The sequence below is a fragment of the Neobacillus sp. PVCKKU3 genome, from assembly GCF_058323225.1.
The window spans coordinates 1-57,396 of the sequence record NZ_JBLVQN010000040.1 but is presented as its reverse complement, the minus strand read 5'-3'; the positions used below and the strand labels follow the sequence as shown (position 1 = coordinate 57,396).

Annotated in this window: 51 protein-coding genes; 23 read left to right on the top strand and 28 right to left on the bottom strand. The window is 41.8% G+C overall.

The window, feature by feature from the left end; translation table 11 throughout:
• Nucleotides 1-388: 388 nt before the first annotated feature.
• The gene (locus tag ACNQGS_RS22650; protein WP_491489311.1) at nt 389-1,477 is read right to left on the bottom strand and encodes a DUF4179 domain-containing protein; all 1,089 of its coding nucleotides are present in this window, start codon (nt 1,475-1,477) and stop codon (nt 389-391) included.
• Nucleotides 1,467-2,012 (bottom strand): RNA polymerase sigma factor, encoded by a 546-nt coding sequence (locus tag ACNQGS_RS22645; RefSeq protein WP_491489310.1) that lies wholly within the window; start codon nt 2,010-2,012, stop codon nt 1,467-1,469. The genes ACNQGS_RS22650 and ACNQGS_RS22645 overlap by 11 nt, the downstream gene beginning before the upstream one ends.
• A gap of 310 nt (nt 2,013-2,322) precedes the next feature.
• Between ACNQGS_RS22645 and yedE the strand changes: the two genes are divergently transcribed.
• Together yedE and ACNQGS_RS22635 are read left to right on the top strand one after the other, a co-directional pair.
• A complete protein-coding gene (yedE, locus tag ACNQGS_RS22640; protein ID WP_491489309.1) occupies nt 2,323-3,552 on the top strand; it encodes a selenium metabolism membrane protein YedE/FdhT in 1,230 nt (409 codons plus the stop codon).
• Between the two features lie 69 nt (nt 3,553-3,621).
• Complete coding sequence (locus ACNQGS_RS22635) at nt 3,622-3,798, top strand: sulfurtransferase TusA family protein (protein WP_491489313.1); 177 nt, start codon at nt 3,622-3,624, stop codon at nt 3,796-3,798.
• Between the two features lie 52 nt (nt 3,799-3,850).
• Here ACNQGS_RS22635 and ACNQGS_RS22630 read toward each other — a convergent pair whose 3' ends face one another.
• The 3 genes from ACNQGS_RS22630 to ACNQGS_RS22620 form a co-directional block, all read right to left on the bottom strand.
• Nucleotides 3,851-4,327 carry a peptidoglycan recognition protein family protein gene (locus ACNQGS_RS22630; RefSeq protein WP_491489308.1) on the bottom strand — a complete coding sequence of 159 codons (477 nt, stop codon included), beginning with the start codon at nt 4,325-4,327 and terminating at the stop codon, nt 3,851-3,853.
• Between the two features lie 10 nt (nt 4,328-4,337).
• Entirely contained in the window at nt 4,338-6,746 is a 2,409-nt protein-coding gene (locus tag ACNQGS_RS22625; RefSeq protein WP_491489307.1) for a tetratricopeptide repeat protein, read from the bottom strand.
• A gap of 141 nt (nt 6,747-6,887) precedes the next feature.
• Nucleotides 6,888-7,187, bottom strand: a complete 300-nt coding sequence (locus tag ACNQGS_RS22620; RefSeq protein WP_491489306.1) for a hypothetical protein — start codon at nt 7,185-7,187, stop codon at nt 6,888-6,890.
• Between the two features lie 308 nt (nt 7,188-7,495).
• Here ACNQGS_RS22620 and ACNQGS_RS22615 point away from each other — a divergent pair, with 308 nt between their 5' ends.
• A complete protein-coding gene (locus ACNQGS_RS22615) occupies nt 7,496-7,912 on the top strand; it encodes a DUF1284 domain-containing protein (RefSeq protein ID WP_491489305.1) in 417 nt (138 codons plus the stop codon).
• A 51-nt stretch (nt 7,913-7,963) separates the two neighbouring features.
• Here ACNQGS_RS22615 and ACNQGS_RS22610 read toward each other — a convergent pair whose 3' ends face one another.
• Complete coding sequence (locus ACNQGS_RS22610) at nt 7,964-8,401, bottom strand: protein-tyrosine phosphatase family protein (protein WP_491489304.1); 438 nt, start codon at nt 8,399-8,401, stop codon at nt 7,964-7,966.
• A gap of 246 nt (nt 8,402-8,647) precedes the next feature.
• Between ACNQGS_RS22610 and ACNQGS_RS22605 the strand changes: the two genes are divergently transcribed.
• The 3 genes from ACNQGS_RS22605 to ACNQGS_RS22595 all read left to right on the top strand — a co-directional run bounded on the left by ACNQGS_RS22605 (nt 8,648) and on the right by ACNQGS_RS22595 (nt 10,783).
• Entirely contained in the window at nt 8,648-10,087 is a 1,440-nt protein-coding gene (locus ACNQGS_RS22605; protein ID WP_491489303.1) for a L,D-transpeptidase family protein, read from the top strand.
• A 144-nt stretch (nt 10,088-10,231) separates the two neighbouring features.
• A complete protein-coding gene (locus ACNQGS_RS22600) occupies nt 10,232-10,552 on the top strand; it encodes a YbjQ family protein (protein ID WP_213147589.1) in 321 nt (106 codons plus the stop codon).
• 6 nt (nt 10,553-10,558) lie between these two features.
• Nucleotides 10,559-10,783, top strand: coding sequence for a hypothetical protein (locus ACNQGS_RS22595; RefSeq protein ID WP_491489302.1), 225 nt, complete (start codon nt 10,559-10,561; stop codon nt 10,781-10,783).
• 67 nt (nt 10,784-10,850) lie between these two features.
• On the opposite strand, the gene ACNQGS_RS22590 is transcribed toward ACNQGS_RS22595, so the two are convergent.
• The 3 genes from ACNQGS_RS22590 to ACNQGS_RS22580 form a co-directional block, all read right to left on the bottom strand.
• On the bottom strand, nt 10,851-12,035 hold the full coding sequence (locus tag ACNQGS_RS22590; protein WP_491489301.1) for an amidohydrolase: 1,185 nt from the start codon (nt 12,033-12,035) through the stop codon (nt 10,851-10,853).
• Between the two features lie 43 nt (nt 12,036-12,078).
• Nucleotides 12,079-13,497, bottom strand: coding sequence for an MFS transporter (locus tag ACNQGS_RS22585; protein ID WP_491489300.1), 1,419 nt, complete (start codon nt 13,495-13,497; stop codon nt 12,079-12,081).
• A 203-nt stretch (nt 13,498-13,700) separates the two neighbouring features.
• A complete protein-coding gene (locus ACNQGS_RS22580) occupies nt 13,701-16,043 on the bottom strand; it encodes a helix-turn-helix domain-containing protein (protein ID WP_491489299.1) in 2,343 nt (780 codons plus the stop codon).
• Nucleotides 16,044-16,391: 348 nt separating this feature from the next.
• Between ACNQGS_RS22580 and ahpC the strand changes: the two genes are divergently transcribed.
• The 6 genes from ahpC (at nt 16,392) to ACNQGS_RS22550 (ending at nt 23,888) form a co-directional block, all read left to right on the top strand.
• The gene (gene ahpC, locus ACNQGS_RS22575) at nt 16,392-16,955 is read left to right on the top strand and encodes an alkyl hydroperoxide reductase subunit C (RefSeq protein WP_491489298.1); all 564 of its coding nucleotides are present in this window, start codon (nt 16,392-16,394) and stop codon (nt 16,953-16,955) included.
• Between the two features lie 12 nt (nt 16,956-16,967).
• On the top strand, nt 16,968-18,497 hold the full coding sequence (gene ahpF / locus ACNQGS_RS22570) for an alkyl hydroperoxide reductase subunit F (protein WP_491489297.1): 1,530 nt from the start codon (nt 16,968-16,970) through the stop codon (nt 18,495-18,497).
• A 620-nt stretch (nt 18,498-19,117) separates the two neighbouring features.
• Nucleotides 19,118-20,359: a saccharopine dehydrogenase family protein gene (locus ACNQGS_RS22565; RefSeq protein ID WP_491489296.1), complete on the top strand. Its 1,242-nt coding sequence runs from the start codon at nt 19,118-19,120 to the stop codon at nt 20,357-20,359.
• Nucleotide 20,360: 1 nt separating this feature from the next.
• Nucleotides 20,361-21,488, top strand: a complete 1,128-nt coding sequence (nspC, locus tag ACNQGS_RS22560) for a carboxynorspermidine decarboxylase (protein ID WP_491489295.1) — start codon at nt 20,361-20,363, stop codon at nt 21,486-21,488.
• 256 nt (nt 21,489-21,744) lie between these two features.
• On the top strand, nt 21,745-23,202 hold the full coding sequence (locus ACNQGS_RS22555) for a sensor histidine kinase (protein WP_491489294.1): 1,458 nt from the start codon (nt 21,745-21,747) through the stop codon (nt 23,200-23,202).
• Entirely contained in the window at nt 23,202-23,888 is a 687-nt protein-coding gene (locus tag ACNQGS_RS22550) for a response regulator transcription factor (RefSeq protein ID WP_491489293.1), read from the top strand. Before ACNQGS_RS22555 ends, ACNQGS_RS22550 begins: the two co-directional genes overlap by 1 nt.
• 59 nt (nt 23,889-23,947) lie before the next feature.
• On the opposite strand, the gene ACNQGS_RS22545 is transcribed toward ACNQGS_RS22550, so the two are convergent.
• Together ACNQGS_RS22545 and ACNQGS_RS22540 are read right to left on the bottom strand one after the other, a co-directional pair.
• The gene (locus tag ACNQGS_RS22545; RefSeq protein ID WP_491489292.1) at nt 23,948-24,658 is read right to left on the bottom strand and encodes a YqjF family protein; all 711 of its coding nucleotides are present in this window, start codon (nt 24,656-24,658) and stop codon (nt 23,948-23,950) included.
• 19 nt (nt 24,659-24,677) lie between these two features.
• A complete protein-coding gene (locus ACNQGS_RS22540) occupies nt 24,678-25,805 on the bottom strand; it encodes a GerAB/ArcD/ProY family transporter (RefSeq protein WP_491489291.1) in 1,128 nt (375 codons plus the stop codon).
• Nucleotides 25,806-26,031: 226 nt separating this feature from the next.
• On the opposite strand from ACNQGS_RS22540, the gene ACNQGS_RS22535 reads away from it, so the two are divergent.
• Nucleotides 26,032-27,600 carry a spore germination protein gene (locus tag ACNQGS_RS22535; RefSeq protein ID WP_491489312.1) on the top strand — a complete coding sequence of 523 codons (1,569 nt, stop codon included), beginning with the start codon at nt 26,032-26,034 and terminating at the stop codon, nt 27,598-27,600.
• Between the two features lie 9 nt (nt 27,601-27,609).
• On the opposite strand, the gene ACNQGS_RS22530 is transcribed toward ACNQGS_RS22535, so the two are convergent.
• Together ACNQGS_RS22530 and ACNQGS_RS22525 are read right to left on the bottom strand one after the other, a co-directional pair.
• On the bottom strand, nt 27,610-28,737 hold the full coding sequence (locus ACNQGS_RS22530; RefSeq protein ID WP_491489290.1) for a GerAB/ArcD/ProY family transporter: 1,128 nt from the start codon (nt 28,735-28,737) through the stop codon (nt 27,610-27,612).
• Between the two features lie 15 nt (nt 28,738-28,752).
• Complete coding sequence (locus tag ACNQGS_RS22525; RefSeq protein WP_491489289.1) at nt 28,753-28,986, bottom strand: hypothetical protein; 234 nt, start codon at nt 28,984-28,986, stop codon at nt 28,753-28,755.
• 227 nt (nt 28,987-29,213) lie between these two features.
• On the opposite strand from ACNQGS_RS22525, the gene ACNQGS_RS22520 reads away from it, so the two are divergent.
• The 3 genes from ACNQGS_RS22520 to ACNQGS_RS22510 are packed head-to-tail and all read left to right on the top strand — an operon-like array spanning nt 29,214 to nt 32,754.
• Nucleotides 29,214-30,413 (top strand): Ger(x)C family spore germination protein, encoded by a 1,200-nt coding sequence (locus tag ACNQGS_RS22520; RefSeq protein ID WP_491489288.1) that lies wholly within the window; start codon nt 29,214-29,216, stop codon nt 30,411-30,413.
• 18 nt (nt 30,414-30,431) lie between these two features.
• Nucleotides 30,432-31,625, top strand: coding sequence for a Ger(x)C family spore germination protein (locus ACNQGS_RS22515; RefSeq protein ID WP_491489287.1), 1,194 nt, complete (start codon nt 30,432-30,434; stop codon nt 31,623-31,625).
• Between the two features lie 43 nt (nt 31,626-31,668).
• Nucleotides 31,669-32,754: a GerAB/ArcD/ProY family transporter gene (locus ACNQGS_RS22510; RefSeq protein WP_491489286.1), complete on the top strand. Its 1,086-nt coding sequence runs from the start codon at nt 31,669-31,671 to the stop codon at nt 32,752-32,754.
• Nucleotides 32,755-32,808: 54 nt separating this feature from the next.
• Here the strand turns inward: ACNQGS_RS22510 and ACNQGS_RS22505 are convergent, their stop codons facing one another.
• The 5 genes from ACNQGS_RS22505 to ACNQGS_RS22485 all read right to left on the bottom strand — a co-directional run bounded on the left by ACNQGS_RS22505 (nt 32,809) and on the right by ACNQGS_RS22485 (nt 39,291).
• Nucleotides 32,809-33,588 (bottom strand): SDR family NAD(P)-dependent oxidoreductase, encoded by a 780-nt coding sequence (locus ACNQGS_RS22505; protein WP_491489285.1) that lies wholly within the window; start codon nt 33,586-33,588, stop codon nt 32,809-32,811.
• A gap of 393 nt (nt 33,589-33,981) precedes the next feature.
• The gene (locus ACNQGS_RS22500; protein ID WP_491489284.1) at nt 33,982-34,518 is read right to left on the bottom strand and encodes a response regulator; all 537 of its coding nucleotides are present in this window, start codon (nt 34,516-34,518) and stop codon (nt 33,982-33,984) included.
• A gap of 72 nt (nt 34,519-34,590) precedes the next feature.
• Nucleotides 34,591-35,622, bottom strand: coding sequence for a Delta(5) desaturase DesA (gene desA, locus ACNQGS_RS22495; protein ID WP_491489283.1), 1,032 nt, complete (start codon nt 35,620-35,622; stop codon nt 34,591-34,593).
• Between the two features lie 145 nt (nt 35,623-35,767).
• Nucleotides 35,768-37,009, bottom strand: a complete 1,242-nt coding sequence (fabF, locus tag ACNQGS_RS22490) for a beta-ketoacyl-ACP synthase II (RefSeq protein WP_491489282.1) — start codon at nt 37,007-37,009, stop codon at nt 35,768-35,770.
• A 92-nt stretch (nt 37,010-37,101) separates the two neighbouring features.
• Complete coding sequence (locus ACNQGS_RS22485; RefSeq protein WP_491489281.1) at nt 37,102-39,291, bottom strand: alpha-galactosidase; 2,190 nt, start codon at nt 39,289-39,291, stop codon at nt 37,102-37,104.
• Nucleotides 39,292-39,500: 209 nt separating this feature from the next.
• Between ACNQGS_RS22485 and ACNQGS_RS22480 the strand changes: the two genes are divergently transcribed.
• Complete coding sequence (locus tag ACNQGS_RS22480; protein WP_423800576.1) at nt 39,501-40,583, top strand: branched-chain amino acid aminotransferase; 1,083 nt, start codon at nt 39,501-39,503, stop codon at nt 40,581-40,583.
• A gap of 58 nt (nt 40,584-40,641) precedes the next feature.
• Here ACNQGS_RS22480 and ACNQGS_RS22475 read toward each other — a convergent pair whose 3' ends face one another.
• The gene (locus ACNQGS_RS22475; protein ID WP_491489280.1) at nt 40,642-41,013 is read right to left on the bottom strand and encodes a hypothetical protein; all 372 of its coding nucleotides are present in this window, start codon (nt 41,011-41,013) and stop codon (nt 40,642-40,644) included.
• Between the two features lie 107 nt (nt 41,014-41,120).
• Nucleotides 41,121-41,573 carry a nucleoside deaminase gene (locus ACNQGS_RS22470; protein ID WP_491489279.1) on the bottom strand — a complete coding sequence of 151 codons (453 nt, stop codon included), beginning with the start codon at nt 41,571-41,573 and terminating at the stop codon, nt 41,121-41,123.
• A gap of 186 nt (nt 41,574-41,759) precedes the next feature.
• Between ACNQGS_RS22470 and ACNQGS_RS22465 the strand changes: the two genes are divergently transcribed.
• From ACNQGS_RS22465 to ACNQGS_RS22455, 3 genes are all read left to right on the top strand, one after another.
• On the top strand, nt 41,760-42,350 hold the full coding sequence (locus ACNQGS_RS22465) for a guanylate kinase (protein ID WP_491489278.1): 591 nt from the start codon (nt 41,760-41,762) through the stop codon (nt 42,348-42,350).
• Nucleotides 42,351-43,287: 937 nt separating this feature from the next.
• Complete coding sequence (locus ACNQGS_RS22460) at nt 43,288-44,070, top strand: GNAT family N-acetyltransferase (protein WP_491489277.1); 783 nt, start codon at nt 43,288-43,290, stop codon at nt 44,068-44,070.
• Between the two features lie 173 nt (nt 44,071-44,243).
• Nucleotides 44,244-44,438 (top strand): hypothetical protein, encoded by a 195-nt coding sequence (locus ACNQGS_RS22455; protein ID WP_491489276.1) that lies wholly within the window; start codon nt 44,244-44,246, stop codon nt 44,436-44,438.
• Between the two features lie 46 nt (nt 44,439-44,484).
• On the opposite strand, the gene ACNQGS_RS22450 is transcribed toward ACNQGS_RS22455, so the two are convergent.
• Nucleotides 44,485-45,297, bottom strand: coding sequence for a VOC family protein (locus tag ACNQGS_RS22450; RefSeq protein ID WP_491489275.1), 813 nt, complete (start codon nt 45,295-45,297; stop codon nt 44,485-44,487).
• 44 nt (nt 45,298-45,341) lie between these two features.
• A complete protein-coding gene (locus ACNQGS_RS22445) occupies nt 45,342-45,908 on the bottom strand; it encodes an MOSC domain-containing protein (protein ID WP_491489274.1) in 567 nt (188 codons plus the stop codon).
• Between the two features lie 200 nt (nt 45,909-46,108).
• On the opposite strand from ACNQGS_RS22445, the gene ACNQGS_RS22440 reads away from it, so the two are divergent.
• The 3 genes from ACNQGS_RS22440 to ACNQGS_RS22430 all read left to right on the top strand — a co-directional run bounded on the left by ACNQGS_RS22440 (nt 46,109) and on the right by ACNQGS_RS22430 (nt 49,646).
• A complete protein-coding gene (locus ACNQGS_RS22440; RefSeq protein ID WP_491489273.1) occupies nt 46,109-46,993 on the top strand; it encodes a hypothetical protein in 885 nt (294 codons plus the stop codon).
• Nucleotides 46,994-47,088: 95 nt separating this feature from the next.
• A complete protein-coding gene (locus ACNQGS_RS22435) occupies nt 47,089-48,054 on the top strand; it encodes a LacI family DNA-binding transcriptional regulator (RefSeq protein WP_491489272.1) in 966 nt (321 codons plus the stop codon).
• Nucleotides 48,055-48,356: 302 nt separating this feature from the next.
• A complete protein-coding gene (locus ACNQGS_RS22430) occupies nt 48,357-49,646 on the top strand; it encodes an NCS2 family permease (RefSeq protein WP_491489271.1) in 1,290 nt (429 codons plus the stop codon).
• A 100-nt stretch (nt 49,647-49,746) separates the two neighbouring features.
• On the opposite strand, the gene ACNQGS_RS22425 is transcribed toward ACNQGS_RS22430, so the two are convergent.
• From ACNQGS_RS22425 to ACNQGS_RS22400, 6 genes are all read right to left on the bottom strand, one after another.
• Nucleotides 49,747-50,232 carry a hypothetical protein gene (locus ACNQGS_RS22425; protein WP_491489270.1) on the bottom strand — a complete coding sequence of 162 codons (486 nt, stop codon included), beginning with the start codon at nt 50,230-50,232 and terminating at the stop codon, nt 49,747-49,749.
• Between the two features lie 102 nt (nt 50,233-50,334).
• Nucleotides 50,335-52,131 (bottom strand): hypothetical protein, encoded by a 1,797-nt coding sequence (locus ACNQGS_RS22420; RefSeq protein WP_491489269.1) that lies wholly within the window; start codon nt 52,129-52,131, stop codon nt 50,335-50,337.
• 240 nt (nt 52,132-52,371) lie between these two features.
• Nucleotides 52,372-52,776 (bottom strand): hypothetical protein, encoded by a 405-nt coding sequence (locus tag ACNQGS_RS22415; protein ID WP_491489268.1) that lies wholly within the window; start codon nt 52,774-52,776, stop codon nt 52,372-52,374.
• Nucleotides 52,777-52,869: 93 nt separating this feature from the next.
• A complete protein-coding gene (locus tag ACNQGS_RS22410; RefSeq protein ID WP_491489267.1) occupies nt 52,870-54,501 on the bottom strand; it encodes an LPXTG cell wall anchor domain-containing protein in 1,632 nt (543 codons plus the stop codon).
• A 238-nt stretch (nt 54,502-54,739) separates the two neighbouring features.
• Nucleotides 54,740-56,122, bottom strand: a complete 1,383-nt coding sequence (locus tag ACNQGS_RS22405; protein ID WP_491489266.1) for an L-cystine transporter — start codon at nt 56,120-56,122, stop codon at nt 54,740-54,742.
• 202 nt (nt 56,123-56,324) lie between these two features.
• Nucleotides 56,325-57,218: a GNAT family N-acetyltransferase gene (locus tag ACNQGS_RS22400; RefSeq protein WP_491489265.1), complete on the bottom strand. Its 894-nt coding sequence runs from the start codon at nt 57,216-57,218 to the stop codon at nt 56,325-56,327.
• Nucleotides 57,219-57,396 lie beyond the last annotated feature (178 nt).

The following is a 57,396-nucleotide window of genomic DNA, read 5'->3' as shown; positions in this document are numbered from 1 at the left end:
GGAACGGGGTGGTTAACCGTAATATTATCCGTTCGTGCAATCTCTTTTTGATAATCTTCACCATATACAATTTGCACTACACCCATCCTAAAAATAAGGACAGAAAATAACAAAAACACAATCATGAAAAGAATATTAACTCGGTCCAGTTTAACGTTTTTCTGTATATTCCTAGTCATCCAACCAACCTCTCATTATGTAAGGACAATTTTTTCGAAAAATTAAGACATCTTTTCAGATGCCTAATTGAAATAAAATACGATCACCCTCATCCAGTAGTTAGGTCTATTTTACGTTGTAACAGGTAGTAACTTCCAGTTAAATGCATACGAAAGAAACACGGGGACGGTTCTTCTGCATCATGAAGCGGAAGAACCGTCCCCGTGCGTCATTTCGGTATCGTAAATGGCAGAACCCATTTTCCTGCGATTCCGTCTGTCCGCTTGATGACAAACCGATATTCACCTGCTCCTTCGAGCGGCGGAAACAGGATATCCCCCGTTCCAGCCCTGGAAAACCCGCTTGTTCTAAATCCTGCGGAAAGGAATTCATAACGGGTGCCATCTGAGGCTTTTTCAATATACATCACCAAATTTTCATGTGCCACTGACTTTTTAAATTCAGCAGTATAGTCGAGTTTTGTTGAACTTGGAGTCAAAGTGACCTTCTTGAGATTTATTTCCACTTCTTCATTGGTAACAACTGCTGCCGGATGAATCGTTTCCTTTGCATCCTGCCATTCCTGCACCCACTCCATGGTCCACGGCCCAATCTTATCCTTCGAAAAATCAGTTGTCGTCCAATTCAGTGCTGCTATCTCCAGATGGAACCTGACACCCAATACTCGCTGCCAAGCAGGGGCAGCAGGAAATTCAATCATTCCTTTATTGGTATCAGATTCCATGCTTACACTATAAGAGTTATAACGGGACATTCCAAACTGATCTACCAGCTTAATACTCTCCGGCATCCAGCTCCCTGAATCCCCAGGTGGCGGGTTCAGTTGAAAAAAGATAACGGTACGGTTGCTATCTGCATAAGTTCCGACGATGTCGATACGAAAACCATCAACGGTTGTCGACAGCTCCTGAGCTTGAATATTCCCTTTTTTCGCCTCCCGAAGCAACCCTACATCTTGCTTGGAAATGAGGTGTTCCGCAAATGGGACTGACTGGACGGCAGCATAAGCAAATGCCTCCCACCTTGGCATGGCGTAGAAGCTAAATTTCAGAAGACCCAACATCAATACTAGTACAGAGGCAGTTAATATCGTTCTTTTAGCAGTAAGATACCAGACTTTTGCTTTTATTGTACTTTCCGTCTTTAATGTATCGCCCTCTGCCATCGCCCGTTCTGCCATTTTTGCAAAATCAGGATATTCACTGATTTCTTTCTGAAAATAGTTTCTTAGCATGTTTTCAACTTCTATATCCTCGGTGTTGCTGACTGGCGCAAACCTTTTATCGTCATTGTTCATGATTTGCCCGCTCCTTACCAAAATGATGAGTGTATTCCTTAGGCATGTTCTTCCTTATTGTTTTAAGCGCCCGGTGAATCCGCGACTTAATCGTTCCTTCCCGCATTCCTGTAATTTCAGCAATCTGCCGGAAGGTAAATTCTGCTGCATAGTGCATCGCAAGCAAATGGCGGTCCTCCTCAGAAACCGTTTGAAGAAGCCAGTCAATTTCCTCGCGGTCTTCGATTCTCTGGTAGGAATAATGCGCATCTGCCTGTTCCCAATCCAGGTTGTGCGGCGTCTCACGATTCTTGGTTTTGTTTTTATCAAGAAATACATGCCACAATACCCGGAAGAACCAGCCCTTTAGATTATCGCGTACACCTTTCCCCGATTTCCATGCCCTAAAGAAAGCCTCCTGGACGACATCCTCTGCTTCACTCCTATTTTTAGTCCAATACAACGCCAAGCGAAATGCTTCGGGACCCACCATCTCACAAAACCTCGTATATTCACCCGGACTATCGATTCTATATTCGTCATTCCCTAAAGCCAAGCAGCACACACTCCCTCGAAAAACCTTCTATATAATACGACTTTGATTATCCAAAAATCGTTGCATAAATTTAGTGAAACATAGGGACGGTTCTTCTGCCTCATGAGGCAGAAGAACCGTCCCCATGCATCACTATTGATTAATGCGATGGTTTCCAATCGGATATATCTATATATTGTATTGCATAATTACCAGAAAACAGTAACATTAGTGATATACGTCCTTTAAAAATGCCCGGCTAATCCCTTGGCATTTTTGTTATGTATAAGTATATTTTTTAAAAAAATAATGATAGGGGTGTTGCAGCTTTATGAATCTTTACGGAAAAATCTTCAAAGAATATTGGAATCCCTATGTAGCTATTAGTATTGCAGGATTAGTAAGTGCATTGTACTTTGGCATTACCGGTACTGTTTGGGCCGTGACTGGGGAATTCACAAGATTAGGCGGACATATTTTAGGATGGTTCGGTGTCGATGTTTCGGATTGGGCCTATTTTCAACTGGTCGGCCTTCAAGGGACTCCCGTCAGCCGGACAGATGGCTGGATTGTCATCGGAATGCTGGCTGGCGCACTCATTACAATTCTCCTAAGCAACAGTTTCAAAATCCGTGTTCCGAAACAAAAAAGGCGGTTGGTACAAGGATTTATTGGCGGAATTATAGCAGGGTTTGGCGCCCGTCTCGCTCTTGGCTGTAACTTGGCCGCCTTTTTCACAGGCGTCCCTCAGTTTTCGTTCCATTCGTGGATTTTTATGGCCGCCACTGCAATCGGGACCTTGTTTGGCGTTAAGGTTGTGAACACAAAATGGTGGCGAGGCAAGCCTACACTAATGAAAGGGACGATGTACCCAGTTGTTACCGAGCATGTCCAAAAAAGAAACATTCAGCCTATCTTGGGTGTAGTCTTTGCCTGTCTTTATATTGGTGTCATTCTTTACTTTTTCGCAGCAGGCAAAACTCTTTTGGCGGTTGCATGTATAGCTGGGGCCTTGTTTGGCATTCTCATTGAACGCGGACAAATTTGTTTCACTTCCGCTTTCCGCGATTTATGGATCAGCGGCCGTGCCGTTATGTCAAAAGCCATTGCCGTCGGGATGATGATTAGTGTCGTGATAACATTCATCTATATTCAAAACGGCTCTGTTGCTCTCATCAAAATTGCTGCTCCGAGTACTGTAATTGGCGGGCTGTTATTTGGATTTGGTATTGTTCTTGCCGGCGGCTGTGAAACCGGCATGATGTACCGGGCAATGGAAGGTCAATTGTTATTCTGGGTTGTTGGTGCAGGAAATATCGTCGGAGCTACATTTTTGGCATACGGCTGGGACCACCTTGGGATTTTTCATGCCCTTGGGGAAAATTGGCCGAAGGTAAACTTAATTGAACAATGGGGACCTACAGGAGCCCTGGTTGGTACAATGGCTATGCTGCTTGTTTGGTTTTTACTTTCAAACTGGTGGGAAAAGCGGTTCCGTTATGGGACTGGAATCAAACACGAAAAGAAAGAACGGATTTCACACGTTACAAAGGAGGCATAATTCATGTCACAGGTGATGGATGTTAACTACACTTTAGACATTCGCGGCGAGCCATGACCATACCCTGTCATTTATGCGCTGGATGCGCTAAAGTCTATGAAAATCGGGGAAGTATTACAGGTCATCGCGGACTGCCCGCAATCATTCCGAAGTGTGCCTGAGGAAGCCGTCAAACACGGCTATAAACTTATAGCCGAACCGAAAAAGGTTGGGCAGGATATTTATTTTTATATTAAAGTGGTGTGAAGCACAGGGACGGTTCTTCTGCTTCGTGAAGCAGAAGAACCGTCCCCGTGCATCATTTTTGACTGATGAAATCACGGAATTGATCCATATCGAAGTTTTTCCCGGGGCAGGTCTTGGTTGTCCCCGGTAACTCGCGATGACCTAAAACATCGGATACAGGGATCTTGAACTCGTTCATTAAATAGTGGCAAAGTTTTTTCGCTGACGATAATTGCTCTTTTGTCGGATTGTCGACATCAAAATCGCCAGTAAGACAAATACCGAGTGATACTTCATTATAATGATAAGCGTGGGCGCCTACATGGTAGCCTCTCCCCTTCAGAATCTCTCCGTTTGCTTCAATAAAAAAGTTATAGCCAATTCCACTCCATTTCCGTACCGCTTGGTGAAAGTGGTGGGTCTTATAAATATCCCAGCCCTGTTCCTGCGCATGGTGAATAATAATGTATTTTATCTGACCAGGAATTTTTTTTAACGGTTCGGAAAATTGTAAATGAGCATCCCTGACAAAGTTAGGTTCTTTTAACATGAAATCACTCCTAAAAATCAAGAAACACCCCATCTGGGATAATGTCTTGATGATCGATTTGTTCACGGACCTTTACTGATTGGAGATAACGAAAATGCTTGTCTCCATATATCTCTTTCTTTATTTCCAGACATTTTTCCATATATCCGGTTACGGCTGCCTGCTTACTTAATAAAAAGGATAACACAGCAAGATTGTGATAGACCTTTGCTGCTTCCGCGGAGGAGTCCCCCAAATTTTCAACCACGATTAGCAAAGCCTTTTGATAAAGATTTAGCGATTTCCGATACTTTCCTTGCCGTATGTATACGTTCCCTAAATGATTTAGAGCCTGGCTAAAGTTAATATTGGTCATACCAAAGACTTTTTTACCAAACTTAATCACCGCAAGCCCCATCTTTGCCGCATCCTCGTATTCCTTTTTATGGTGATAAAAATAGACAAGACTGATATAAGCTGCGGCAATCTTTCTTTCATCATAATTCTCCGGCCTTTTGCGGATTTCGATTGATGTTAAATAGAGAGGCTCCGCTTCCTCCAGTCTGCCCATATCTTGATAAAGTGTCGCAAGGTTGTTGGCAGATAAGGCAACACCAAGGTGATTTGCTCCCAAGACCTCCTCCCTAATCCTTAATGACTCTAAATATAAAGGTTCCGCTTCCTCATATTTCCCCTGATTATGAAAGATGGTAGCCAAGCCATAATAGGTTTTTGCTGTAAAGCTATTATTGGGCCCGTATACCTTCTCAGCAAGATCCACTGCTTTTCTAAATTGCTTTTCCGCTTCTTGATATTTTGTTTGTTTAAAATAAATAAAAGCCAAGTCATATACAATGATTGCCAATAACTGACCTGCCTTGTCTGTTGGCATCGGGTCAAGATAGTTGATTAGCTGCTGATGCAGAGGAATGGAAACCTCCCACTTACCGTAATTAAAAAATCTGGAGTCCTCCGCTCTGAACCATTCAACAAACTCCTCTAACGGCATCAAATTCTTCACCGCCAAACTAAACCCATGGAAAAATGATTCATCCAGCCAAAAAGAGGGCTTTTCTACCGTTGATTTGAACTCAAATTGACTTAGCTGTGATGAAAAGTATTGGAATAAAAACTGGTTTCCTTCCATAAATTTATGATTTCCAATATGGTCGCGCAAGCTTTCACGCATCAAAGAATGCATTTCCCATCTTCCATCAGCACCCATTTTTATAAAAGAAAAATGAATAAGGTCATTAAAATCATCCGCATAAAAGCCAATATCAAATTGTTTCACAAGCAGTGTAAATAACTCGCGATCCCAGGAACGGGTGAGAGCCAACAACTCTAACGCTCTTCGTTCACCCTTTGTCAGGTATTTCATGAACCGAGTGAACAGCTTTTCTACATTTTTCTCAAATTGGAAATCTTCCTTAACGGGGTCCCGTTCTTTTGAAATCCTTTTAAATAAATCGACGGAAAGTTCAATCGAATAAGGCAGTCCTTTAGAGTAGCCCAATATTGTAGAGATGATTTCTTCTTGATGAATGCCGTGACGGCGTAAAATCTCCGCTCCAACTTCTTCCCCTAATGAGGTGAGCTGCGTCTGAACGATGACATCATTCCATTCGTTATCTGTCTCTACCCATCGTAACCGTTCACGTCCAAAGATCACCCATGTTACGCCCGGGGTAACTTGAATCCACTCGCGAATCCATTCATCTACGTAAAACTCGTCCCCTTTTAAACGCTGGTCTTCCCATAGAGCTTCATATGTATCTATAAAAATATAAAGTTTAGCGGAATTTTTTTGGATATATTCCATCAAATCCTCACTGAAAATTTGCGGCAGCAATAAGAGGAGTTCCGATGCTTCTTTATCAGACAACAAAGATAAATAGCTCATTTTCCTTTCATTTAAATACCTTGTTAATAATTTATGGCCTTTATGATATAAGTTATATATCTTAGGAACAAGACTAATGCCCGGAATTTCCTTTACGGTATTGATGACATCTAAAAGGAAGTCACTTTCATCTAATAGCGGGGCGGATGAGTCATTTAAAGCGAGATTTGGGTATGCTTTATTCATGTACAAGGAATAGGCGATGTCAAAGAAGGCGAAATTTATTTTGTACTTTTTCCCTAAAGATTTTCTTAAATGAATAAGAGCATTATCAATTTTTTGATGCTCCTTTGTTTCAAAATTTAGAACGCCAACCGTATCCAAGTTCTGTTGGATTCTTTTGACCATTTCCTTCCTGAGGGCTGTTTTCCCAATGCCTCCCACCCCATAAAAGGAGCGAACCTTATATGTTTCCAAGGAAAGCGGAGCCTGGTTATCCTCCCTAAAAAAGTCCAGTAAGATTTCTTCACGACCAACGAAAATATCACTAGACTGCCGACTTAACTTCTCCTCTAAACTCGGTCTCTTAAATGCCATACAACCACCCTATATATTAAAAAGTATATGCTATTTATTATAACAGGATATGATGCATGGGGACGGTTCTCGTGCATCATAAGCAATATAAAAAGGGAGACGGTTCTTCTCCTTTTGAAGCAGAAGAACCGTCCCTTTGCATCATTTAAGTTTCCAAGCCAATTTCCACATTTCATATGTATTAACAAGTTCCCTTTTCATTATGAGTTGAAGTTTTTCGTCATGAATTAGCTTATCGTTTGGAAAGGAGCTTAAAATCCGAAGCATTCTTTTATCATTCGTTATCATATCTCCCCATTTTGGGTCACTTGTATAGTTCAAAAACCACTCCTGCTGCTTTACCCATTCCATATTTTCCTCTGCCCTTCTTTGTTTATAAGGCAAACGGAAAGCGAAAATAGAAAATATAGATGATAGTCCTTCCGCTAACTCACCAAGCACTTTCATACACCCCTTATATTCATATTTAACTTTTAAAATAAAAAACTACAAATTTGAATTTTATACCAATTCCCAGACCTTCTTCCATTATAATGAAATCAACAAAAAAAAGGGAGTGTTGGATGGAAGCGAAAGACAATTGGAATCCCCATTTATATGACAGTTTTCAGTCCGAGACGCCAGGAACCTAGACTATCATTGCGAATTAGATGCCGTATTCTCCAACGCCACTCATCATTAAACGTGTTATAATATGTTAACTACATTACACTTTAGGTTTACCTATAACATTAAATAGGGGGAGAATTATGTACAGGCTGCGAGGTCATCATCTCTTTTGTCTTCTTGGCTATCGGGGAATGGGCTATTCCGAAGAATACGTGAAAAATATGACACGTTTGCATCAAAACTTAAGAAAAGACCCCACAACTTTAATTCATCTTGTAAATGGACCTGATCAGTTGTGCGAAAAATACCCTAACACCGGGCAATACCACTGCGAAGACAATCATATTTATTCTAGAGACGCCGCTATTTTAGAGAAAATGGGGCTTAAAATCGGGGAAATTCTGAGTTGGGAAGAGGTCGAATCGCACATCCGAAAGTTTGTTGTCCCCGCCGATATTCAAACCATCTGCGAAACATGCTCCTGGCGTTCCTACGGAGTTTGCGAGGAAGGGATTCAAGAGATTCATGACGGGAAGGGCTTACGGGAAGTTAAGTGAAACATGGGGACGGTTCTTCTGCCTCTGAGGCAGAAGAACCGTCCCCATGCATCATTTTATGCCCAGAAATTTTTCGTATTTTGATAATAGTTCCATATAAATGGGCGGCGGTGCGACATCTGGTTTCTTTCTCCTGACTTTCCGCAGTGCCTGTTCACGATCTAACCGATATCGGTACATATAAAAAGCAGTTAGAATAAAACCAGTTCTGTGTATGCCAAACCTGCAATGGATTAGAACTCGATGTCCCCGGTCCACCAGCTTGTTTATTTGCCTCATCAAATTATCTAACCATTCCACACTTGGTTTAACCCAAAGAAAGATGGGAGACCAAATCATAACTCTCCTTGAAAAATCAAATTCAGGCTGGTCAGGGGTTATGCGGAGGTTTACGATTGCCGTTATTTTTCTTCTAACAAAGTCCCAGTCATCGGAAGAAATACTCCCCCCTGCGTACAATCTTCCTGGGATCATTTCAATATGGTTCAATTTGGTTACTCCTCCGTATTTGATTAATTTACATTATGAAAAAAGAAGGTTAAAGGTCCCCATCCTTCCTATCCCAGAATTTTTTACGAGCAAACAAAAAACGACAATGTTTGACGATAACATTTAGTAGAATAGTAGTTACAATTTAATCATTTTGTTAAAAAATAGTAAAAATTGAAACATAACCAATATATTGAACGTCTATAGGATTGATAGCTGAAATTACCTAGGGTGGGGGGATTCTTTTTGGAAAGTACGGTAAATATTAATGAAATCAATCAACAACGCGCAAATCCAACAAAACGGTTTGCAAACTGGAAGTTTATCACTGGATGTATCATTATTGTTCTTGCAGTTATTGCAGCAGGCAGCTATTATCAGGCAACCCACTTTAATTCAAATATCAAGATTAATGGCATTAAAGTCAGTGGAATGAGTGCTGACCATGCACTTGAAAAGTTAAAAGCATCCCCATTAAAAAACGTGGTCTATATCGGTGATCAGCAAATTATAGATGGGGAAGATACGAAGATGGCATTTACGGACAAAGATTTGGCCGATGTCGAAAAATTATTAAGAAGCCAGTGGACGTTTTTTCCGTCTTCAAAAGCAAAAGATTATTCATTAATGCCTGGCAATCAGGACCAATACCGAAATCAGACGTTGAAAAAACAATTGGAAGAAAAGCTGCTATCCATGAATCAAAATTTAAAGGTGCCTCAAGATGCAGTTGTTCGTTTGGAACAAGGTAAAATTGTTGTCTCTAACAGCATTGACGGTGAACAGTATGATGTCGCCAGTCTTTTAAAGGATTACGAAAAGCACGAATACATTAGTGAAATCCGTCTTAATCCCGTATACATACAGCCCATTAAAGAAGACAGCGAGTTTGTAAAAAGTCAACAGAAAAAGCTGGAAGAATTCCTTGCGCAGACTGTTGAATATAAGGTTCAGGATAAAGTTTTTTCGTTAAACGCAGGCGAATTAATTAAAAATGCCTCCATTTCAAAAGATTTGCAGATTAAGATTGAAGATGCAAGTGATATAAAGAATAAGATTGCTGAAATTAATAATTCACAATCCACATTAAATAAAGATTTCTCATTCAAGACCCATTCAGGTTCAGTGATATCGGTAAAAGGCAAAGGCTATGGCTGGGCCATAAACGTTGATAAAGAAATACCGCGGATTCTGGCCGCCTTTGAAAATGGGGAGAAATCCGTGGCCGCCTCCAATATTTATGGTAAAGGCTGGAAAGGTGAAGGCTACGGATATGATACGATTACGAACAATGGCATTGGCGATACGTATGCCGAAGTCTCTATTGCTGAGCAACGGATTTGGATATACAAAAATGGACAATTAGTCGTCACGACGAATGTAGTAACAGGCACACAGAACACCGGTCATGGTACATCACCAGGAGTGTGGTATATCCTTTATAAGCAAACATCTGCCATCCTAACGGGTAGAGAAAACGGAAAAATCACTTATCAGACTCCTGTTAATTATTGGGCCCCGTTTACGAATGACGGACAGGGGTTCCACGACGCCAGCTGGCGGTCAAATTGGGGAAGTAAAGCCTATCTTGCGGCAGGGTCACACGGCTGCGTCAACACACCGCCAAGCGTGATGAAAACCGTGTACAATAACCTCAGTGCCTATCAGCCGGTTATCGTTTATTAAAGATGTGAAATATGGGGACGGTTCTTCTGCCACTTTTTGAGGCAGAAGAACCGTCCCTTTGCACATCAAAAAGTAATGGTATTTATATCCAACGGAAAGTAAAATAGACATGTAGGTATTATTTTTATTAAGGGGCGGATCGGTATGATTATCGTAACAACTGAGAATATTGCGAATCATAAAGTGACAGAAGTGTTAGGTCCTGTATTTGGACTAACTGTCAGGGCAAGAGGAATTGGCAAGGATATTATGGCTTCCTTAAAGGGGCTTGTCGGCGGCGAAATCAATCAGTATACAGAAATGCTTGAAGATGCCAGGAAACAAGCAATCGACCGAATGGTGAAAAATGCTGCCGCAATGGGGGCAAACGCGATCGTTATGATGCGCTTTGACTCAGGAGAAATCGGCCAGAATATGAGTGAAATTGTTGCTTACGGAACAGCTGTTGTTGCGGAAAAGGAATAATAAACAATGAAGTGGATTTTGGGATTTTACGGCATCCAATTCTTCATCCTGATTATTCTAATCATCCTATCCTGGCTCATTTGGGACCGCCGCTTCAAGAATAAACATGGACAGCTAGTACCTAAAGGCTTTATCCGAACAAATGAGGTATCCATTGATCCAACCACAAATAAAAAATTAGTCGTTTACTTCAATCCGGAAACCGGAGAGCGCTTCTATAAAGAAGATTAAAACACGGGGACGGTTCTTCTGCTTCATTTTTTGAAGCAGAAGAACCGTCCCCATGCATCCCCATGCATCATATTCCATAATAACCGCAAACAACCTGGCCGACAGCTTTTGCTGCTACTAGGAGGGCGTCTTCGTCAATGTCGAATTTCGGATGGTGGTTGAAGTATGGCTTTTCAACCCCTTTTGGTGTACAGCAAATGTAGAAGAAGCAGGCTGGGAATTTTTTCGCATAATGCGCAAAGTCCTCTGATGGTGATAATTTCGGGAATTCCTGTACTTCCGTAATATCTTTATCATTTGCATTTTTAAGAACCTCTGCTACCATTTCCGTTAGGTCCGGATTATTATAGAGCGGCGGATAGTCAGGCGTATACGTCAACTCACAAGTAACGTTAAATTCTTCTTCAATCCCTCTTGAAATACGGCGAATTTCCGTTTCGATTAACGTACGGGTTTCATCTGTCATTGCCCGCACGTCGCCTTCAATTTCGACACTATCCTTAATGACATTAAACGTACCCTTTCCATCAAATGACCCAATCGTGACGACGCCCATATCAAATGGGTTTAAGCGGCGGCTGATAACGGTTTGAACAGCCGTTACAAAATGGGCACCGGCTACAATCGCATCATTGGCTAAATGAGGCGAAGAACCATGGCCGCCTACCCCTTGGACCTTTAATTTAAAGTAGGCACGTCCAGGAAAGACGTATCCACTGTTATAGCCAACAACCCCTGAAGGTCCCATTGGCAGTAAATGAATACCGAAAATATTGTCCAAATCATCAAGCAGCCCTGATTCGATCATGCCGATCGCTCCGCCTGGCGGTACCTCTTCAGCAGGCTGGTGAATAATTTTAATCGTACCAGGGATCTCATCCTTTAATTGGATTAAACAGTCAGCTAAGATCATGAGATAGGCTGTATGGCCGTCATGAGCGCAGGCATGCATGACACCTGGATTTTTCGATTTAAACGGGACATCGGTTTCTTCAAAGATTGGCAGAGCATCAAAATCAGCGCGTAATCCAATCGTCTTCCCTGGCTTTCCGCCAGTAATCGTCACGATTAACCCGTTACCGCCGCCCACTTTCCGGTCTACCTTGACATCTTTCCCTTTGTAAAACTCTTCAATATATCTGCTTGTGTTTTCTTCTTGAAACGATAGTTCAGGATGTTCATGAAGATATCGGCGAATTTCGATCATTTCATCTTTACGCTCTTCTAACATTTGCATAAGTTTGTTCTTCATTCCCAGTTCCTCCATTTCATCTTTTTTGCAAAAATTCCCCACATTAACTTGCTTGTGGTTCGGCCTTCATTACACGCCCCCGCTCTTTCTCTTTCCCTGCATTTTGCGGAACCATGATGATAATTGACAACAGCGCCAGCACACCAAAGATCACATTCACGATGACGCCTGCGGTTGCTGCGACTTCAATGCTGGTAACGGCCGCCATTGTGCTGTAGACTGTCGCGGAAATCGCCACACCGAAGGCGCCGCCAAGCGAACTTGCCATTTTATAAATTCCGGCTGCTTCCCCCACTTTATTAGATGGAGCATTGGATACTGACGTATCGGTAGAAGGTGTTGCATATATTCCAAGTCCCAGACCAAATAAGGCAAAGCCAATAAACACGGCAATCGTATATGTTAAGTCGTTCAGGAAGGTTAATCCCATCATTGCAACGCCAATAGTTGTAATAATCGTTCCCCAAATCATCGGTTTCTTCGCGCCAACTTTTTGAAGAATTTTCTCACCGACACGAATCATGGCTAACACCGCAACCAAGTAGCCGAGTGACAGCATACCTGATTGGAAGGCTGTGAATCCCCTACCGACTTGAACGTAAGTGTTGGCGACAACAAGTGTGCCGGCAATTGCATTTAATAGGAAGTTTGAATAGGTTGCTCCTGCATACGGCTTATTTTTAAATAAAGAAAAGTCGATTAGCACGATTTTTTTGTTTTTTTCCACCTTGAAAAAGACAATCGCTCCAATAATCGCAACAGCTGCAAGAATGATGGTAGTTGGGCTTGTCCATCCTAAGTCTGCTCCAAAAGCGATAAATACGTTTAATGCAAGCATGGTAATAATGAAGATGACTAATCCTGCGTAATCGAATTTAAAAGCACCGGATGTTTCTCCCTTACTTTCTGGAGTATCTTTGATTAAAAACATACCAAGAAGAGCAAATATGATGGAAAAGATAAATATCCATCGCCATCCCATGTAAGTAGCAATCGCGCCCCCGGCGAATGAACAAACACCTGATCCGCCCCACGAACCGATGGACCAAAAGCTTAATGCCCGCTGCCGATCTGCTCCCTCATAATACGCTTTTACTAACGCAATGGTTGCCGGCATAATACATGCTGCAGACAAGCCTTGAATGATACGACCGATAATAAGAAGAACCGCCCCTTGGGCAAAAACTAAACAAAGGGACCCGATAATGCTTAAAATCAATCCAATATTGGTAATTTTTTTACGTCCTATTTTATCTGCGAGCCCGCCTGCAGCCACAATAAACATCCCTGAAAATAACGCACTTAAACTAATCGCAATATTCAACGCCTCTAGTGATACCCCTAAATCCGCTTGAACAGATGGGACGACGTTGACCATTGCTTGTGCAAACAGCCAGAATGTAATAACGCCAAACACAATCCCAGTAATTAATTTATTTGTACCTTTATAGGTGGTCATCATAAATTCCTCCTTGACCTTATAATTTGTTTTTTTAGTCTTAATTAACCTGCAAGTGTGAAGGTGATTTAAATCATCTTGTGCCTTTATTATAAAAAAATGACCCCTTGTAAAAGGAGTCATTTTTTGTGCAGATAACCGTATCGTCGAAGGTATTTATTAACTTTAAAAATAGGAATGCAAAATTTTACGGTCAATTTTTTACCTTATAGAATTACTTTTCTTATTTCAAAAAAGTGAACCGCATTTACAGTTAAATAGGAGTAAAACGACCACTCCTCATCAATCATTTCATCAAAAACCTCTAAACTTGGATGGCTTGTCCGGATAATATAGTCAATAATCTCTTGGTCCATCCCATATTTACTATTGTTTTCCCGCCAGTTTTTATAAAGGGCCCCATGGTCCTTATCAAAGACATATTTGCGAATTTGATATTCACCGCAGGGAATCCCTTTAATCGTTACCCGCATTTCCCTGATTAATTTTTGCAAAAAAGTTTCTTCAATTGAAAAATAGGGGTTCACAATATTACTGTTCATTAACACAAGCTGATAGCCGCGTTCATTTTCTGTCATGATATAAGACGGACCCTTTGCGACTACTTTACCTTGCAATTTTTTGAAGAATGACATGGCATAATAGACAGGCCGCTTTCCATTAAAATAATGAAACAGCTCCATTCCTTCTAGAGGAAGATCTTTTCCCCCCATATTTTGCTCGTGTGTTTCGGTATTAATCCAGAAACCGAGCGTTTTCACGTCATCTGAAACTTTAATCGCATCATTTAAAATTAAAGCTCCCCGGAAAAAGGTTCCGTTCGTATAACGGGTATTTCCTGAAATGGTGTTCCATGTCAGCAAATGCAGCGGCTTCTCGATGGAATGCGCTTTTAAATATTGCTTTAATTTTTCCGTTTTTTCCTTGATAAAATCTTTTGCTAACCGATAATGACGGTCGATTAATTCTTTAAAATCAATCACTTCATTAGGGCTGACTTTATAGGCGAGAAAATCTATTTCCGCAGCTTGCTGCAAAATCCACTTATACTGGTCATTTGTTGTACCTATCGTAAATGAAAAAGGTAAAAACGCCCCTACTTGAATCGAAGGAATTTCTGTTTTTATTAACTTCCGCAGTTTCAAATAGAATTTCTCTAATTGTTTACTCGCAAAAGCCTGATCAAATGTTTCTGAAAATAAAAAGCACCAGGTGGCAAGATAACTTTCACCGAATACTTGTAAGCAGTGTTTTAAAAAGCTCTTCAGTTTATGAAGATAGGCATTTTCATCGGATGATATTTCGGCATAGTTTACTTGAATATATAAAGACAAATCATTCGTTTTCATAAACTGAATGACTTCATCCGAATTATAATAAGGTGATGTCGTTGGTATTAATTCATCTGTTTCTACCGCTGGAGATATCGTTCTCCCACTTAATAATTTCTGAATTCCAACATATTTGATTTGTAAATCTTCTTTTGCTAACAGCACTTGTGTTCGAACGGGGTTCTTTAGTAATTCCCTTAGTTCGCCGATCATTAAAATAGGGTTTGGATGATTTAATATTTTTCTGTTTACCGAACTCACATCAATTTCCAGCTCTTCATAGCCGGCTTCTGTATTACTAAAGGGTTTGGTAGTTTCACCTTCTGCTATAAGAACGCCTAATTTCATTAATATATCTGGAGAACTAAGAAGGATCTCTGATTCTTGCAGCTGAAGGCTTTCAACCAGAACAACTTTTTCCTGTGAGTGCTTTTCACGAAAAGTATGCGGCGTTTCACCATATACCTTTTTAAACAAATTTGAAAAGGATTTGGTATTGGGGAAGCCATTTTTCAATGATATATACGTAATTGATTCGGTTGTATAGAGCAAATCCTTAACGCTGTGCTCTAAACGGATATTCATTAAAAAATTGATAAAGCCTGTCCCTAATTGCTGTTTAAAATATCGCGAGAAATAACTGGGAGACAGATAAAATTTATGAGCAACGTCCTCCAAGGTGAGCTGTTCATCATAATGCTGTTCAAGATACAAGATAATCTGTTTCAGCCTAGTATCCTTGACATGAATATTTTCAGATACCCTTCCCTGCTTTTTAAATCGGCGAATTAAAGTGATTAAAATCTTACAAAGCATTTCGTGCAACTCAAGACGGTAACCTTCATCCTGTCTGCAATAAATAACCATTAATTGTGCAAGCAGTTTCCGCATTTCCGACATCAAATTTTCTTTCCCTCTATCTATTTGCTGGGAAAACAACTCAAATTGATAACGACGGTACTCCGGATAATATTGCGAAATAAAAGAATCAGAAATACTTAATGTTAAAACCGTATTTTTCTTCGTACCTTGGACTTGATATATTTGATTTCGGTTAATAATAAGGTAGTCATATTCTTTAAGGTGATAAAATCGGCTATTGGTTTCAATCACCAATTCACCATCAAGGACAAGGAAAATTTCAATCCCCGAATACAGAGTGGATGATAAAATCTCAATATGTTGTAAACGCAACTGAAAGTCTTCGCCCGCAGCCACTTGGATCACTCCCTTCATTATTTCATTGTATCCAAAAAAGATGCACGGGGACGGTTCTTTTGCCTCACTGAGGCAAAAGAACCGTCCCCGTGCATCAGTTAATTGAGAAATGTTAATAGCAATTGAAAATTGGAGTTTATTTTCCAGTATATTGATTGGCGCCAGTTATTTTAAATAAAGATTCATTCTCCTTGACAAAATGGCAATATTTATATAATAATATCTCTTGTATTAGAATTATTTTAAAAAACTAATTATGATTAAAAGGAAAATAATTAGTTTCCTGTAGTTTTGGCTATAATGCTATAGTGAACTATTTATTAATACACCCTCAGGAGGAAGATCATTATGTCTTTAATCGGTAAAGAAGTACAACCATTCTTAGCACAAGCTTACCAAAATGGTGAGTTTATCTCAGTTTCTGAAGAAACTTTCAAAGGTAAATGGAGCGTCCTTTGCTTCTATCCAGCAGACTTCACTTTCGTATGCCCTACTGAATTAGAAGACCTGCAAAACCAATATGCAACTCTAAAAGATCTTGGCGTTGAAGTATACTCTTGTTCAACAGACACTCACTTCACTCATAAAGCATGGCATGATCATTCACCAGCCATCAGCAAAATCGAATATGTTATGATTGGCGACCCTGCACAAAAAGTTACTCGTGCATTCGATGTACTAGATGAAGCAGAAGGTCTTGCACAACGCGGAACTTTCATCATCGATCCTGACGGCATTGTCCAAGCTATGGAAATCAATGCAGATGGCATCGGCCGTGACGCTAGCACAATCGTTAACAAGATTAAAGCAGCACAATACGTTCGTAACAACCCAGGTGAAGTTTGCCCTGCTAAATGGCAAGAAGGCGGCCAAACCCTTAAGCCAAGCCTTGATCTTGTCGGCAAAATTTAAGGAGTCCTAACCATGATTTTAGATGCAGATATAAAAGCACAATTAGCCCAATATCTCCAAATGATGGAGGGCGATGTGCTACTTAAAGTTAGCGCTGGATCTGATGACGTTTCTCGTGACATGCTGGCCCTTGTGGACGAATTAGCTGCCATGTCAAACCGTATTAAGGTAGAGAAAACAGAATTGCAGAGAACGCCAAGCTTTAGTGTGAATCGGATTGGAGAAGACACGGGGGTAACATTTGCCGGAGTCCCGCTCGGACACGAATTTACTTCCCTAGTGTTGGCACTGCTTCAGGTTAGCGGAAGAGCACCGAAGGTTGACCAAAAAGTCATCGACCAAGTGAAAAACATCAAAGGTGAATATCACTTTGAAACTTACGTTAGCCTAACCTGCCACAACTGTCCTGATGTTGTACAAGCACTGAACGTGATGAGCGTTCTTAACCCAAGCATCACTCATACAATGATTGATGGTGCGGCATTTAAAGAAGAAGTTGACAGCAAAGACATCATGGCTGTTCCAACGGTGTTCCTAAATGGGGAATCCTTCGGCAGCGGCCGTATGTCATTAGAAGAGATCCTTGCCAAGGTTGGCAGCGAACCGGATGCATCCGAGTTTGCCAACAAGGATCCATTCGATGTCCTTGTGATCGGCGGCGGCCCTGCTGGCGCGAGTGCAGCCATTTACGCGGCGCGCAAAGGCATCCGTACTGGTATTGTGGCAGAACGCTTCGGCGGACAGGTGATGGACACGCTCGGTATTGAGAACCTAATCGGTACGAAATACACGGAAGGTCCTAAGCTCGCAGCAAGTCTCGAAGAGCATGTGAAAGAGTACAACGTTGATATCATGAATCTGCAGCGTGCGAAACGCTTAGAAAAAAAGGACCTCGTCGAAGTTGAGCTTGAAAACGGTGCTGTTCTAAAAAGTAAGACGGTCATCCTTTCAACAGGTGCACGCTGGCGTAATGTCAATGTTCCTGGCGAAGCTGAATTCAAGAACAAAGGTGTTGCCTACTGCCCTCACTGTGATGGTCCATTGTTTGCCGGTAAAGACGTGGCCGTTATCGGCGGCGGAAATTCCGGCATTGAAGCAGCGATTGACCTTGCAGGTATTGTGAAGCATGTAACTGTTATTGAATTTGCTCCGGAGCTGAAGGCTGATTCCGTCCTGCAAGACAGACTAAACAGCCTTCCTAATGCAACAGTCATCAAGAATGCACAAACAAAAGAAATTACCGGTACTGACAAAGTAAACGGTATTACCTATGTTGACCGCGCAACTGGCGAAGAACACCATGTTGAACTACAAGGTGTGTTCGTTCAAATCGGTCTTGTTCCAAACACCGAGTGGTTAGAGGGTACAGTTGAAAGCACTCGCTTCGGTGAAGTTATTGTAGACAAACACGGCGCTACAACCCTCCCTGGAGTCTTTGCTGCAGGCGATTGTACCGACAGCGCATTTAAACAAATCATCATTTCAATGGGATCAGGAGCAACTGCAGCCTTAGGCGCATTTGATTATCTGATCAGAAATTAACACATGGGGACGGTTCTTCTGCTTCATTTTGAAGCAGAACCGTCCCTTTTCCTTTACGTGATGCATCAGAACCGTCCCAATGCATCACCAATTTATGTTAATACAAAAAAAGTTAAAAAATCTATTGACATTTATCTCATATACGGATAATATGAAGAAGCGTTATTTTGGAAAGCTAAAATATATCTAATCTTGAGTCTTTCCAAGCAGATAATTTTGACCACTTCCTAAAGGGAGTTAAGGCCATACGGACAGCCGGGTCAAATGCCGAGTGGCAACTTGGTTGCCTTATTGATTGAGTTAAAAGCTCAAATTTTATAAGTTGGTTACTTTACAACCAGTGCGTATGCACACAACTTGTGAAACGGTCAATAAGAGTGGAAAAAGGCATTATTTGCTATATAGACTCTGATCAATTGATATATTTTGATTATTAGAAGCTTTCTTCATAATGTCCAATTAACCATTATGGTAGAGGTATCCGTGTGAACTTTTTACGGTATACTTATGCTTTTTAATATGACGACTATATCTAAAGCAAGTGTTGTGCAGCGAATATGCGGTTCACACTTGCTTTTTTTGTTGCGCAAAAAAATATTATTAAGTGAGGGGATATGAAAATGGGTAAAGCACTTATTATCGGGGCTGGCGGCGTGGCATCTGTTGCCGTTCACAAATGTGTTCAAAACAGCGAAGTATTCGAAGAGATTTGTATTGCAAGCCGTACAAAATCAAAATGTGACGAGCTTAAAGCTAAATTAGACGGCACAACCAAAACAAAAATTACTACTGCTCAAGTAGATGCAGACAACGTTGATGAGCTAATCGCGTTAATTAATGAAGTAAAACCAGATATCGTTATGAACCTGGCATTGCCATACCAGGACTTAACCATCATGGACGCTTGTCTTGCAACGAAAACACACTACATGGACACAGCTAACTATGAGCCTGAAGATACTGCTAAGTTTGAATACAAATGGCAATGGGAATACAAAGAGCGCTTTGAAAAAGCCGGTATTACTGCCCTTTTAGGAAGCGGCTTTGACCCAGGTGTGACAGGCGTATTCTCTGCTTATGCATTAAAACATTATTTCGATGAAATTGAATATATCGACATCCTAGACTGCAACGGCGGCGACCATGGCTATCCGTTCGCAACAAACTTTAACCCAGAAATCAACATCCGTGAAGTATCTGCAAACGGACGTTATTGGGAAAATGGCGAATGGGTTGAAACAGATCCAATGGAAATCAAACGCGTTTACAACTTCAAGGAAGTTGGCGAAAAGGATATGTATCTTCTTTACCACGAAGAGCTTGAATCCCTTGCGAAAAACATGCCAGGACTAAAGCGTATCCGTTTCTTCATGACATTTGGCCAAAGCTACATTATGCACCTAAAAGCTCTTGAGAACGTAGGAATGACTTCTATCGAACCAATCGAATTCGAAGGAAAGCAAATCATTCCGCTTCAATTCTTGAAAGCTGTATTACCTGACCCAGCTTCCCTTGGACCTCGTACAGTCGGTAAAACAAACATTGGCTGTATCTTCAAAGGGAAAAAGGACGGCAAAGATAAAACTTATTACGTATACAATGTTTGTGACCACCAAGAGTGCTACAAAGAGGTTGGTTCCCAAGCTATTTCCTATACTACAGGTGTTCCAGCCATGATCGGCGCTGCCATGATCTTAACTGGCAAATGGAACAAAGCAGGCGTTTACAATATCGAAGAATTCAATCCAGATCCATTCATGGAAGAGTTAAACAAATGGGGACTTCCATGGGTAGAGGATTTCAATCCAGTTCTTGTTGATGAACTGCCTGAAGACTCAAAAAAGCCGGAGCTAGTTCGCTAAAATGCGGTTTGAAGAACTACCAACACCATGTTATGTAGTCGATGAAGAGCTTGTTGAAAAAAATCTTAAAATCCTTAACGGCGTTATGCAGCGTACCGGAGCGAAGATTGTTTTAGCACAAAAAGCTTTTTCTATGACAACAATGTATCCCCTCATTGGACAATATTTAAGTGGTACAACAGCAAGCGGTTTGTTTGAAGCACGGTTAGGCTACGAAGAAATGGGCAAAGAGAATCACGTCTTTGCCCCTGCCTACCGTGAAGATGAAATCGATGAAATCATTTCGATTTGTGATCATATTATCTTTAACTCTTTCTCACAGTTAGAAAAATTTAAGGATAAAGCCTTAAGATCCGGCAGAAAAGTGGGCTTGCGCATCAATCCAGAATGCTCCACACAAATTGGACATGCGATTTACGATCCATGTTCACCTGGTTCCCGTTTCGGCGTGACTAGAGAACTTTTCCGTCCAGAATTGCTTGAAGGTGTATCCGGACTTCATTTCCACACCCTTTGTCAGCAAAACTCAGATGACCTAGAAACAACTCTTAATGCAGTGGAAGAAAAATTTGGAGAATGGCTTCCACAAATGGAATGGATTAACTTTGGCGGCGGCCACCATATCACAAGAGAAGATTACGATATTCCTAGACTAGAAGCTTGTATTAAGAGAATGCAAGAAAAATACGGTTTAGAAGTATATCTAGAGCCGGGAGAAGCGGTTGCTCTTAACGCTGGCTATCTGATTACATCTGTCCTTGATTTACACCAAAATAAAATGGATATCGCTATTCTTGACACGTCTGCAACCTGCCATATGCCTGACGTATTAGAAATGCCTTACCGCCCTCCTCTCTTTGGTTCAGGCGAAGCAGGCGAGAAGCCATATACATATCGTCTTGGCGGGCAAACCTGCCTGACAGGTGATGTGATTGGCGATTATTCGTTCGACCAGCCATTAAAGAGCGGCGACCGCTTGGTGTTCGGCGATATGGCTATCTATACTATGGTTAAAAATACTACCTTCAACGGCATGGCACTTCCAGCCATTGCAGTAAAAGGCAAAGACGGCGATTGCAAAATTGTTCGTGAATTTGGTTATCAAGATTTTAAAATGCGCCTTGCATAACAGGTATAGTAAAACCAGACTCAGGGTTGGGTCTGGTTTTTACTATGCCATTTTTAAGCTTACCCTCCTCCCTCCCCCGTAATTTAATAAATTTTTAATACCTCCTTAATAGCCTGTTTAGCCTGATTGGCTATGATTATCTTGTCGCCCGTTTCATTGCGAAGCGGCTGCTGATATATGATAATAACAGTATCAACGCTGTATGATAATAAGATTTTTATAAGCAAAAGAATTCCAAAAGAAAGCAGTGGAATCGATGTCCATTAAATTAAGGCTGGTATTATCCAACCTAGCCATGATTCTTGTGCCAATTATTTTTGTTTGCTTATCCGCCGTATTAGTCGCGTTACTGTTCAAAACGGATGTTAAAGAATTACGGGCCATCTACCTCCCTCCGGAGCATTACAAGAAAATATCAGTTAAAAATGAGTTTTTTATTGATTTGCACAAGGAAACCTTGAAAAATCCGGGGCTGTTCATGGATCCATCTTATCTCGAAAATCTTGACAGCCAATTAAATCAAAAGGCCGATACCTCTTTAATTGTAAGAAAAAGCAAGCACATCATCTATTTACCCGAAAAATTAAAAGACTTGGACAAGAGTGAACTGCCGCCATTTGGCCTCTTCCGGGAAATCGAACCGGTTGAGCAGGTAAATCACCAATTCGTTTCGATAAAAAAGCTGGATTTCTATTATCCCGATGGTTCCGAGGGCTCCTTGTTTTTTGTCAAGGACGCAAGCGGCGTGACCAAATTCGTGCGTACCTTCTTCCCGATTTTATTTACCTTATTAATTCTGGTTTTAATCGGCACGAATGGACTACTGACCTATTATGTCTCCAAAAGCATTATCCGCCCAATCCGGGGTCTGCAAAAAGCTGCCCAGCGCATGAAGGAAGGCGACCTCAGCATCCCGATTCCTGTTTACTCCAAGGATGAAATCGGCCAGCTAGCCTTGGGCGTCGAGGAAATGCGGGTCAGGTTAAAGGAATCGATTGAAACACAGCTTGCCTATGAGGAAAACCGCAAAGAGCTGATTGCCAACATTTCTCATGATTTAAGAACACCGATCACGACCATTAAAGGGTACATGGAAGGAATCCGCGACGGAGTTGCTAACAGCCCGGAAAAAATGGACCGTTACATGCAGACGATTCTTTCGAAAGCAAACGAGCTCGACCGGATGATTGAAGAACTCTTTTTGTATTCCAAACTGGATCTGCAGCGTCTCCCTTTTCATTTTGAAAAAATTTACTTCGACCACTATTTGGAAGATTTTGTTGAAGAGCTTCGTTTTGATGTGGAAGGAAAACGGGTTGATATTAAACTAAATATTGAAAAATCTAGGGATTATCAAGTGATTGGAGACCGTGAGAATTTGAAAAGGGTCATCACCAATATTGTCGATAATTCCTTGAAATACATTGATAAACCGGACAAAATGTTGTCCTTTCATTTATCTACAAACGATTCCTATGTTCTTTTTAAAATGACAGATAATGGCCCTGGAATCGCCAAGGAGAGTTTATCCTTAATATTTGACCGTTTTTATCGCGCTGATTCGGCGCGGGGAACGGACAAAGGCGGAAGCGGCCTGGGCCTGTCGATTGCAAAACGAATTATTGAAGAGCACCAGGGGTCCATCTGGGCGGAAAGCCAAGAAGGACATGGAACGACGATACTTTTTACGTTGAAAAAGGCGGGTGTTGAGTAGTGAAACGCATCTTAATTATTGAGGATGATAAAAGTATTGCCGAGCTTGAACGGGATTATTTAGAAATAGAGGGATTCTCGGTTGAAATTGCCTTCACTGGAGATGCCGGACTGAAACAGGCACTGGCGGAGGATTTTGACCTCGTGCTGCTCGACCTGATGCTGCCGGGAGTAGACGGGTTCCAAATTTGCAAGACCATCCGAACCGAGAAAGACATCCCCATCCTGATGGTTTCGGCGAAAAAGGAAGATATCGATAAGATTCGTGGTTTAGGGCTTGGAGCAGACGATTATATCGTCAAGCCATTTAGTCCAAGCGAGCTAGTGGCAAGAGTAAAGGCGCATCTGTCCCGTTACCAGAGACTGATCGGCAAGGTGCCGCAGAATGACAGCATCCTAATCCGCGGCCTTCGCATCGACCAAACGTCGAGAAGGGTATTTATAAACGACGAAGAGATTATTTTTACCACCAAGGAGTTCGATGTATTAACCTTTCTGGCCCTAAATCCAAACCGTGTTTTCAGCAAGGAGCAATTATTTGAACGGGTATGGGGGCTCGATTCCATGGGCGACATTTCCACCGTCACGGTCCATATCCGAAGGATTCGCGAAAAGATTGAAACCGATCCGTCCAACCCGCAATATATTGAGACGGTTTGGGGAGCGGGGTATCGGTTTAAAGGGTAATCATATATAGTATTAATGGCGAACAGACTCCAGCACTGTTCGCCATTTTTTACTTTCACTTACTCCTTTACTCTCTTAATATTTGAAAAAATAGAATCTACCCCAAGTGAAAAATGAAGGAACGGTGCCATCTTTGGAAGGTCAAAATTAAAGGGATAAACCAAGGTATTATGGCAGATATCTGCTTCCGCACGGTGCAATGGCCAGGGGGCATGGTCAATCTCGCCGCAAAAAATGTTCCCTTTTGCATCGACACTGTATAGACAATATCGTTCGGTCAGCCAGTGATCAAGGGTTCCACTTTCCGCAAAATAAACTTCTGATGAAGCGCTAAACTTCCCGTCAAACCTCACTGGAGAAGAAGGGCTTTTCCGATCTTTTCTTACACTATTGTAAGAAAACTCCGCTCTCTTTTCCCAAGCATGAATCTCAGAATAAAAATACGGCAGCCGGTACCACTTCTTTGCAATGGTATAGGTTGCCCAATGCGGTGCATCAAGTGATAAAAAAAAGACGCCGGGCTTTCCTTTATATTTCACATAGGTCCGCACATTGATTTCCGGAAACTTTGCAAATAACGGCTGCCTCGGCAATCCGCGCAGAAAAATCCCATCCATCATAAACACAACGATTCCAATCCAGGCATATCTCTCAAACGTATCGATTTGTAATGCTTTAGGAACAAACGGCCGAATTACATCCACCGGAACGGGCCAATGGGCAAATAATAAATTCCGCCACGATTGCTTCATAATCCAATTTTCTACCATATTTTATCGATCCTTTTTATCAACTTTTTTGCTGATTCGGAATACCTGCTCGTGATGAACCAAAATAATTTCGAACCCAAATCACAATAAGGATAATGACAGGAATCCCAACCAACAGCGGTAAACCAATTAGATACGGCATTTTAAAATAAAAAAAATCCTGATAGGCAGCCTTATTTTTCGTCCCTACAATTGTGTACGTAAAGATTAGAGCAACGACTGGGAAAATCAATGGCTGATACCTTTTAAATTTAAAAATATCGGCTATACCAATCACCGTGACATAAACATAAAGAAATATTTTCACGAAAAACCCAACAGCAAATGTTCCAACCACAATAGAGTCCATTCTCTCAATAATATGACCGACATTAATTTTTTCAACGGTAAGAAGGAGCGGAATTTCAACGTTTTGTGCGTTTACTCCAATTACACTAACATTCAATAGAAAGGTCCAGGAAAGACCTAAACCACTTAGCAAGATAGACAATATACCCGTTCGTTTTACCAATTTGTGCTTATTTAAGTAAGGGAAAATCATCAGAAAAAGAAAGATTTCTCCAAATGGAAAAAAAACAGTTAAGGGGACAGCCTGTTTAAGTACTGGCATCAAGCCAAATTCTAAGACCGGCTGTACATTTTCAATTTTTATAATCCCAGAAGCAATGACTGTTATATTTCCAATAACGCCAAAGGCAACCATTGCGCCAATTAAGATTTCAGCCGTCCTTCCCAATACTTCTATTCCTAAATAACAGCCATAAGAAACTAATAAGAGACTGATAACATTAATTACCGGGACTGGTGTTTCAGATAGAATATAGGTCCCCATTGTGTTTCCTAAATGGCGGACGTTATATGCAGCGACAATGAAAAAATAACAAATATACACTAAGCCAAGAGGCAGCCCGATATATTTACTTAATACCTGCACTAAAACCCCGGTAAAAGGAAGATCCGGATACCGCTTGAATATTTGAAAGTATACAAAGAAAAATAGAATGAGTGCACCAGCCATGCCAAATGTGATTGATATCCAAGCATCTTGTTTCGCTTGCATTCCCATTCTCGTTACAATGCCTGTTCCTAATTGAAATAGAAACATAAGAGAAAACAGCTGCTTTGCATCAATCTTCGCCTTTTCCATTAAATTAATGTCCTTCCCTAAGAAACGAAATGAATATTCATTATTGTGAGCTTGCAGCTGGTAAATTAAACCTACATTTCATTGTTTTATGATGACCCACGTTATATGGAATATGCCAAATATAAGTGGTAATAATAACCTTAAATATAATAGGAATACGAGGGACATGACCTTGAATTTTTTTAAAAGCAAAAATAAAAAATCCATTAAAGACAAATGGAAAGAGATGCAAAAGGAAACAGCGAATCAGCCCGCCACGCAAAGCCAAGCCAAACAAAAAAATGTACCGTTAGAACCTGTATTAACGGATAACATCGAAAGAATTAAAGATTTATTAGGTAACAGCGACGACATTATTATGAGGGAAATCAGAATTGGCAAGGAGGGCAGGATTAAAGCCTGTGTCGTTTTTACTGACGGCTTGATTGATAGTCAATCAGCGCAAAACTTCATAATGGAATCGTTAATGAATGATTTGCGAAAGACAGATATCGAGGATGAAACCCTTAATGGTTTATACCTTTTGCCCTTTTTGAAAGAAAGGGTATTAACAGTCGGAGACATTCAGGATCTAGATGATTTTACAAATCTCCTGGATTCTCTTTTATCCGGTAAAGTGATTCTTTTATTTGATGGGTATTCGAAAGGCTTCTCTGTTGACATGAAAGGCTGGCAGCAGCGGTCGGTGGAGGAACCTACGACTGAGACGACAATCAGGGGTCCTCGTGAAGGATTCACAGAAAATATCCGGGTTAACACTGCCCTGATTAGGAGGAAAATCAAAGATCACAACCTATGGATTGAATCTAGGAAAATTGGAAAAGTATCAAAAACAATCGTCTCCATCATGTATATAAAAGGAATTGCCAGTGAAAAGATTATCGACGAAGTACGCAGCCGGCTCAATCGTATTAAGATTGACAGTATTTTAGAAACAGGCTATATTGAGGAATTAATTCAGGATGGGAGATGGACACCTTTTCCCACCATGTATCATTCGGAACGGCCTGATGCCATCGCTGCCGACCTGTTTGAAGGACGTGTTGCCATTCTGGTTGATGGCACCCCATTTGTTATGACAGTGCCTATCGTGTTTGCACAGTTTTTACAATCACCGGAAGATTATTATAACAGGGCAGATATTACCACCCTTCTTCGTTTCTTGCGTTATATGGGTTTTTTTATTGCCTTGTTAGCACCATCCTTATATATTGCTATTACCACCTTTCATCAGGAAATGCTGCCAACGCAATTACTGATTACCCTTGCCGCCCAGCGGGAGGGTGTTCCATTTCCAGCTTTTATTGAAGCACTTGCAATGGAGGTCAGCTTTGAAATATTACGTGAAGCAGGTTTAAGGATGCCGAAAGCGATTGGCCAAGCGGTGTCCATTGTGGGAACACTTGTTATTGGTTCAGCAGCTGTTGAAGCAGGATTTGTGTCAGCTGCTATGGTGATTGTTGTTGCCATTACAGCTATAGCCAGCTTTATTGTCAGTAATTATGAATTGGCCATTGCCATTAGGATGTTACGCTTTCCCTTTATGGCTATCGCGGCCTCATTTGGTTTATTTGGTATCATTGTCGGATTGATAGCAATGGTTCTTCATATGTGCAGCCTGCGTTCATTTGGCGTGCCTTATATGGCCCCCTTCGGCCCCTTTATCATGGATGACCAAAAGGATGCCATTTTCCGATTGCCAAGATGGGCCATGTCTAAACGGCCCCATTTAATCAGTCAAAACAATATCGTACGCGAAGACACTCCTGCTCCAAAACCACCCCAAAAGGAATGAAAGCTGCCTTTACTCCAAAGGCAGCTTTCTCTTTTCATTCCTTATACATTTCCTTAATCCATTAATCAATAATAATAATAAAGGAAGAGCAAGTCCGTATATAAAAGAGTAAACAGGCCAAATTTCATAGTCAAATTTTGCTGAATGAGTAACATTAGGATGCGAAATAAAGGAAATCATCACCATAATCATCCCTAAAGGAAATGTAAAAGGCTTATAATCTTTTATGTTTAAGGTTTGTACAAAACTGATGAGCGCTGCGTAAAAATAAATGGCCATCTTAAAAAATATCGTTATAAACCACATAATCGCCAATATGGCTTCTATCCGCTGCAAAAAATCCCCTATCTTTATCATCCTTGCTAAATTATAACTAGGATACATCTGTCTTGCACTGGAATCAGGACCTAAAACTAAAATAGTCAATGTAATCAGGATGATTAAACAAATTCCCGCTATACCAATTGCAATAAAAAAAGGTTTTTCAGCTGCTTTTGGCTGCTTCACAGAAATAGGAAAAATCATCAATAACACAATTAACGGAAAAGAGAACACACTTAGAAAAATGATGACAGCACGAATCATTGGCTTTATTCCTGAGTTCAACATAGGTTGGATGTTTTGTAATTTCCATAAATCAGGGGTTAATAATACTGATACTGTTAGTAATACGAATAAAAGAGTAAAAATAGGAAAAAACAGTTCTGCAGTGCGCGCGAGAGTTTCAAGACCAAGACGTATTCCCATTATTAAAATGCACGCGAGTATAATATGGATTACTTCATTTGGTGTATCCCGTAAGATTTGCGTGGTCAAAAAATTCCCAACAAAATACAATAAGTCTGATGCAGCAATATAAGCAAAGAAAGAAAAAGTAAGAGAAATGATCTTACCAAACCATTTACCGAGGACTGTTTCAATGATATCAACTAGAGTCTTCGCGGGGAACATTCTCCCAATTACGATGTATAAAGCCACCACTAAAAAACTAAAGGCAGTACCATATATCGCCGCAACCCAAGCATCTTGTTTTACCTCATTAGCAAGACTTCCGGGTATCACTAAGATGGTAGTACCTACAGAAAATAAAATAACAAAAATGGCAAATTGCCGTCCGCTAATTCTGATATTTTCCATTCACTTTCACCGAACCTATTTCAGCAATCCGTTAATAACATCACTCATTGGCTGTAAAACCATTCTAATCCCATTGAAAGGGTTCGGAATGTTTAAATGCAAGCTTTCTGCTATTCCTAATCCTACAGCCATTCCCATTAGGATCAAAAATGACCATAATTCCTTCGTTAATTTTTTTTTACGCATTTTTGGAACTTCAAAAGCAGTGATGATAATGGCTGCCACTAATGTTACTGCAATACCGAGCATTGGAAGCACTCCCTCTCATTCACTGTTATCCTGTGCATTCTCTACTCTACATTTCGTTATTCATACTCACTCGCCATCCATTCTTTACTTATTGTATACATAATAAACGGCGCGAATCGCATTTGTTGGCTTTTGTTTAAAAAATAAAACATCCTTCCAATTGCCTGCTTAAAAAACCAGATTTTGGAGAGCATATAACTAGCTTACAGCCTTAAAGGAGTAATGGCATGAACCGAAAATTCCTTTTACTTGTTTCCATCTGCTCTCTAATACTTCTCACTTCCTGTTGGAACCGAAGAGAATTAAATCAATTAGGCATTGCGATTGGAATGGGGATTGATATAGCAGATGGTAAATTCCTGGTGACGACACAAGTTGTAAATCCCAGTGAAATTGCTGCATCCATAGGCAGCGGCGGCAATTCTCCTGTGGTTGTTTATCAAGAAAAAGGGGCTACATTATTCGAGGCAATCAGAAGAATGACAACAGAATCACCACGAAAACTATATTTTTCTCATCTTCGTCTACTCGTGTTTGGAGAAGAATTTGCAAAAAAAGGGATTGGTAAATCATTAGACTTTTTAACAAGGGATCCAGAGGTGCGGACTGATTTTTATATTACAATCGCTAAAAACAGCAAGGCAGGCGATGTTTTAAAAGTCTTAACGGCGATAGAAAAAATTCCCGTCCAGCAATTATATGAATCACTTCAAACTTCGGAAAAACAGTGGGCACCAACTCTCCCCATTACATTGGATCAGTTGAATTCAGAATTAATAGATGAAGGAATGGATGCCAAATTAACTGGACTTATAATAAAGGGTCCGCTACAAGCAGGAGAAAGTCTGGACAAATATCAGCAATCTCAACCAGAAACCTACCTACAATATGATGAGGTTGGCGTATTTAAAAAGGATAAATTACTAGGATGGTTAACCACTGACGAAAGCAAAGGCCTCAACTACGCTTTAGGGAATGTAAAAAGTACCATCATAACCATACCCTGCCCTGAAAAAGGTCTTACCAGCATTAAGCTGATTCACACAAAAACAGAGTTAAAAACAAAGGTTTCAGGCGGTAAACCAAAAGGAAACATAAAAGTTACGGCAACGGCAAAGCTGGGAGATGTATACTGCAAGACACTCGATTTAAGCAAACCGGAAACGATCAGCTGGTTAGAACGAAAAGCAGAGAAAAAAATGAAAGACAACATTCTTAAGGCTCTACATGCTTCGCAAAAGAAATATCAGCTCGATCCATTTGGTTTCGGTGAGGCCGCGCGCCGTGATAACCCGGATTATTGGCATTCGGTCAAGAAGGACTGGCAGCAAATCTTTGAAAAAATGCCGGTAAACGTGGAAGTTACTGTAAAAATACATGATGTAGGAATGATTAAGAACTCTCCTTTAAATTTCATGAAGGATTAATCACATTGGAGGAATGAGATGGAACGAAAAACCCTTATACTCATACTTTTAAGTTCCTTCCTCCTTTCTGGCTGCTGGAACAAACGTGAATTAAATGAACTATCCATTTTACTTGGATTGGGGGTTGATAAAGAGCAGGACCAATATGTTGTGACTGCCCAAGTAGTCAATCCAAGTGAAATTGCCTCAAAGAAAGGCGGCAGCGGCAAAGCACCAGTGGTCGTTTATCAAAGCAAAGGAGACACATTATTAGAAGCAGCAAGGAAAGTGACCACAGCTGCCCCAAGAAAGCTTTATTTTGCTCACCTGCGAATCCTTATCTTCGGAGAGAAATTGGCAAAGGAAGGAATAGGTGGAATCATTGACGGTCTTTTAAGGGAACCGGAAGTACGCAATGATTTCTACATAACAGTAGCCAAGAATGCGAAAGCAGCAGATGTTTTAAAAGTATTAACTCCGTTAGAAAAAATTCCAGCTAATAATTTGTTTAATTCCCTCGAGGCATCAGCGAAATCTTGGGCGCCAACCGAAGGTGTTACATTAACTACACTTGCTAATAACATGGCGAGTGATGGGATTAGTCCTATTTTAACCGGTGTTGAAATACGAGGAAATGTAAATGAAGGGGCAAATCTTAAGAATACTGAACGGACGAAACCGAAAACAACCTTGGATTATAAAGGAACGGCGATTTTTAAACAGGATAAGCTGATTGGATGGTTAAATGAAAGTGAAAGCAGGGATGTTCATTATGCCTTAGGAAAAGTGAAGAGCAGTGTAGGATATGTAAAATGCCCGCACGGTGGAAAAGCCGTCATTGAGGTAATGGGAATAAAAACTAAACTAGCTGCAAAAATGATGAACAGGAAGCCTCAAGGGTCGGTGAGGATTAAAGTGCGGGGAAATGTCGGAGAAGTGGAATGCAAAGGATTGGATTTAACAAACCCTAACTCTATATCTTATTTAGAAAAAGCATCAGAAATTGCTCTTAAAGAAAAAGTGAAATTAACGATAGAGCATGTTCAAAAAAATTATAAAATTGATATTTTTGGTTTCGGGGAAGCACTTTATCGCTCAGAACCCGATGCGTGGAAGAAATATAAAAAGGATTGGGACCAGACATTTTCTGAAATGCCGGTTACCGTTATGGTTGATGTGTCCATCCGGCAAACTGGCACTATCAGCAATTCGCCTCTTAATAATATGAAATAGGTCTTAAAGGATGTTACCCCTTTGAGAAAAGTGAGGAACATACATGCTTGAAAAGGGTAAAATATCACCTCATCAATTTACCATAATGATTGCTTTATTTATAGTCGGCGGCAGTGTTTTGTATGTCCCATCAGGACTTATCCATACTGCAAAACAAGATGCCTGGTTAGCTAGTATTCTTGTGATTGGGTTCGCAATATTACTGGTATTTATGTTCAATGCACTGGGAAGCAGTTTTCCAAATATGGACTTTGCTCAATATTGCGAAAAAGTATTAGGAAAATGGCTTGGAAAATTCGTTTCCCTTTTATATTTCTTTTATTTTTTCCTTAGTACTGCTACTTTTGTACGGCAGTTCGGTGATTTTGTAATTATCCAGCTTCTCCGAGAGACACCTATTCTGGCAGTGCATATTCTGCTCATAGTTATTATGACCATGGCTGTCCGTTACGGACTGGAGCCCTTTTCTCGTGCAATAGAAATTTTCTTTCCGTTTATTCTTTTACTTTTTGTTATATTTATCATTTCAATAATGCCAATGATTCATTTTCATAACGCCCTTCCGATATTAGACAATGGAATAAAACCAGTATTGGGAGCAGCTGTGAAATCTCTTGGAACCCCTTATTTGCAATTGGTGTTATTTTTGTTTGTCTTCCCCGCTGTTAACCGGACAAAACCCGCTAAAAAGTCATTCTTGCTTGGGACAGTAATGGGGGGATGCGTGTTAGCGCTTGTCACTTTAATGAGCATTTTGTGCTTTGGGGCCCTTTTTTCTGAAAATCAGCAATTTATTACCTATGTCCTGGCACTCAACATTAATATCGGCGGCTTTTGGCAGCGCATTGAAGCGATTATGGCATTCATCTGGTTCATTACCATTTATATTAAGATCACCCTTTATTTCTATGGATCGGTTATATGCATGGGGCAAATTTTAAAACTAAAGGAATATAAATCTTTAACCTTTCCTCTAGGGTTCATCACGCTATTTCTCTCTCTTATTATCAATAAAAATATTGTTGAATCCGACCAACAAGCAGAATGGTGGACAGCTTTTTCCCTTCCTTTTGGACTTTTTTTCCCTTTATTGTTACTCGTAGTAAGTAGATTTAGAAAAAAAGCTTGAGGCAGCAAGAGGCACCTAATCCAAATTCGGTTTAGGTGCCCTTTCTTTTTCCGATTATAACGCTCCTGCCAGTCCTCCGTCGATATTCACCGCTACCCCAGAAACATAAGAGGCGGCATCTGAGACAAGGAAGGCAATCACTTTCGCTGCTTCTTCCGTATTTCCGATGCGTCCAAGTGGAATTTGCCGGTCTTTTCTTGAAAACTCTTCCCATGACAGGTCTGGGGCTTGATTTTTCCACATTTTCTCGATTTGTTCACTGCGAATCAGACCAATACAAACAGTATTGACACGGATATTGTCCTTGCCTAAGTCTTTGCTCATTGCCTTTGTTAGAGCCTGCCCTGCTGCCCTGCTGACCGATGTTGGCAGCGAAGAAGCAGGAGGCGTTTTCCCAGAGATGGCCGTCACATTGACGATTGCTCCGCCTCCTGCCTGCCGCATATAAGGTACAGCATAACGAGAACAATGAATCGCCCCGAATAGTTTTAAATCTAGATCCTGCCTCCAAAGCTCCGTTTCCACTTTTTCGAATGAGTGGGCTTGCGACGTACCGGCATTGTTCACCAAAATGTCCAGCCGCCCATATTTTTCTGCAGCTGCTTGGACTACTTTCTGACAATCCTCTTCCTTCGTAACATCCGCCACAACGTACAGTACTTCTTTTCCGGTTTTATCAAAAATAAGCGCAGCCGCCTCTTGTAGACGGTCCTCGTTTCTGGCACAAATCGTTACTTCTGCGCCTTCTCCCACTAAATAAAGGGCCGTTTCCAATCCAATCCCTTTGCTTGCCCCCGTAATGATGGCGGATTTCCCTTTTAAACCTAATTCCATGATAGCAATCCCCTTTCTCATCCACTTTTTTTCCTTCCCCTTAATGATACAGAAAAAATGAATAAGTTGGTAATTTCGGGACTCTATGCTCCTACAACGGTATTTGTCGAACTGAAGCTGATATATCAAAGCCGTTTTTTGCATAAATATATACCCATTACCATTTTCCTGTAGAAAGGGGGAATTTTTTTGATGGATGTCTGCATTTCTTGCGGAATGGAATTATCAATCATGGAGCGCAACAGGGCCGAATGCTGGGAGTGCAGGGATAAAAAGACGACTGAGGTTTACGCCGAAGAGGAAGATTAGTTGTGCAGTCATGTGACTAAGCCTAAAGACTCGCAGCCAAAAAACAAGAGACACCTAACCAATTCGGCAGGTGTCTCTTACTGTTTATCCAGCGTTTAATTTCATTTTTTCTAAGATTGCTGAAAAGTAGTTCCGGACCGTTCCCTTTTTGTTTGATGGCTGATTTGAGGTGTCTGTGATTGGACTATTTTCCGGCCATTTTGACTCATCTTTTTCGTGCCTGCAATCGGGTTCATTCTTTAGTTCGTGAGCGTAAATCCGCTCTCCTTTCATGATGCTGCGAATCGATTCGGCCAGCTCCTCACTCGGGCTATCCATTAATAAATAGCCTTTTACATCCGCCTTTAGGGCACGTTGCCAATAACCTGCTCTTGCAAAAGTTGTTAAAATAATCACCTTGCTGCCCATCGCCATTATCGCTTCTGCAGCGTCAAGACCGCTCTTTCCGGTCATTTCTACATCCATAATACAAATATCCGGCTTTAAGCGGTGCACAAGTGTCAGCGCCTCTTCCCCATTGCTGGTCTGCCCTGCCACTTGCATATCCTCTTCCATGTTAAGCAGGGAACCAATGACCCCAAACAGACTTTCCTGATCCCCTAAGATGACAATTCGAATCATATCAGTTCTCTCCTTATCGGGATTAAAACATAGACTCCCCGTAAAAGTTTGGGGAGTCAGTGTTTGATCATATTAAACTTCAGGTTTGGTCTGTATAGAAACCCTGCTTTTCGCTGCTGATTTAATGTCTTTAAAGCTTACAAAATCCTTCTTTTCCTCATCCCATAGACGGAACTTTAATGACTTTAAGCTTGTAGCCAGCGTAATGGTTGGAACATTTTGCAGCGGAAGCGTATTATTGTGCGCCTCTTCCAATTTATAGTTTGGTACCCTTGGGTTTAAATGGTGGACGTGATGGAAACCGATATTCCCTGTCAGCCATTGCAAAAGCTTTGGCAGTTTATAGTACGAACTTCCTTCCACTGCTGCCCTTACATACTCCCAGTCCTTATCTTCTTCAAAATAAGAATCCTCGAACGTATGCTGGATGTAGAACAGCCAAATGCCTGCTGCTCCGGCAATCATGAAAATCGTACCTTGTACAATTAAGAATGCCTGCCACCCAATCGCCCAGCAAAGCAGCCCTGCTAACGCCAGGATCAGAACATTCGTCAGATAGGTGTTATTGCGTTCCTTTTGTTTGGCGCCTTTATGGTTAAATCTATTTTTTAACAGGAATTGATAAATTGGCCCTAATCCAAACAAAACGATTGGATTGCGATATAAACGATAGCCTAAACGAAGTCTGAACGATGCTGCCTTATATTCTTCTACTGTCAGCGTCCAAATATCACCTGTCCCCCGCTTGTCGAGGTTGCCGCTTGTTGCGTGGTGAATGGCATGATCATGCCCCCATTGGTCAAACGGAAACAACGTCAAAACCCCCATAAATGTCCCCACAACTCGATTAGCACGTCGGCTTTTCAAGAAAGAATAATGGGTGCAATCATGAAAAATAATGAACATTCTGACCAAAAATCCTGCCGCCAGAATAGCTGGTATCAGTGTCAGCCAATAGGAGACGGACAAGCTTTGATAAGCAAGGAACCATAATATTAGAAATGGCACGACCGTATTAATTATTTGCATTACACTTTGCTTTATAGTGGTTTGTTCAAATGATGCAACTTGTTTTCGTAATTGTTTCGTACTCTCTAAGGTCATTTTTCAATTTCCCTTCTTTGTATGTCGTTAAACTAAGTATAGGAGATTGAAAATAATCTTGTTAGTAGCATGTGTCATGGACTAGACATGACAAATGTCATGAAAAGGCGAAATTTCTGGCTAAACATGTAGAAAAATCCGCCTTTTATTTAATATATTTTTTAAAAATCAATGTTGCATTATGGCCGCCGAATCCGAAGGAATTGGATAGGACGACTTGAACATCCTTCTTTTTCGCTGTATTTGGAACGTAATCTAAATCCAGACCTTCATCTGGTGTTTCGTAATTAATGGTTGGCGGAATGATCCCTTCCTTGATGGAAAGCAGTGAAAAAATAGCCTCAATCGCACCCGTTGCCCCGAGCATATGTCCGGTCATCGATTTAGTCGAGCTTACAGATAAGCTGTTGGCATGGCCGCCAAACACTTCTTTGATGGCCATCGTTTCATACAAGTCATTATAATAAGTAGACGTGCCGTGGGCATTGATATAGTCCACTTGTTCAGGTGAAACTCCAGCGTCCTCCAAGGCTGCTTTCATCGCACGCTGGGCGCCCTCTCCGTCTGGTGCCGGTGTTGTGATATGATGGGCGTCACCTGAAGCCCCGTACCCGACAATCTCACCATAGATGCGGGCACCGCGGGCTAGTGCATGTTCCAATTCTTCCAATATCACGATACCGGCGCCTTCTCCGATCACAAAGCCATCACGATTCTTATCGAAAGGTCGGCTTGCTGTATTCGGATCTGGATTTTTCGAAAGGGCGGTCATATTAGAGAATCCGGCAACCGTCATTTCTGTGATGGTGGCTTCCGTCCCTCCGGCGACCATCATTTCGGCATCGCCTTTTTGAATCACGCGGAAAGCATCGCCGATGGAATTAGCACCGGATGCACATGCCGTAACAGAGCAATTGTTCATTCCCTTGGCACCAAGTTCAATGGAGACTTGGCCGGCTGCCATGTCCGGAATAAACATTGGAATCGTAAACGGATTAACCCTTCTTTGGCCTTTTTCAATAAATTTCTTATGCTGTTCCTCAAATTCGCCCAGCCCGCCAATGCCTGAACCAATCCATACTCCGACCCGTTCCGGATAAATATCTGTACCAATCTGAATGCCGGCATCCGCTGCCGCCATTTTACTTGCAGCAATCGCGAATTGACTGTAACGCCCCATTCTCCTCGCTTCTTTTTTATCCATATAGTTTTCTGGTGCGAAGTCTTTTACTTCCGCTGCGATTTTGACATCTACTTTATCTGTATCAAACAGGGTGGCCGGACCGATGCCTGAAATGCCGTTTTTAATATTATCCCATGACGTCAGGGCGTCATTACCGAGAGGGGTAACCGCACCAATACCCGTAATCACTACTCTTCTTTTCAACTTACTAACCCCCACTTGTTTATTTAAATAATTCATTGAGAATTTTATCATTCCTTCTATTTTACCTAATTTGGAGTGGTTCGCCTAATATTTCAATTTTCCGCGTGAATTTCGAATATCTCCGAGAAAAAATCAGTTTTTACGAGCGGCAAGGCTACTCCCATCTTCATCAGTTCATCCCCATAAAAGATCTTTTCCCCGTTGTTAAGCCGATATTTCTGTTTCGGATGTAATCCCCGTAACAGAAGGCGACGGAAGGGTGGATTTGGGACTGCTAGTGTTTGATAGTAAAAAACAACCGCATGCTGCTGATTGTCCGCGACGTACATCCAGGCTGTTTCCAGTCCCTCGAAGGGGCTGAGAAGCCTATACAAATCACCAAAGCTAATAAGACCCTGGATTTTACGATAGCGCTGGATTCCCTTTTGTACCGTCAGTTTTTCTTCCGTACTCAGCTTGTCGATATTTAATTCAAAACCTAAGTTGGCAGCCATGGCCACAGACAATCTCATTTGAATGGGTGTTATTCGTCCAACTTGGTGGTTCGGTACATCTGAGACGTGGGCGCCCATGGTGATGGCAGGATAAACGATGCTAGTCCCATATTGAATTTTCAGCCTTTCGACTGCGTCTGTGTTATCACTTGTCCATGTTTGCGGCATGTAATACAGCATGCCCGGGTCGAAACGGCCGCCCCCGCCCGAGCAGCTTTCGAATAAAATATGCGGAAAGCGTTCGGTTAATTTTTCTAATAATTGATACAAGCCGAGCATGTAACGATGAGCAGTTTCCTTTTGCCGTTCAGGCGGCAGGGCAGCGGATCCAATCTCGGTCATATTTCGGTTCATGTCCCATTTTACGTAGGAAATCGGGGCACTCAGGAACAGGTTTGTGAGTGTTTCTAGCAGATAGTCACAAACGTCCTTACGGGATAAATCGAGAATGAGCTGGTTCCGCGACAGCGTCCGGTTCCGCCCCTTTACATGCAGACACCAATCGGGATGCTTCCGGAACAAATCGCTGTCAGGCGAGACCATTTCCGGCTCGACCCACAGCCCAAATTTCATCCCTTTCGTTTGCACGTAGTCCCCCAAGCCCTTTAACCCGTGTGGCAGTTTCTTCTGGTAGACAGTCCAGTCCCCTAGCGAGCTTTTGTCATTGTCACGTCGGCCAAACCAGCCGTCATCAAGTACAAATAGCTCGATTTTAAGCTCTGCCGCCGCATCCGTCAGTTCCTTTAATTTTCGTTCAGAAAAATCAAAACGGGTGGCTTCCCAGTTATTGATGAGGACTGGGCGTAATTTATCGCGATAGGTTCCACGGCACACCCTGGCTCGCAATAGTTTGTGAAAGGTTCGCGACATTCCGCCAAGACCTGCCGATGAATAAACCATGATGGCCTCCGGGGTTTGAAATGTTCCCCCAGGCTTTAATAGCCAATTGAAATCAAACGGATTGATGCCAATCGAGAGCCTCGTTGTTTCGTAAGGAGCGACTTCAATAGACGCTTCAAAATTACCGCTATACACGAGACTAACCCCATAGACCTCTCCATTCTCTTCGCCCGCATCCTTTGAAAGCAACGCGAGAAAAGGGTTATGCTGGTGGCTGCTGGCGCCCCTTGAGGAGGAAATCGATTGAACTCCATGATGGAGCGGCTCCCGTTCGAGATAGCGCTCCCTTGCCCATGTTCCGTGAAGATGGAGCCAGTCCCAATCAGAATGGTGAAAGTCCAAGGACATGCTCATACATTTGTGTATTTCCACCGCCTGGGTTCCTAGGTGCTCGAAGGAAGCCGATCTGGTAATCACATCAAAGTCCCTGTAAATAGTGTAAAAGAGGTTAAGCCCTATCCCCAGCTTAGAATCAACCATCGTAATGACCAAGGTTTCCGCTTCGGAATCATCCTCGACATAGGCAAAAGGCAGCCCTACTAGGGATGGCTTTCCTTTTAAGATTTCATGTGAATCATAAACAAACTCGGTAATCGTGGAACCGTCACTGGTGCGCAGCTGATAGGCCGGGCACCTAAAATCACCGTTGCCGTACGCCGGATACTCTTGGGGAAGAGTGTCCAGGGAAAATTGTTTTCTTGTTGGTTCCGTTGTTGGCGAAAAGGTCCTGCCTTTAAAGGAAAGGATCGAAGCAGGCTGCATTGTGTGAACCCGCTTACCCCAGTACAAATGGGCAGGATATTTTCTATGTACAATTTGAAGCAAATAACTTGTCCGTTCATTAAAAAGGTGAAATATCCCATCCTTTTCATTCCACTCGATTGGCACGACAATCCTCTCCCTTTATACGTTATCTTTATTCCATCCTATTTCCCATATTGGTCAAAAATCACTATGAATTTGGCAAAACGGTTAATGCCTCACTTTATTACAAAAAAGTGCCATGGAATACCAAGTTTTCCATACTCAAATTATTGTGTTTTTTCTGAAAAAGTCGTAGTCTCTATATATAAGAGATTTCGAGATGAGGTGCGAAGATGACACAAGAGATTACATTTATTCAACGAGAACAATTAAAGGCTAAGCCTGATCCCGCTTCGCTTGGATTTGGGAAGTATTTTACGGATTACATGTTTGTAATGGATTATCATACAGATAACGGCTGGCATAATGCCAGGATTGTACCTTATGGACCATTAACACTTGATCCATCATCCATGGTATTCCATTACGGACAAGCGATTTTTGAAGGAATGAAGGCCTATAAAACCCCAGATGGTGAGGTGCAGCTTTTCCGTCCGGATAAAAACATGAAGCGTCTGAACGACTCCTGCGACAGGCTTTGCATCCCGCAAGTTGATGGGGAGTTCTTATTAAAAGCGATTAAACAATTGGTTACAGTTGAAAAAGACTGGGTTCCGGAAGGCGCCGGACAATCGCTTTACATCCGCCCGTTCATTTATGCATCGGAGGCAGGTCTTGGGGTACATCCTGCCCATCAATATACATTGCTTGTTATCATGTCTCCGTCAGGTGCCTATTATGGGGATCAATTAAATCCTGTTAACATCTATGTTGAAGAGCATTATGTCCGCGCAGTTCTTGGCGGGGTTGGACACGTGAAGACTTCCGGCAATTACGCAGCAAGCCTGAAAGCCCAGGAAAAGGCCGAAGCGAACGGCTACGCGCAAATTCTTTGGTTAGATGCGAAGGAAAACAAATATGTTGAAGAAGTAGGCAGCATGAATATTTTCTTCAAAATTAATGGTGAAGTCGTTACACCTAAGCTAAATGGCAGTATTTTACCAGGGGTAACTCGTGATTCTGTTATTCAGATTTTAAAACATTGGGGAGAACCTGTCCGCGAGGAGAGAATCTCCATTGAAGAGGTTTTTGCGGCATATGAGCGCGGAGAACTGGAAGAGGTTTTCGGAGCTGGAACAGCAGCCGTTATCTCACCTGTTGGCGAATTAACATGGAACGGCAAAACGATCGTCATTAACGACCGCAAAATCGGGCAAACATCCCAACGCCTCTATGATGGCATCACAGGCATTCAATTAGGCAAGCTCGAGGATCCGTTCAACTGGACCGTTAAAGTGAGCGCTGTAGAAGTTTAACCAATAGAAAAGGTGCCTGCTCCCCGCCGCGATAACGCACGCAGGGGTCAGGCACCTTTTATTTTACTGACAACTCTTTTATTTTTTCTATCCAATCTTTGAAGCTGCCGAATTCATTGGCATCGAATCCAAAGTGTTCCTTTATGATTTGGATAGTTTCGCTTTCTTTTTCTTGAAAAACCCCATCTGAATAAATCAGTTGTAAGAGTTCTGCTAAAACGATATTTTTGGAGCGTTCAGTTTTGAAAGTTATCAGAATGTCTTCGATTGCGAGACCTTCTATTTGGTAATCCTTCAGCCCCATTTCCTTTTGAAACTTGCTAAGGACGGAACTTTCAAATATCGACAAATTCCCATCAATATTGGCAACCATCGCCGCAAGTTCAAGAAATGCCCTTTTCTCCTCAGGCTGAAGTTCTGCTAGAAACATTTATTACATACATCTCCTTGTAATCGTATATATTTATATACGTAACATGTCTATAAAAGTTTCATTTTAACCATATGCTTGTAAACTGTTTCGCACTTTTTATTTTTTCAAGGCTGTTTTTTCCAAAGCTCCATTGGACTTTCTTGTCCTTCTTCTAAAGGCATTTGGATAAATTGCAAGGACCTTTCGGATGGAGACTTTTTCAAATCCTCGTAAATGGATTTTGATTTTCCCAAACCCACTTCAGCGGCGTCCTCTACCGACGCACAATAATAGACTTTTTCAATTCCGGCAAAGTACATGGCTGTCAAGCACATCGCGCAAGGCTCACCGCTGGCGTAAACTACACACTCCGATAAATCATTCGTTTGAAATTGTTCCTGGGCGCGGCGAATGGCCAGCAACTCCGCATGGCCGCTGATATCAAACTTTTTGTGGAGCTCATTTACACCCTCTGAGACGATTGTATTATGTTTGACAAGCACCGCTCCAAACGGCTGCCCGCCTTCTGCCACATTTTGAAGTGCGAGCTCTACAGCCCGTTTCATGAATTTGTCCATTTCTTTCTTCCTTTCTTTTTTAGGATAAGGCTCCATATCCGGCAAGTACCTAGTTGTTTTTTCCTATAAAGCCACACATTCCCATTTCGTTATCATTTTGATATAATGATAGTATACCCTATATGCATCCAGAAAGATTTCCTCCAGATAAAGGGCTATCTTATAAAAATAAAAGGAGGTACCTCGATGTATCAGATCAAAGGGAAAGAAAAAATTTTCGTTTACACAGGTCCTGATGGTTCCGGACGAAAAACTATTGCGAAAAATGTCGCTACCGCATTTGACATGGAAACTGTTCTCTCTTACACCACTCGTTCCCCACGGCATTATGAAAAAGACGGCGAAGATTACCACTTTATAACTGAAGAAACCTTCAAAAACATGCAAGCCCAACAAGAATTTCTCGAAAGCGTCGAGATTGATGGAATCCATTATGGGATTCGTGAACAAGATGTTGTCGAGGCATTTAAGAATCATGATTTCGTTTATTTGACCTTAAATCCCGAAGGTGCTGAAAAGCTGAAAAAAATGTACAGAGATCATGTTGTACGAATTTTTGTGTACGCGGATCGTGATACGGTCATCGAAAGACATAAGAATCGTCAAGATAGTGAGGAAGTCATTGAACGGCATATGAGCCATTATAACGAAATAATGAGCTATAAAGGCAGCTGTGAACATGCATTCGAAAACTTCGATTCCCCGCAGGTCTCTTACCAAGTAAGCGAGCTAATCGAATCCTACCTGGACAGAAATCTCACCGTAACGGATTACTAAACTACTTAAAAGGGGCTTACCCAGAATTAACCTAGAAAATTGGTAAAATGAAAGGCGGACAGTTCACACGGGACTGTTCGCCTTTTGTGTTATTCCATCACACCGAGTAGCGGTTTCCTTTTACCATTTTAGTAGTTATAAACTCTTTATAACTACCGGAGCTCCCATTTTCTTTATTATTGGGTAGTTATGAACTCTTCATAACTACCCGAGCGATAATTTCCTTCTATGTTTGGGCGTTATGAGCATTTCATAATTACCGAAACCCTCATTTCCTTCATCCCCCGGGCTTTATGAACTCCTTCATAACTACCAGAGCCTCCATTTCCTTCAACAATGGGGCGTTATGAACTTTTCATAACTACCGATGCGATGATTTCCTTCGTCGTTCAGGCGTTATGAACCCCTCATAACTACCGAAATCCTAATTTCCTTCACCGCCCGGGCTTTATGAACACCTTCATAACTACCGAGTCACTGATTCCTCCACATGTTCAGGCGTTATAAGTCCTTCATAACTACCGAGTCACTCGGTCCTCCACTCGCTCAGGCGTTATGAACTCTTCATAACTACCGAGTCACTGATTCCTCCAACCGTTCAGGCGTTATGAACCCCTCATAACTACCGAAAACCTTATTTCCTTCACCGCCCGGGCTTTATGAACACCTTCATAACTACCGAGTCGCTGATTCCTCCACATGTTCAGGCGTTATGAACCCTTCATAACTACCGAGTCACTCGGTCCTCCACTCGCTCAGGCGTTATGAACCCTTCATAACTACCGAGTCACTGATTCCTCCAACCGTTCAGGCGTTATGAACTCTTCATAGTTTATATATCTTTTAAGATTACGAGTTGTAAACAGCCTTTTCAAAAAAATTCTTGAATTTTCCATATCGCACGCGTACTCTATTTAAAACAAGGGGGGATTATGGCGTGATTAGAAAGCTTACCGAACAAGACCATCAGCAGGTTCTTACATTTTTAAGTGAAGAACCGTCTATTAATCTATTTATCATCGGGGATATCGAGGCTTTCGGATATTCATCGGAGTTTCAGGAAATTTGGGCAGAGTTTGATGAACAGAGTACAATTAAAGCTGTTCTTCTAAGATTCCATCAATCTTTCATTCCTTACGCCAAGGGAGAATTTGATACTGCCGGCTTTGTCTCCATTATGAGACAGTACACGCAGCCTATTTTTCTATCAGGGAAGTCCGATATCGTGGAAAAATTCGAGGCCTTTGAGGAACTAACTCTTGGCAAAAAACAAGTCACATTTTTTGCAGAGTGCCTTTTTGACGATTGTCTTGGTGACAATGATGTAGAGGTTAAAAAGGCGACAATTGAGGACGTTGATCAAATCATTGAGCTTCGCAGCAGCATTGAGGAATTTCACATTAGAAGTGACGCCCGGAAGATGCTAATAAATGCGATGGAATCCAACACAGGAAGAACCTATTATACCGCCCGCCAAGGCCTAATGACCGCCTGTGTTTCCACGACAGCGGAAAATTCCATATCAGCGATGATTGTCGGAGTCTGCACGCGAAAGGAAAACCGCCGACAAGGTCTAGCAACTGCTATCATGGAAAAGTTATTTAAGGATGTTCTAGTAGAAGGTAAAACGCTTTGTCTCTTTTATGATAACCCGGAAGCAGGCCGTATTTATAAACGGCTTGGCTTTAAAGATATTGGGAAGTGGACCATGTACCGCTAAAATCCCCGTCAAAAAAAGGAAGGTCCCGAGTCACCTTCCTTTTTACCGTTAATACACTAGGTATAAGTCCCTCACTCACCATTACCTTAACAAGCCGGGGGCTGTCCCACTGCATAAAATCACCTGCATGCAAATAAGCTAATATAAGCATCTAAATAAAGGGGTTGGAAGCAATGGTCATATTCAACAAAATCGCCTTATTCTTTGTCATTTTATATTCCGTTTTCACCATCGTTAATACCTATTTAGGGGAAACCGAGCGAGCCCAATCCAATGTCATTTACTTTCTGATGAACGGATTTGCCTATATCGTTACCGCACTCGAAAAAGAAAAACACAATCAGGCTTCAGATGCATTCACGTATTAATGCAACTGGGGCCTTGCCCCCGGCGCGTTAAAGCGGACAAGTATACCTATTGAAAACTCCAATAACCATTTAGCTTTTCAAAGATCTGGGTTTGGTTTGTGTTTGATAGGTTTACTATGAATGGGGTCTCCCCTTTTTCCTTCAGCACTTCCGCGACAATCCCTTCCCCCATAGGACTGCAAAACAAAACCTCTGTTCCGGCCAGGGCTATTTTTCTGCACCGAGCATTTAATTCATGGTTTGTGAACTCCTCGTTCACTTGGAGGTTAAGGAGTTTCCCCCAGATGGCCAAGGTATCGTCCAAATTATGAACCGCAAAACCAACACTCTCAAATCGGACACTCCCCGCCGGATGGCGGTCAATAAGATCTAACTGATCTAGTTCTGCCAACCGTTCGTCGTCGGATTTCTCCCATTGAATAAAGAAAGGAAGCCGCAATTCCGCCCCAGCATACTCTGGGAATAGCAGCGACCATTTAATGACCTCGCCGTCACCGCGGACACGCTCTCCCGGAATCGGCCCATAAACCGTGAATCCTTCCTCCTTGAGCTGTTCTGCCAATGCTTCAATCTCGTTTGTGCGGATTGCAATCCTGGCTGGGCCTTCCCCATTCTCCTTCGGAAGCTGTTCCACAATGTGCCTAATCAAACGGTTAGCTTCATGCGTCTCAGCTTTTTGCCAATCCTCAATTCCTAAAAACTCTAAGTAACTTAATCCAAAATAACTTAAGGTGTTATACGTCCCCCAAGACTCATGCCGTCCGCCGGGTACCAATTTTAACCCTATTTGTTCAAGAGGCTCGATGGCCTCCCCCGGGTTTTTGAAGAACCAAACTAAATGGTCGAAAGAAAATTGCATATGAATTCCCCCTGTTATGTAAAAATCATTTCAAGTATAAAAAACTATTGCATTGGATTCATATAATCATTTACCAATATTTGTACCTCTTCACCTTCGGAAATGCCCCCCGGTCTCTCCACTGCACAAACGATACCCCGCCGCTTATACCCGGCACGGACAAAACGTGCGGCTAGCTTAGAATACTCCGGAAAATGCTTTTGAATCTCCTCACCAGGGAAGATGCACGGCTGGTTTTCCCCCATGCAGATCAACCCAGCCCCGCTTGGGAACAATATCCGCGAGCCCAGCGTTAATTTGGTCAACTCCGGAAAGCCTTGTACCAATAGGTTCGCTCCAAGCCATTCCGGCAGAACATGGGGTACCCCTAACTCTTCCGCAATCTCGGCACAGTCTTCCTCTGAAACGACGGTAATCTGCCGGCGGTTCAGAATTTCTGTCCCCTTTGGATACATAGGCTGCCTAGAGTCAGCCGCGAACGTTACTCCGAAATGACGATCACCTCTTATTCCGCCAAATTCAAGTTGTACCTCCGGAATCCTTCTGGTCACAAACGTACCCGCCCGGTCCGCTATTAATATGGCCATGATGTTTGCTTTTGCTTTTTTCATATCAAAGTCCCCCCGTAAAAATCCACTAATTCTACTTTACCTCAGGCTGACACCAAATCCAATTTTTACAAATCGGCCACGTTCACAAAATTTTCAGATTCATTTTTTCATAGATAAGTTATAATACGGTTGTCACCCCTAGAACATCTTCTCTAGCCCCTTTCAAAAAAATCCACTTAGAAAGCTGGTTGATTCTTTCTATGAAAAAACAATCTTTATGTCCGTGCGGCAGCGGCAAACCTCAGGAGAAATGCTGCGGTAATAAGCTGCAAATGAATGTATTTATACAGCCTTTCACTAATCCGGAGGAACGGGAGGAATTTTTAAAGAACATGACGATGGGCTCCCAATTTCACTTTCGGCAACGCGGCCACTTTTTCTATTATGGAAAAGACATTCTCTCCTACAAACGTGAACAGCCTGCCAACAAGCTCCGCAATGAATTTCTCGAGGTATTTTCAAGCTTTATGACCGATACGTTAGAAGATACCTGTCCTCCTTCATGGAAAGAATGCGATTCCTCATTCTGGGAAGAATTAATCTTCACTCATTTTCCTCATTGTATGAAAATTACGCCGCAAGAAAAAGAAACCGAAAAATTCCTGATGCAGTTACAAAATTTCGTCCGCTGGCTGGACAGAAGGGTTGGCACTTCTTGGTATGGTCTTGTGAACCAATATGTGAAAGAGGCCCGCTCCGACCTTAAAACCTGCGAACGCCTGTTGAATTACCTCTTTTTATGCGATTTCCCTCGGCTTCACCACAGTGACTTTAATCTCGAGTTGGCGATGCAAAAAGTCGAATATAAGTTTGACCAGTTTGCTGAACGGAAGGATAGTCTGTTTGAAGTGACCAGTAGAATTGAAGATACCATTGTGCTAACCGAATTCAACACCAACCGGACTTTTTACATCAAGGGAATCCCCCGCCACTTGATTAAACCGGGTCTCATAATGAACGGTTCCATCGGCCGCAAAAAGGGCGAAAAAGCATGGGAATGGTATCACACAGAGGGTATTTATCCGAACAGAGGGAGGAAGTATATGAGGCTGAATATCCCTGAACTAGAGCCTACTCACGTATAACACCTTAACGAAGTGATGCTTTTCATTCTTCATTTTCCTTATAAAAAGTATTATACTCTTCCTAATAATAGGATTGATGGAGAGTGTCTGACACCTTGACTAATATCAGAGATTTAGCAAAAATGGCCGGCGTTTCCGTCACGACAGTATCTAGGGTGCTCAATAATCACCCATATGTCAAAGAGGAAAAGCGCAAGGCTGTCCTCGATGCCATTAAGAAAAGCAATTACCAGCCAAATATTAACGCGGTTCATTTAAGCATGGGAAAAACCTTCCTTGTCGGTGTGGTGGTCCCATACATTGACCACCCCTATTTCGCTTCGTTAATGAAAGGAATCTCCCATGAAGCATTAGCACACAATTATAATCTCGTTCTTTTCCAAACCAACTATAAGGAAGAAAGAGAATTAGACGCCTTGCAAATGCTAAAGCAAAAACAAATTGATGCGTTAATCATTTGTTCGAGAGCAAGCAGCTGGCCGTTAATTGAGGAGTTTCTTCCTTATGGGCCGATTGTACTGTGTGAGGACACCAGGGGCAAAAAGACGTCTTCCACCTTTGTGGATCACTATCAAACCTTTATCTATGCGCTGGAATATTTAATTCAAAAAGGGCATCGAAAAGTTGGTTATTCTATCGGACGCAAAACGGGTACAAACAGTAAGTTTAGAGAAATGGCCTATAAGGATTTTCTGCAAAAAAATCATTTGCTATTTGACCCTGAATACGTTTTCGATAATTGTCTTTATTTTGAGGATGGAGAACGAGTCGTGGAAAAGATTATAGAAATTCCGGACGCTCCGACTGCTTTGCTGGTGACAAATGATGATGTCGCTGCCGGAATCGTCACCTGCGCAAGAAATCGGCAAATCTCCATTCCTAGTGACCTAGCGCTGATTGGCTTTAATAACCAGCCGATCGCTCAAGTCATGGACATCACGACGATTGAAATCCCGCTTGTAGAAATTGGCAGGAAGCTGTTCCTTCAAGGAATAGCGGAAGAAAAGGAAATTTCTTATCAGGAGATACCTGTTAGATTAATTAAACGGGGTACTGTCTAATCCCAAGACTTTCAGTCGGGTGAAATGTCTGTACCCGGGCTTTTTTTCAAAAATTGCTATAAGCCCCTTGACCTGAAACGCGTTTCATAATCTATCCTAAATTTTGTAATACTGCAGCACCTAGCTGGCGTGATCGGATTCTCGAGCGTTACGGTAGGTGCTGCAGGCAGCTTAGCTGGAAGCAAGCTCCTCTCTTGTTATTGTCATTTTCTGTGTTATAATATTCCCCGGCATAAGTTGATTCATAGAATTCTAACTTGATGCGGGCGGGAGAGGGACACACTAGAAAGTGTGATAAGAAAATGAAGGGAGTTTTTAAACTTAGCGAGCACGGAACAAGCTTGAAGAAGGAGGTTATTGCGGGGGTTACGGCGTTCTTTTCCATTGTCTATATTATCGCTGTCAATGGAAGTATCCTGCAGGATGCAGGCATACCACTCGAAGCCGGAATTATCGCAACCGTACTATCTTCACTGATTGGCTGCTTGCTTGTGGCTTTTATCGCCAACACACCGTTAATCATTGTTCCAGGAATGGGGATTAATGCCCTATTCACCTACACAATTGTTGGTACGATGGGGCTGGACTACACAGAGGCACTGGCAGCCGTTGTCGTGTCAGGCATTCTCTTTGTGATTGTGGCTTTCACGAAATTATCGAGCATCATCTCAAGAGCGATTCCGTCATCTTTAAAGGAATCCATTTCAGTCGGAATTGGCTTATTTATTGCTTTTATCGGCCTGCAAAAAAGCGGCATCATTGTCGAAAATCCGACGAACTTCGTGGCGCTTGGCAATTTGGCGTCCCCGATTGTAATGGCGTCGATTATTAATCTGATTATCACGTTATTTTTATTTTTAAAGAAAGTACCTGGGAATTTCCTGATCAGCATTATTTTAGGAACGTTCGTGTCCTATCTTTTCGGATTGGTAGACTTTTCGAAAACCCACACCAGTTTTATTTCCTTTGCGGACTATAAAAACGTCTTCCTAAGTGCTGACTTTGGAAAAATAACCACGATTCCGTTCTGGACAGCGGCTTTTTCACTGGTTTTGGTGCTTGTTTTTGAAAATATCGGCCTGCTTCATTCCCAAGTAGACGGGATGCTGCAAGCGCCTGAGAAAAACGGAAAATCCTTAAAGGCCATTTCGATTTCCACGATCGTATGCGGATTATTCGGCACAAGTCCATCTGTATCAACAGTCGAAACGGCAGCAGGCATTTCCGCAGGCGGAAGAACAGGTTTAACCTCGATTATCACGGGGCTGCTTTTCCTGGCAGCACTTTTCATCATGCCGTTCATCAAACTGGTTCCGGCAACAGCCATCGCACCCATCCTGATTATTATCGGCGGTTTAATGCTGACCAATATCTTGAATATTGATTTCACTGATTTTACAGAAGCCTTTCCGGCTTTTCTCGTGATCATCATGATTCCGTTAACCTACAGCATTGTTGATGGAATTGCCTTCGGATTTATCGCCTATCCGCTGGTAAAGCTGTTTACCAATAAGAGACAGCAACTTTCTTTATCAATATATATTGTTTCAATCCTGTTCCTGACTAATTTCTTGCTTCATGCAATTGGATAGTCTGAAGGAACATTTTAGATATTAAAAGCAGAATGACAGCTATCGTCATTCTGCTTTTTTTTTCTTTGATTCTAACTCCCAAAATACAAATACCCCTCTTTTACTCTACGCTAGAAGTACTTGGGGCAGCATTCGGAATAGCAGACTGATAATTCACAGAGGAACGCTGTACTATTTGATGTTGAATAGATGGCCCTCCAGCAACAGATGCCTGGAAGTGGAAAACATTGGTATGGGCCAATTGGCTTTGAACCGCAAGACCAGAAGATTCGTTAGTTTGATTATTATCAACACTCGCTTCTGTTGACTGGCCCTGATCACTAACATTTGTGTTAGCTGACTGTTCTTGGCTCATTGCACTTGATCCGTTTGAAACCTGAGTTTGAACTCCTGTTGCGCTTCCAGACTGGCTCTCACCAGCAGCTGTTTGCAATTGTAATTTTTGTATTTTAATTGTTTGTAATTGATATTTACCGCCAGATTGATTTTGGCTTACGGATGAATCATTATCTTGAGCGAACGCGCTCCCTGCTCCAATCGTTAATAAAGCAACAGCTGCAATGGTTCCTACACTTTTCTTAAACATAACTTGTCCCCTTCCATCCTACGGATTAACATGAATAAGTATTAAAGAAAGCCCCATCCAGCGTAATACCAGATGGAGCTGAACCCAAATTAATGCTATAAATTAATTGGAAGATTGTGATTGTACAACTGTTGAGCCGGAAGATTGTGTTTGTGTAATGCCAGCACCAAATGCAGATGCCATTTGGGTGGATAGACCACCTGAAGTTTGTCTTTGAGTACCGCTGCCAGTTGCATCTTGCTGCTGAACAGTTTCATTTGATGCAGCTTGGGATTGATCGTTACCTGCTCCAACCGCAGAAGCTGTTTGTGCTGTTCCAGTTGCAGAACCTTGGGACTGGTCAACATTACCTGCTGCTGCCTGACCTTGTGTTGTAGTATTTTCGCTAGCCTGTGACTGCTCGTTGCAATCTCCAGCAGCCTGTGCTCCTTGGGCTGTTGTGTTGGATGAGCCTTGAGCTTGCTCAGCACCAGCAGCTCCAACTTGAGATTGTTCTGTGGAATTTGCTGATTCTTGAGCTTGAGCGTTTCCATCACCATCAGCAGCAGCAACTTGAGTTGTGTCAGTTGCTGCGCCTTGAGACTGTTCAGCACCAAGCGCGCCGCTTTGGCCTTGGGAAGTTTCATTAACAGCTACTTGCCCTTGTTCATTAAACGCACCGGATGCATCTGCGCCTTGTGCAGTTTCATTGACCGCACCTTGCTCTTGTGCAGCACCAAATGCACCTTCCTGATCTTGAGCAGTTTCATTGTAAGTGCCTTGGTATTGTCCATTACCAAGTCCTTCAGCATAAGCAGATTGCCCAGTAGCATTTGCTGAACCTTGTTCCTGAACTACACCGATACCAACGGCAGATTGGTCTTGATCAGTTACACCAATAACCTCTTGACCTTGCCCGTTGCCAACTCCAACAGAAACTGCACCCTGGCCGGATTCATTTGCCGAACCTTGAGACTGACCAATTAGTGCACCTACAGCAGATTGACCTTGTGTTGTTTCAGTGGCAGCACCTTGACCTTGATAGTTGCCTACTCCGTAAGTTTCAGAGACTTGGTTTGAGTCGTTAGAAGCACCTTGTTCCTGGCCAATTAGGACGCCAAGTGCTCCTTGACCTTGCTCGACCCCATTATAAGCTCCCTGTTCTTGTTCATTCCATTTTCCTTCAGCATACTGGTCTTGGGTAGAATTGTTGCCAGCACCTTGAGCCTGACCAATTAATAACCCGCCCGCCAATTGGCCTTGAGCAGTTTCATTTGTGAAATCCTGATCCTGAGAATTATGTTTACCCAGCGACTCTTGGCCTTGGTAGGCGTCATTGGATGATCCTTGAACTTGACCAATCAATATTCCCAATGCGCCTTGACCCTGAGCACTGCTATTTGATCCGGTTTGATTTTGGCTATTATGTTTTCCGATAGTTCCTTGGTACTGAGTCGTGTCATTGCTTGAACCTTGACCCTGACCAATTAATACACCCAAAGCCCCTTGACCTTGCAGAACAGTATCAGTTGAGCTTTGATTTTGATCTGTCTTTTTAGCGAAGGCAGCAAGCTGAATTTGTGATGATTCATTTGAAGAACCTTGGCCTTGACCAATCAAAACGCCAAGTGCTGCTTGCCCTTGAGCTGTAAATTTATCAGCTGCTTGGCTTTGAGATACTTTCTTTGAAAAAGCGGTGCCTTGGATTTGTGTTGCAGCATCACCAGCACCTTGATTTTGAGAAACAAGGAGACCTCCTCCCATTTTGCCCTGCACTCTGGTAGAAATCTCTGATTGGTCTTGGTTTACACCATGTGCAGCAAATGCAGAGGTAGAACCTAGCAAAGTTCCTGCAACTACTCCTACTCCTAAGATACGTTTCCAGTTAAGTACGTTTTTGACTTTCTTATAATTTTCCAAATTTCCATACCTCCACAAAAAAATTGGGAATTGTTAATTCCTGAGATAAGTATACGATGACTGGAATTAATTAGAAAAACGCCAAATTTGGCGAATATTTCTCAATAACGAACAATTTATGTTCTTTATTAAGCCAAAACTCCGTTTTCCTTAGTTTTTTGAATTTTTTCAATTTACCTTATTAAAGTAAAAAAGCCCTCACTCATTTGGGGCTTTTTAAGGAAATTATTAATGTATTGATTATTGGTATCCTGCACCTGAATTCAAAAGCCGATTGGGCTTAGAGGTCTTCTTTTGTTCTTTAGGCAGCAGTTTGTTTATTATTCCAAATATACTTAATAACAGAAATAAAAATGTCAGTCCAAACCAAGCATAAGTTAAAGTTTTACGTGTTTTTTCTACTTGATCAGGATTCTTCTCATTTGAGGCAGGCTTTTCGCTCCCATAATAGCTAATCTTCCCGTCAACCCCATAAATAACAAGCCAGCTTTGGTCTGCCCAATTGTCTTTTTTGTGCTGCAGAACAATATCTGTATCCTGATCTTTCTGGGTTTGTTTCGGTCCATCCGACCACCGCTGGGACCATGCAAAAAATAAAGCAATGGTTATGGTCATGCAGACAGCAATAAAAAAATTATTTTTCATTATGATTACCCCTTGAAAATAGATTCATTTTTTCATAAAACAAAACCCATATAGAATGTTTCTATATAGGTTTTGGTCTTTCAATCTGTTTAACTATTGATTAACTCTTCTACGCACTATTAACAGCAAACCTCCGGCTAATACTAATACCCCGCCATAAAGAAGGATATTAAAGTTGTTTGTAGCAGTCACCGGCAGTGAATATCCTTTTGCGGCTGGAGCAGCGGCCGTAGTTTTGATTACAGCAGGCTGTGAACTCACAGTTTGTACGTTATTAAGAACCGTTGTCTGCTGGCTGTTTCCATCTGTAGATGGTGTGACTGGTGCAGTACCTTCATTCCCGTTTTGCGGCGGTGTCCCCGGATTTTCATTTTCACTTGCCGGAGGAGTTACAGGAGTACCTCCATTATTACCATCTACAGGTGGGTTCTCTTCTCCCCCTGGTGGCTGGGTTCCTGGGTTTTCACTTCCGTCTGCAGGCGGTGCCTCTGGTTGCCCGCCATTGTCAGGATTTGGTTTCTCCTCAACTTGATTATTGATGATACTGGAGAAGAACGTAAGCCCTAGAAAACTGCTCATTGTTGTTTCGAAACGCTGCAGTTCCTTACTAAATGAAACCATTGCCGAATTTTCAACCACAAGGGTTCCCCAATCAAACGTCTTTTCATACTTATGATTGGTTGGCTCTTCTTTCATTCCATCTACATCGTACATATGAGAATAAGAATCAACCAGCTTTCCGTTTACAATAATTTCTTGAAAGACTTTTACTATACTGCTTACTGAATCTTTTACAATTTCAATATAATTCTTTGTTGTTACATCTACACCTGTTTCAACAACCATTTGTTTTACTGTATCGAAGATTGAACTCTTTACTTCTGCCGTTTGGGTTTGTTCTACTTTTGCAGAGCCAATGGTACTTAAATATTGTTGTTGTTGTGCCTCTATTGTCGTTTTCTGTTTCTGCTCGTCCACCTTTGAATCAAGCTGTTGTCTTTGGTCGACCGTTAATTCCGTTAACTGCGCCTGTTCAAATTCAGCTTGCTCATCTGCACTGATGGACTGTGATTGGCTCGTTGACGCATTGGTGCCTTGATTTTGTGTTCGGGTATCCCCCATTTCTAAGGTGACTTCCTGAATCTGTCCGGATGTAACATCCATCGCCTGCTTTTGTTCAGCTTCTGTTTTTTCAGATGATTCACCGGTTTGCAGCTGTCCTGCCTCTAGTTTCGTTGTCTGGCTTTGGTCCGCTTCTCCTTGGACATCACTTTCAATTTTGCCTTCACAGAAGGCAGAGGCGTTAACCGTCTGTTCTTGGCAGACTGTGCCATTGGCCATTTGATCTTGGACAACATTTACAGCACCGGTTACATCCTGGTTTTGGGTGCCTGTTCTATCAGTTGACTGGTTCTGGTTAACCTTTTTATCATCTGAAACAGCTTCCTTTTCTGTGTTTACCCTATCTTGACTGCCTTCAACAGAACTTGATGGCTCTTCAGGCAACGCAGCTTCATCCGCAGCACTTGCATCCTCTTTTGTATCTGATAAATCCAAGTTCGGTATGTTAACTGTTTCATTTAATCCATCAGCCGCATTTCCATTATCTTGTACAATTGCTTCTGGAATTGATAACACGGTTTCAGCCGCCTGCACGTTGATGATATTCAATCCCATTGTCGAACTATAAAGTAATAAGCAGGCAAGAATTATTTTTTTAAACATCCTTTTCCCCCCTTCATCCATTTATTTCTTTTGATATGTTCATTATAGTGAACAATTCATTCTGTGAAAAAGTTCGTTTTCAGCCATTTTTCTTAATACAGAACAGTTTTTGTCCATTTTAATGCATTTTTCTCCTATTTTCTTACTTTTTCATTATTTTGAACAATATGTTTAATATAGTGAACGAATCTTCCAAAAAAAGAGACTGTCGAATCAATTCGACAGTCTCTTAAATAATTTATGCTTCCACTACATTAGGCTGTTGGTAAACTTCGCTTTCGAATTCGCCGGTTGCCTTACTTGTTAATACTCCCGCAGTCATTGCACCACTGACGTTAAGGGCTGTACGACCCATGTCAATTAAAGGCTCAACGGAGATTAAGAGACCAACAATCGCAACTGGCAGGTTCAAGACTGATAGAACGATTAAAGCTGCGAAAGTTGCCCCGCCGCCTACACCGGCTACACCGAATGAACTGATTGCAACCACAATAATCAGAGTGATGATGAAAGAAATGCTTGTTGGGTCAATACCTGCAGACGGAGCTACCATGACTGCGAGCATCGCCGGATAAATTCCTGCACAGCCGTTTTGTCCGATGGATAGTCCGAAAGAACCGGCAAAGTTGGCAATCCCTTCAGACACGCCAAAGTCTTTCGTTTGTGTCTTAATGGTCATTGGCAATGTTCCTGCACTTGAACGTGACGAAAAGGCAAACGTTAATGTAGGCATCCCTTTTTTCACATAGTTTACAGGGTTTAATTTTGCAAATGTTAAAAGTAATAAATGTACAATAAACATCAAGATAAGTGCTACGTAAGATGCGACGACAAACTTTCCTAATTTTACAATGGCGTCGTAATCACTAGTCGCTGCCACCTTTGTAATGATGGCCAAAATACCGTATGGCGTTAATCTAAGAATGAGTGTTACCACCCTCATGGTGATGGAATATAACGTATCGATTATTTTTGCAAAAAACTCAGCCCTCTCTGGTTCCTTGCGTTTTATCCCAAGATATGCAACACCGATGAAAGCTGCAAAAATAACAACCGCGATTGTTGATGTTGGGCGGGCGCCTGTTAAATCTAGAAACGGATTACTTGGGATGAGTTCAACGATTTGCTGTGGCAGTGTCATACTTTCAACGCCAACCACTTTTTCTTTCAATAGCTCATTGCGGGCATTTTCAGCATCCCCCGCCGTTAACTTTATTCCATCAAGCCCGAATCCGAGTGCAGATCCGATACCGATGGCTGCAGAAACCGCAGTGGTCCCAAGAAGGATGGCAATGACAAGAAAACTAATTTTGCCAATATTTTTAGTAAGCTTTAACTTTGTAAAAGCCCCTACAATCGATACGAACACTAATGGCATAACAACCATTTGCAGCAGTTTGACATAACCACCGCCGACAATATTAAACCAGTTAATCGACTGTGTTGTTACTTCATGTGTTCCACCGTAAATAAGATGAATGATAAATCCAAATACAAGACCTAAACCAAGTCCGGTAAACACACGTTTTGAAAAAGAAACATGCTTTTTTTGCATCATGAACAAGCCGAACATCAGCAAGAGAAGAACGACAACGTTCACGATAATTAATATGTTATTCATTTCATAACCCCCTGTTTTTATACTTTCAAAGTTTAATATATTTAATCCTATGAGTCAAGTCGGAATTACTAACGCTTTAAAGCACTTAAGTTTTTGCTTTAATAATTCTATAAATAAGGGGCACCCTCCTTATTAACGAAGGGCGCCCCCACAATGTATTTTATTATATTAATATAATTTAATTGTTTTCAAGCGGACACACCTATAGATCATACTGATAACAAGCGACGCCCTCCACCTGCTCAAACCCTTCCTGAAGGTAAAGGGCTTTTGCCCGCTCATTCTCCCCATTAACTGAAAGAATCGTTCTTTGGTACGCTTTTTCTTTGGCAAACTGAAGGGCTGCCCTTAGTAAAAGTCTGCCTAAGCCTTTGCCCTGATATTCCGGCAGGATGGCAAGTGGGCCGATATTCATAATCGGCGCCCCTTCATATTCATCTTTAGCCCCGCGTACAACGCCGACCGGAATGTCCTTATCAAAGAGGATTTTCATTCCGCCGTCAATGTAATCCGCACTTTTAACCAACTTCACGAGCATGTCAGGAGTAACGGGCGTTTCATTTCCCTTCAGGTTCGCAAACCCGGCATTTCGGACCTCACACCAGATTTCTTCATCTTTTCCGGGTAGAAAATCTCTAATCTTGTAACCTTTAGGCAAGCTAAGTGCGGGTACATCCATGTCCTCTCTAACAAGCAGGAAAGCGTATCTATCAATGGAAAATTCCAACTCCTCCACCACTTTAGACAATGACTCGTTAACCAATGGGACAAAAATAAATAGTTTTTCAATATCGGCAGTATGTTTGCGTAATGCCTTCATGAGCATGTTGTAGACTTCAACATCTTTTATTTCCGAGTGAAAAATCCGAAACCGCGCCCGTTTCCCCCTTCGCTGATATTCATCGATAATTAGAGATGCTGCAGCGACAATCTCCCCCTGCTGGTTTGCCACAATGTAAGTGGGATTTTCATCATTTGGTTCAAACTTTGCTAAATCATCATCATATAAAAAAGAATCATCTAATTCTTTACGGTGTATTTTACAGTATTCAACAAAATCTTTTAGTCTTTCAGGTTTCAAGGACTCTAGTTTCATCCTTCCACGTCTCCTTCAAATAGCAATATTTGTTAATTAAAACTCTATCATAATATGAGGTTATTCTGAATGGCTGAAAAAAATTGTAACCCTCTTGAAGGACATTTCCTATCCAGCTCCAGCTAGCTTTGTCCTTCATCCCCCACCAAACTTCCCCACTATTCAAAAGTGATGCACA

What these genes read in the sequence shown, in the direction of transcription:
- ACNQGS_RS22650 (WP_491489311.1), bottom strand. Translation starts at nt 1,477, where the DNA reads ATGAACAATGACGATAAAAGGTTTGCGCCAGTCAGCAACACCGAGGAT.
- yedE (WP_491489309.1), top strand. Translation starts at nt 2,323, where the DNA reads ATGAATCTTTACGGAAAAATCTTCAAAGAATATTGGAATCCCTATGTA.
- ACNQGS_RS22630 (WP_491489308.1), bottom strand. Translation starts at nt 4,327, where the DNA reads ATGTTAAAAGAACCTAACTTTGTCAGGGATGCTCATTTACAATTTTCC.
- ACNQGS_RS22625 (WP_491489307.1), bottom strand. Translation starts at nt 6,746, where the DNA reads ATGGCATTTAAGAGACCGAGTTTAGAGGAGAAGTTAAGTCGGCAGTCT.
- ACNQGS_RS22615 (WP_491489305.1), top strand. Translation starts at nt 7,496, where the DNA reads ATGTACAGGCTGCGAGGTCATCATCTCTTTTGTCTTCTTGGCTATCGG.
- ACNQGS_RS22600 (WP_213147589.1), top strand. Translation starts at nt 10,232, where the DNA reads ATGATTATCGTAACAACTGAGAATATTGCGAATCATAAAGTGACAGAA.
- ACNQGS_RS22595 (WP_491489302.1), top strand. Translation starts at nt 10,559, where the DNA reads ATGAAGTGGATTTTGGGATTTTACGGCATCCAATTCTTCATCCTGATT.
- ACNQGS_RS22590 (WP_491489301.1), bottom strand. Translation starts at nt 12,035, where the DNA reads ATGAAGAACAAACTTATGCAAATGTTAGAAGAGCGTAAAGATGAAATG.
- ACNQGS_RS22585 (WP_491489300.1), bottom strand. Translation starts at nt 13,497, where the DNA reads ATGATGACCACCTATAAAGGTACAAATAAATTAATTACTGGGATTGTG.
- ahpC (WP_491489298.1), top strand. Translation starts at nt 16,392, where the DNA reads ATGTCTTTAATCGGTAAAGAAGTACAACCATTCTTAGCACAAGCTTAC.
- ahpF (WP_491489297.1), top strand. Translation starts at nt 16,968, where the DNA reads ATGATTTTAGATGCAGATATAAAAGCACAATTAGCCCAATATCTCCAA.
- ACNQGS_RS22565 (WP_491489296.1), top strand. Translation starts at nt 19,118, where the DNA reads ATGGGTAAAGCACTTATTATCGGGGCTGGCGGCGTGGCATCTGTTGCC.
- nspC (WP_491489295.1), top strand. Translation starts at nt 20,361, where the DNA reads ATGCGGTTTGAAGAACTACCAACACCATGTTATGTAGTCGATGAAGAG.
- ACNQGS_RS22555 (WP_491489294.1), top strand. Translation starts at nt 21,745, where the DNA reads ATGTCCATTAAATTAAGGCTGGTATTATCCAACCTAGCCATGATTCTT.
- ACNQGS_RS22545 (WP_491489292.1), bottom strand. Translation starts at nt 24,658, where the DNA reads ATGGTAGAAAATTGGATTATGAAGCAATCGTGGCGGAATTTATTATTT.
- ACNQGS_RS22540 (WP_491489291.1), bottom strand. Translation starts at nt 25,805, where the DNA reads ATGGAAAAGGCGAAGATTGATGCAAAGCAGCTGTTTTCTCTTATGTTT.
- ACNQGS_RS22535 (WP_491489312.1), top strand. Translation starts at nt 26,032, where the DNA reads ATGCAAAAGGAAACAGCGAATCAGCCCGCCACGCAAAGCCAAGCCAAA.
- ACNQGS_RS22530 (WP_491489290.1), bottom strand. Translation starts at nt 28,737, where the DNA reads ATGGAAAATATCAGAATTAGCGGACGGCAATTTGCCATTTTTGTTATT.
- ACNQGS_RS22525 (WP_491489289.1), bottom strand. Translation starts at nt 28,986, where the DNA reads ATGCTCGGTATTGCAGTAACATTAGTGGCAGCCATTATCATCACTGCT.
- ACNQGS_RS22520 (WP_491489288.1), top strand. Translation starts at nt 29,214, where the DNA reads ATGAACCGAAAATTCCTTTTACTTGTTTCCATCTGCTCTCTAATACTT.
- ACNQGS_RS22515 (WP_491489287.1), top strand. Translation starts at nt 30,432, where the DNA reads ATGGAACGAAAAACCCTTATACTCATACTTTTAAGTTCCTTCCTCCTT.
- ACNQGS_RS22510 (WP_491489286.1), top strand. Translation starts at nt 31,669, where the DNA reads ATGCTTGAAAAGGGTAAAATATCACCTCATCAATTTACCATAATGATT.
- ACNQGS_RS22505 (WP_491489285.1), bottom strand. Translation starts at nt 33,588, where the DNA reads ATGGAATTAGGTTTAAAAGGGAAATCCGCCATCATTACGGGGGCAAGC.
- ACNQGS_RS22500 (WP_491489284.1), bottom strand. Translation starts at nt 34,518, where the DNA reads ATGATTCGAATTGTCATCTTAGGGGATCAGGAAAGTCTGTTTGGGGTC.
- desA (WP_491489283.1), bottom strand. Translation starts at nt 35,622, where the DNA reads ATGACCTTAGAGAGTACGAAACAATTACGAAAACAAGTTGCATCATTT.
- ACNQGS_RS22480 (WP_423800576.1), top strand. Translation starts at nt 39,501, where the DNA reads ATGACACAAGAGATTACATTTATTCAACGAGAACAATTAAAGGCTAAG.
- ACNQGS_RS22475 (WP_491489280.1), bottom strand. Translation starts at nt 41,013, where the DNA reads ATGTTTCTAGCAGAACTTCAGCCTGAGGAGAAAAGGGCATTTCTTGAA.
- ACNQGS_RS22470 (WP_491489279.1), bottom strand. Translation starts at nt 41,573, where the DNA reads ATGGACAAATTCATGAAACGGGCTGTAGAGCTCGCACTTCAAAATGTG.
- ACNQGS_RS22465 (WP_491489278.1), top strand. Translation starts at nt 41,760, where the DNA reads ATGTATCAGATCAAAGGGAAAGAAAAAATTTTCGTTTACACAGGTCCT.
- ACNQGS_RS22455 (WP_491489276.1), top strand. Translation starts at nt 44,244, where the DNA reads ATGGTCATATTCAACAAAATCGCCTTATTCTTTGTCATTTTATATTCC.
- ACNQGS_RS22450 (WP_491489275.1), bottom strand. Translation starts at nt 45,297, where the DNA reads ATGCAATTTTCTTTCGACCATTTAGTTTGGTTCTTCAAAAACCCGGGG.
- ACNQGS_RS22445 (WP_491489274.1), bottom strand. Translation starts at nt 45,908, where the DNA reads ATGAAAAAAGCAAAAGCAAACATCATGGCCATATTAATAGCGGACCGG.
- ACNQGS_RS22440 (WP_491489273.1), top strand. Translation starts at nt 46,109, where the DNA reads ATGAAAAAACAATCTTTATGTCCGTGCGGCAGCGGCAAACCTCAGGAG.
- ACNQGS_RS22430 (WP_491489271.1), top strand. Translation starts at nt 48,357, where the DNA reads ATGAAGGGAGTTTTTAAACTTAGCGAGCACGGAACAAGCTTGAAGAAG.
- ACNQGS_RS22425 (WP_491489270.1), bottom strand. Translation starts at nt 50,232, where the DNA reads ATGTTTAAGAAAAGTGTAGGAACCATTGCAGCTGTTGCTTTATTAACG.
- ACNQGS_RS22415 (WP_491489268.1), bottom strand. Translation starts at nt 52,776, where the DNA reads ATGAAAAATAATTTTTTTATTGCTGTCTGCATGACCATAACCATTGCT.
- ACNQGS_RS22410 (WP_491489267.1), bottom strand. Translation starts at nt 54,501, where the DNA reads ATGTTTAAAAAAATAATTCTTGCCTGCTTATTACTTTATAGTTCGACA.
- ACNQGS_RS22405 (WP_491489266.1), bottom strand. Translation starts at nt 56,122, where the DNA reads ATGAATAACATATTAATTATCGTGAACGTTGTCGTTCTTCTCTTGCTG.
- ACNQGS_RS22400 (WP_491489265.1), bottom strand. Translation starts at nt 57,218, where the DNA reads ATGAAACTAGAGTCCTTGAAACCTGAAAGACTAAAAGATTTTGTTGAA.